This is a genomic window from Burkholderia sp. Bp9012, assembly GCF_003853825.1.
Lineage (GTDB): Bacteria > Pseudomonadota > Gammaproteobacteria > Burkholderiales > Burkholderiaceae > Burkholderia > Burkholderia diffusa.
The window spans coordinates 57,672-114,367 of sequence record NZ_QTQA01000015.1 but is presented as its reverse complement, the minus strand read 5'-3'; the positions used below and the strand labels follow the sequence as shown (position 1 = coordinate 114,367).

The following is a 56,696-nucleotide window of genomic DNA, read 5'->3' as shown; positions in this document are numbered from 1 at the left end:
GCAGCATGCGTACGACACGATCAATCAGATCAATTTCGAAGGCATGCAGTACCGCCGCGACATCGGCTTCCGCGCGCTGAACCGCAAGAGCGCGTGACGCCCTGACCGCCGCCTGCCGTCACAAGCGGCGGCCTCCTCTGCCGGGGTTCGATAGAATGCCCGGCAGATGCCTTTTTTACGGCCCCCGCTTCGCGCGGAGGCACCCAGTTCAGACATGACCGATTCGACCTACGACGTGGCGCGCGTGCGCACGTACCTCCAGGGCCTGCAGACACGCATCGCCGACGCGCTCGGCGCGCTCGACGGCACGCCGCTCGCGACCGATGCGTGGCAGCGCGGGCCGGAAGAGCGCCTGCGCGGCGGCGGCTGCACGCGGATTCTCGAAGGCGGCCGCGTGTTCGAGCGCGCGGGGATCGGTTTTTCCGACGTCTCGGGCGACGCGCTGCCGCCGTCGGCGAGCGCCGCGCGCCCGCAGCTGGCCGGCCGCGGCTTCGAGGCGCTCGGCGTGTCGCTCGTGCTGCACCCGCGCAACCCGTACTGCCCGACGGTGCACATGAACGTGCGGATGCTGATCGCGACGAAGCCCGGCGAGGCGCCGATCTTCTGGTTCGGCGGCGGGATGGATCTGACACCGGTTTATCCGTTCGAGGACGACGCGCGGCATTTCCACCAGACCTGCAAGGACGCGCTCGACCCGTTCGGTGCCGAGCTCTATCCGCGTTTCAAGACGTGGTGCGACGAGTATTTCTTCCTGAAGCACCGCAACGAGACGCGCGGCATCGGCGGGATCTTCTTCGACGACTTCTCCGAACCCGGATTCGAACGCTCGTTCGAGATGATGCAGCGCGTCGGCGACGCGTTCCTGAACGCGTACCTGCCGATCGTCGAACGCCGGGTCGCGCTGCCGTACGGCGAGCGTGAACGCGACTTCCAGGCTTACCGGCGCGGCCGCTACGTGGAATTCAACCTCGTGTTCGACCGCGGCACGCTGTTCGGCCTGCAAAGCGGTGGCCGGACCGAATCGATCCTGATGTCGATGCCGCCGGTCGCGAACTGGCGCTACAACTGGCAGCCCGAGCCGGGCTCGCCCGAAGCGCGCCTGAGCGAGTTCCTCGTGCCGCGCGACTGGGTCTGAGCCCACCGCGCCCCGCCTCCCCAAGAACAGGACACGTTTTTCTGGACACCACCGCCCGCCCCGCCCCGCAGCCGCGCCCGCCGTTACGTCGCATCGGCCTGCTGGGCGGCACGTTCGATCCGATCCACGACGGCCACCTCGCGCTCGCGCGCCGGTTCGCCGACGTGCTCGGCCTGACCGACCTCGTGCTGCTGCCCGCCGGGCAGCCTTACCAAAAGCGCGACGTGTCGGCCGCCGAGCATCGGCTCGCGATGACGCGCGCCGCTGCCGGCTCGCTGTCCCTGCCCGGCGTGACGATCACCGTCGCGACCGACGAGATCGAGCACGCGGGGCCGACCTATACGGTCGAGACGCTCGCGCGCTGGCGCGATCGGATCGGCCCCGACGCCTCGCTGTCGCTGCTGATCGGCGCCGACCAGCTGGTGCGGCTCGACACGTGGCGCGACTGGCGCAAGCTGTTCGACTACGCGCACGTGTGCGCGTCGACGCGCCCGGGCTTCGACCTCGGCACGGCGCCACCGGCCGTCGCACGGGAAATCGCGCGGCGGCAGGCCGGCGCCGATGTGCTGAAAGCGACACCGGCCGGCCACCTGCTGATCGACACGACACTGGCGTTCGATATCGCCGCAACCGACATCCGTGCGCACCTGCGCGAATGCATCGCGCGTCATGCGCAGATGCCCGACGCGTCGGCCGAGCATGTACCGGCCGCCGTCTGGGCCTATATTCTTCAACATCGTCTCTACCATTCCTGATTCCATGGATATCCGCAAACTGCAGCGCGTGATCGTCGACGCTCTCGAAGACATCAAGGCGCAAGACATCAAGGTGTTCAACACCAGCCACCTGACCGAACTGTTCGACCGCGTGATCGTCGCGTCGGGCACGTCGAACCGCCAGACCAAGGCGCTCGCGTCGAGCGTGCGCGACAAGGTCAAGGAAGCCGGCGGCGACATCGTCAGCTCCGAGGGCGAAGACACGGGCGAATGGGTGCTGGTCGACTGCGGCGACGCCGTCGTGCACATCCTGCAACCGGCGCTGCGCCAGTACTACAACCTCGAGGAAATCTGGGGCGACAAGCCCGTGCGGATGAAGCTCGGCGGCGGCAAGGACGGTTTCGCGACGGCCAGCGAAGGCGAGGACGACGAGGAAGAAGCGCCCGCACGCCCGGCACGCAAGACGGCGGCCCGCCGCCGCTGAGCCGCAGCGAGTCGTCCCGATGAAGCTATTCATCCTCGCGGTCGGCCACAAGATGCCCGGCTGGATCGCGTCCGGCTTCGACGAATACACGAAGCGCATGCCGCCCGAGCTGCGCATCGAGCTGCGCGAGATCAAGCCCGAACTGCGTTCGGGCGGCCGCAGCGCGGAAAGCGTGATGGCGGCCGAGCGGCAGAAGATCGAGGCCGCGCTGCCGAAGGGCGCGCGCATCGTCGCGCTCGACGAGCGCGGCCGCGACTGGACCACCATGCAGCTCGCGCAGGCGCTGCCCGGCTGGCAGCAGGACGGCCGTGACGTCGCATTCGTGATCGGCGGCGCCGACGGGCTCGATCCGGAACTCAAGGCGCGCGCCGACCTGCTACTGCGCATTTCGAGCATGACGCTGCCGCACGGTATGGTGCGCGTGCTGCTTGCCGAACAGCTTTACCGGGCGTGGAGCATCACGCAGAATCACCCCTATCACCGCGCATGACGCGTCGTCTTCTGGACGCGCGATGCGCGCGCACAACGAGATAACGACACCATGCCGTCCAGCACGCCCCCCGCCCTTTTCCCGATTCTCTACCTCGCTTCGCAAAGCCCGCGCCGCCAGGAGCTGCTGCTGCAGATCGGCGTGCGCTTCGAATTGCTGCTGCCGCGCCCCGACGAGGACGCCGAGGCGCTCGAAGCCGAATTGCCCGGCGAAGCCGCCGATGCGTACGTCCGGCGCGTGACCGTCGCGAAGGCCGAGGCCGCACGTGCGCGCCTCGTCGCGAGCGGCAAGCCGGCCGCGCCGGTGCTGGTTGCGGACACCACCGTGACGATCGACGGCGCGATCCTCGGCAAGCCGGCCGATGCCGCCGACGCGCTCGCGATGCTGACCCGCCTGGCGGGCCGCGAACACGAGGTGCTCACCGCGGTCGCGGTGATCGGCGCCGACGGCGAACTGCTGCCGCCCGCGCTGTCGCGCTCGTCGGTGCGCTTCGCGGCCACGCCGCGCGACGCGTTCGAACGTTACGTCGACAGCCGTGAACCGTTCGGCAAGGCCGGCGCCTACGCGATCCAGGGGCGTGCGGCCGAATTCATCGAGCGAATCGAGGGCTCCCATTCGGGTATCATGGGTCTGCCCCTCTTTGAGACTGCGGCACTGCTGCGCGCCGCGCGCGTCGACTTCTGAATCCCACCATGAACGAAGAAATCCTGATCAACCTCACGCCGCAGGAAACGCGGGTCGCACTCGTGCAGCAAGGCGCGGTGCAGGAGCTTCACGTCGAGCGCACGCTGTCGCGCGGGCGGGTCGGCAACATCTACCTCGGCAAGGTCGTGCGCGTGCTGCCCGGCATGCAGTCGGCGTTCATCGACATCGGCCTCGAGCGCGCGGCGTTCCTGCACGTCGCCGACATCTGGCATCCGCGCCTCGCGGGCGAGCCGCAGTCGGGCGCGCCGCACCAGCCGATCGAGAAGACCGTCTTCGAGGGCCAGACGCTGATGGTCCAGGTGATCAAGGATCCGATCGGCACGAAGGGCGCGCGACTGTCGACGCAGGTCAGCATCGCGGGCCGCACGCTCGTGTACCTGCCGCAGGAGCCGCACATCGGCATCTCGCAGAAGATCGAGAGCGAGGCCGAGCGCGAGGCCGTGCGCGCACGGCTGACCGCCGTGATCCCGCCGGACGAGAAAGGCGGCTACATCGTGCGCACGATCGCCGAGGATGCGACTTCCGACGAACTGGCGGGCGACGTCACGTATCTGCGCAAGACCTGGGCGACGATCGTCGCGCAAGCGCAGCGGCTGCCGGCGACGAGCCTGCTGTACCAGGATCTCGATCTCGCGCAGCGCGTGTTGCGCGATTTCGCGAACGACGACACGACGCGCATCCAGGTCGATTCGCGCGAGACCTACCAGCGCCTCGCGGAATTCGCGGGCGAGTTCACGCCGGCGGTGAGCCCGAAGCTGCATCACTACACCGGCGAGCGGCCGCTGTTCGACCTGTACAACATCGAGACGGAGATCCAGCGCGCACTGTCGCGCCGCGTCGACCTCAAGTCGGGCGGCTACCTGATGATCGATCAGACCGAGGCGATGACGACGATCGACGTGAACACCGGCGGCTACGTCGGTGCGCGCAACTTCGACGACACGATCTTCAAGACCAACCTCGAGGCCGCGCATACGATCGCGCGGCAGCTGCGTCTGCGCAACCTCGGCGGGATCATCATCATCGACTTCATCGACATGGAGAACGCCGAGCATCGCGACGCGGTGCTGTCCGAGCTGAAGAAGGCGCTGTCGCGCGATCGCACGCGCGTGACGGTCAACAGCTTCTCGCAGCTCGGGCTCGTCGAGATGACGCGCAAGCGCACGCGCGAATCGCTCGCGCACGTGCTGTGCGAGCCGTGCCCGACCTGCCAGGGCAAGGGCCAGGTGAAGACGTCGCGCACCGTGTGCTACGACATCCTGCGCGAGATCCTGCGCGAGTCGCGCCAGTTCAACCCGCGCGAATTCCGCGTGATCGCCGCGCAGCAGGTGATCGATTTGTTCCTCGACGAGGAGTCGCAGCATCTCGCGATGCTGATCGACTTCATCGGCAAGCCGGTATCGCTGCAGGTCGAGTCGAACCTGAGCCAGGAGCAGTACGATATCGTGCTGATGTGACGGTTGTCGGGCGCGCGAATATCGAATATCGGTTGCGGCTGGCGCGCATGTCAGCCTTGATCGTCGGCGTGATAACTCCAGATCACAAGCCCCCAGTTCGTTGACTGGATGTCCGGAAATCGCTCTCCCGCGTTGAAGTAGCGCCGGCCCTGCTCGCTGCCGAGGGCCGGGCTCACCCACCAGCCGCTCTGCGGTACGACGTCACCGGGCCTGCCCTTCAGTCTCCGTGAAGCGGTTGGCCGAATCGGTTCGCTCGAATCGGGTGTGACAGGACACCATTCGATTGCGTGCCGATTCTCCGTACCGCCTGCGGCAACCGCTCGGCGCGCTTCCGGCGTATCGTCGAACCGCGTACGGTATGTCGTCTCGCCCTGCTGCACGTCGCCGAATGTGCCACCGAGAAAGCGCACGCTCGTCAAATCGGCACCACGAAAGTCCACCCCGCTCAGATCGCAATTCTCGAACGCTGCATCGATCAGCCTGGCGCCGTCGAATCGGGTCGCTGTCAGTCTGCACTCGACGAAACGTGCTGCCACAAAATCGCAGCGAGTCATCGTATTCCATCGCCAGTCGTTTCTTTCGGTCAGCAGACCAGAAAAATTGCACGTCGTCATCTGCGACGAATTCAGGCTTCCGTCGCTCAGTGTCGCACCGGAAAAATCGGCATTGGTGAACCTGGCAGATTCAATGAACGATTTCCGGAATCGTGCATGACGAAAATCGGTGCCATCGCCGTAGACGGGAAGCATCTGTGCGAGATGGAATTCGCATCCCCTGAAGGATGCGCCATCGAGAATGGCGTACTGAAACCCGACCTCGTCGAATTGCGTGGCATCGAACTCCGCAAAGCCTAGATGGCTGCCACCCAGTTCCAGGTTTTTCAGCTTGCCGTCCAGTAGCGCCGCGCCGCGCAGGTCGAGCGCCGGCGAGCCGTCCGCAAAATGAGGCACGGTATCGCACAAAGGCACCCATGCGTCGTCCGGCAACGCGTTCTTGATTGCGTCGAGCAAATCCTTGTACTTCCCTGATTTCCATCGATCGCGCAATTCCCGCACGTCGGCGTCATTCATCTGCATGCAATTTCTCCGGGCATATACGTATTCACTTTGGCAGTTTACGCGCCATCAATCTTCCTCTAGTCATGACGAACGGCTGGCTATTGGCCGACTTCGGATGCGTCGTTACCTGCAGGCCCTGGCTCGCCCGCACCGCGCCGAACGCATCGGAGCGCAGGTCGAAGCCGCTGCCGAGACACGCGCCGCGCGAATTGCCGCTCTGGTCGATGATGTAACCGAGATGCAGCAGGCTGTTCGCGCTGCTGCTCACCAGCTGCACGCGGTTCTGCCCGGTCGCGTCGTCCATCACAAGCTGGTTGTAGCCGCCTGCGGATGCTGGTTCAGAACGTCGGAAATGATCTGTTCGACGGTCGTGTCGTTTCAGAGCCGCTAATCGCGGCGAAACTTCAGGAAATGGATGAAATCGGCGAACGCGAGCTGATCTGCTTCGTGCGCTCAGCTCGAAACCGAGACCGCCGGTCAGCCATGCGCTACACTGCCCGACCATTCTCCCTGCAACCGTTCACGTACCACACACCATGAGCCAACGCCACAACCGCCGCCAGCGCAAGAAACTCCACATCGCCGAATTCCAGGAGCTCGCGTTCAACGCGACCGCGCAATACAGCAAAGAATTGTCCGACCTCGAACGCGGCCAGCTGATCGATTCGTTCATCGATTTCGTCGAAGCGAACGGGCTGCTGACCGTCGCGTCCGCCGACGAAGGGATCGGCGCATACGTGATCTCCGGCGCACCGCGCGGCACGACGACCGATGCCGACCGCGAAAACGTCCGTGCATGGCTGGCCGCACGGCCCGAGCTGACCGACGTCAAGGTCAGCGAATTCACCGATGCGTGGTATCCGGACGCCTGACTTTCCGGTTTCTGCCTGCATCGGGCAGCGCCCGCGCCGGCCCGCCATGACGGCGGGCCAGACCGGCGCCTGGATGTCCCGCCGTCTCTTCCGCCTCCGTTACCCGCCTCCGTTACCCGCCTCCCGACACCCGCGCAACCGGCACGGCTCGCACGATTCACGCCGTGTCGACCGTGATTACCCCTGATCAGGCGCCGCGGCTGCATCCTCGACCATCATTCGGCATCCCTCGGCCCGCCACCGATCCCTTCCTTTTCCCGACGGTCCGCCTCCAATCGGCCATCGAAATCGGTCCTGAAAGCAAGACACGTTAAACTCTCACCTCGCGTGGTGCGCCGCCCGCACCCGCCATCCATCGCCAGCCGCGAGCCTCCGGGCCCGCCCCCGACCCATGGAGTGAGTGTCAATGAGCGGCGGACTCCCGTTTCCCGCATCCCGCATGTCGTTACCGTCCTCGACGGTCTTCCTCGTTCTCGCGGCCGCCGCGCTGCTGTCCGGCTGCGGGCTGCTGCCGACCCAGAATCCGCCCGCGCCGATCAGCGAGGCGCTCGTCGAGCCCGTCGGGGAAACAGCCGGCGAACCGCTGACGATGCCGCCCGTGCCGCCGCTCGTCCAGCCGGAGGAACCGGAAGCGCCGAAGAAGCCGCACCGTGAAGTGACGAGGCCGAAGCCGGTGCAGCGCCCCGAATCGCCGACGCCGCCTCCGCCGCCCCCGCCACCGCTCGTCGCGACACGCCCGCTCGATCGCACCCAGATCCATGCGCTGCTCGACAGCGAGGTCGCGCGCCGCAACGGCAAGGTGATCGGCCGCGCGGTCGACATGGTGACCGACGCAAGCGGCAAACCGCGCGAGATGATCGTCAACCTGCAGGGGTTCATGGGTGTCGGCGACCGCAAGGTCGTCTTCCCGTGGAACGTGTTCCGCTTCACGCCGGGCGGCAAACAGGAACCGATCGTGCTCGACGTGCCGTCGGGCGACCTGCCGCCGGCCGCCCGACCGAAGGCCGTGCCGCTGTCGGGCTCGGCCGCGGCGTCGCCCGCGACGCGTCTGCCGCTGCTCGACAGCGACGTCGAACGCCCGAACGGCACGAAGATCGGCCGGGTCGTCGACGTGCTGATCGACCGCGGCGCGCAACCGCAGGCCGTCGTGCTCGACCTCGGCGGGCTCGTCAATACCGACCGCCGCTCGATCGCCGCGAGCTGGGGCGCGTTGCGCTTCGTCATGCGCGACAAGGCGCTGCGTCCGCAACTCGACCTGAACGACGCGCAGATCAAGGCGTCGCCGCCCTACGCGGCCGACAAGCCGATCGTCGTGGTCTCGCCGCCGGTTACTGCCGCCGCGCCGGCTTCGCCTGCGAGTGCCACCCGATGACGATCAAGCATTCCGTCAGCGTTCGCAGTCTCCGGGCCCTCGACTGGCTCAACTTTTTCGTTGCAAACGTTCAAACCGGGTTCGGTCCGTTCATCGCGTCCTACCTCGCGTCGCACAAGTGGACGCAGGGCGAGATCGGCATGGTGCTGTCGATCGGCACGATCAGCGCGATGGTCAGCCAGGTGCCGGGCGGCGCCGCCGTCGACGCGCTGAAGAACAAGAAAGGCGCGGCCGCATGGGCGATCGCGGCCATCATCCTGTCCGCGGTGCTGCTCGCGTCGAGCCCGACGATCGTGCCGGTGATCGCGGCCGAAGTGTTCCACGGCTTCGCGAGCTGCATGCTCGTGCCCGCGATGGCCGCGATCTCGTTCTCGTTGGTCGGCCGCGCCGACCTCGGCGACCGGCTCGGCCGCAACGCGCGCTGGGCATCGATCGGCAGCGCGATCGCCGCGGGCCTGATGGGGCTCACCGGCGAGTATTTCTCCGCGCGCGCTGTGTTCTGGCTGACCGCCGTGCTGGCATTGCCCGCGCTGTTCGCGCTCGCGATGATCCAGCCGACACACGAAGTAATTCCGCATGCGCCGAAACCCGACGACCACGACGAAGGCGAGGCACGCGAGACGCTTTCCGAGCTGCTGCGCGATCGCCGGATGCTGACCTTCGCGGCATGCGTCGTGCTGTTCCACCTGTCGAACGCGGCGATGCTCAACCTCGCGGCCGGCGAGGTGACGGCCGGCATGGGCGAGAACGTGCAGCTCGTGATCGCCGCGTGCATCATCGTGCCGCAGGCGATCGTCGCGATGCTGTCTCCGTGGGTCGGCCGCTCCGCGCAACGCTGGGGACGCCGGCCGATCCTGCTGCTCGGCTTCTCGGCGCTGCCGGTGCGCGCGCTGCTGTTCGCCGGCGTGAGCAGCCCCTACCTGCTGGTGCCGGTGCAGATGCTCGATGGCATCAGCGCGGCCGTGTTCGGTGTGATGCTGCCGCTGATCGCGGCCGATGTCGCAGGCGGCAAGGGCCGCTACAACCTGTGCATCGGGCTGTTCGGGCTTGCGGCCGGAATCGGCGCGACGCTCAGCACGGCCGTGGCCGGCTTTGTCGCCGATCACTTCGGCAATGCGGTCAGCTTCTTCGGGCTCGCCGCCGCCGGCGCGCTCGCCGTGCTGCTGGTCTGGCTCGCGATGCCGGAAACGCGCGTCGACAACGGCGATGCGGCCGCCGGAGAGCCGGCCGCCGCGCCGTCGGAACAGGCGCACTGACGCGCCCGCACCCGCTTCCCGGCCCGACACGATGGATACGATCAGGACACTCAACGAAGCCCGCCAACAGATCCAGCAGTCGATCTTCGATCTGTTCAAGGGGCTGACTTTCGGCGAGCGGCTCACGCAAGGCGCGCTGATGGCGTTGCAAGCGGTCTGCGGCGCGTGCCTCGCGTACACGATCGGTCGCGCGCTGCACACCGAGCAGGCCGTGTGGGCGGCGGTCACCGCGATCGCCGTCACGCAGCACAACTATTCGGACACGATGTCGCTGTCGCGCGACCAGTTCATCGGCGCGATGATCGGTGGCCTGGTCGGCTTCGCGGGTGCCGCGCTCGGTGGCGACCGCCTCGTCGCCTATGCGATCGCGGTCGCGGTCACGATCATCAGCTGCTGGTGCCTGAATGTCGGCAGCGCGGCTCGGCTCGGCGGCGTGACCACGACGATCGTGCTGCTGTTTCCGGGCAACGGCCCGCTATGGGACATTCCGCTGATGCGGCTCGGGGAAGTGGCGCTCGGCACCGTCTGCGCGCTGGCCGTGTGCTGGGCGATGTCGCACATCGAGCGGCGCGGGTTCCGCCGGGCGGCGGACAAGGATAAGGACAAGTGACGCGGCTGCCGGAGCGCACGCTCCGGCATCCTGATGAATCGATGATCGGCGACAGGTGTTACGGACCGACCCGCAGCACGATGCCCGAGCCGATCTGCACGAGCAGGTAGTCGCCGCCGACGCCCACCCAGTGATAGCCGCGCGGCGGCGGGCTCAGGCGGTAGCCGCGCCAGTCGTCGACCACGTACTGGCGATCGCGGAATTCGTCCGGGAGACGATCGCCCCTGTGCCACTCACGGCGCGGCTGGTCGGCCCAGCGCGGCGGCACGTCGTCTTCGCGATGCATCGCCTGCCCCGGCGGCATGTGCCTCGGGCCGTGGCCGTGCCGCATACCCGGGCCGCCGTGGTCTCCGCGGTTGTCGTAGTTGCCGTGATCCTGCGCCATCGCGACCGGCGCTGCGAAACCCGCCGCGACCAGCGCGGCCAGCATCATCCCGTGCGTCTTCTTCATCGCCCTTCCCTCCGTGTTGTCACGTCGAACCGGAAACAACGAAACCGGACCTGCCGGATCAAGACTAGCACACGGGTGCCATCCGACGTCACGCCGCCTGCTGCTGGTACTGGATCCGGTGAAGGTGCGCGTACAGCCCGCCATGGCGCAGCAGCTCGTCGTGGCTGCCCGTTTCGACGATCTTGCCGGCTTCGAGCACGAGGATCCGGTCCGCACGCTCGATCGTGGACAGCCGGTGCGCGATCACGAGCGTCGTGCGCCCTTCCATCAGCCGCTCGAGCGCGGCCTGCACGTGGCGCTCGGATTCCGAATCGAGCGCCGAGGTCGCCTCGTCGAGGATCAGGATCGGCGCGTCCTTGTAGATCGCGCGCGCGATCGCGAGCCGCTGCCGTTGGCCACCCGACAAACGCATCCCGTTGCCGCCGACCAGCGTGTCGAGCCCGTCCGGCATCGCGGCGACCGCGTCGGCGAGGTTCGCGGCCTCGAGCGCCGCCTGCACGCGTGCGCGGTCGGGCGTCTGGCCGTACGCAACGTTCGCGGCGATCGTGTCGTTGAACAGCACGACGTCCTGGCTGACCATCGCCATCTGGCTGCGCAGCGCGTGGATGTCGTAGTCGGACACCGCCACGCCGTCGACCAGGATCGCGCCGCCCGTCGGATCGAAGAAGCGAGGCAAAAGGTTGACGAGGGTCGTCTTGCCGCTGCCCGACGGCCCCGCGAGCGCGATCATCTCGCCCGGCGCGACCTTGAACGAAATGCGGTCGAGCGTCGGCCGCTCGGAGGCGCCGTAGTCGAACGACACGTCGCGGAATTCGATCTCGCCACGAGCGTTCGGCAGCGCACGGTCGCCGCCCTGCGGCTCGGCCGGCTCGTCGATCAGCCCGAAGATCAGCTCGGCGGCCGTCATCCCGCGCTGCAGCGGCTGGTTGACGTCGATCAGGTGCTTGAGCGGCGAAATCACCAGCAGCATCGACGTGACGAACGCGACGAAGCCGCCGACCGTCGTCTGGTCGTTGGTCGACTGCACGACCGCGATCGTGATCACGACCGCGAGCGCGATCGACGCGAGGAACTGCGTCAGCGGCTGCGCGAGCCCGCCCGAGATCGTCATGCGCATCGCGTAGCCGCGCAGGCGCTTGCTCATCGTCGTGAAGCGATCCATCTCGTACGCTTCGCCGTTGTGCACCTTCACGACCTTGTAGCCGCCGACCGTCTCCTCGACGATGTAGGACAGCTCGTTGGTCAGCGTCTGGTGCTCGCGGTTCAGGCGGCGCAGGCGACGGTTGATCTTGCTGACGAGCCAGCCGATGCCCGGCAGGATCACCGCGACGATCAGCGTGAGCCGCCAGTTCAGGTAGAACAGGTAGCCGAGCAGGAACACCACGGTCAGCGAGTCGCGCACGAGCGTGACCATCACGCCGGTCAGCACCGACAGGATCTGGTTGACCTCGAACACGATCGCGTTGATCACGGTGCTCGCGGTCTCGCGCTGGAAGAACGATGCGCCCGTGTGGATCATCCGCTGGAACATCTCGAGCCGCAGTTGCAGCAGGATGCGGTTCGACACGTAGTTGAGCAGGTAGTTGGACGCATACTGCGACACGCCGCGCACGAGCGCGAGGCCGATCACCGCGATCGGCACGTACCATTTCGCGCGGTCGCTGCCGTGCGAGCCGAAGCCGTGATCGAGCAGCGGCTTGAGCAGTGCCGGGATCCCGGCTTCCGTGGCCGCGACGACGCCCATCGTCATCACGGCGAGCACCACGATGCCGATGAGCGGCCGGATGTACGGCCACAGGCGCTTGAGGACCGTGACCGGCGACGTACCGGTGCCGTCCATCGGTTTGCGAAGAGTGTTCTGGGTTTCCAAGGCAATCCTTCTTGAGCCGCGACGCGGCGCCCGGGGCGTGACTGCCCGGAATTCACCCCGTCCGGCGGGTGCCGAAAAAGGCCCAACATTATAGCTGCACCGCCCTCGCCGGCATGGCCGCCGCCGAAGCGGCCGCCGGCCGGCGCGCGGGTATACTGCCGCTCACCGTTTTTCTCCGCCTTTTCGACGACTTCATGGCAGAACCCACCCTCGGCGTCGCCCTCATCGCCCTCAACGCGGCCGCGCGGCTCGCGCAGTGCCTCGACGCGCTGACCTTCGCCGACGACGTCGTCGTGATCGACGGCGGCAGCACCGACGATACCGTGGCGATCGCCCGCGCGCACGGCGCCCGCGTGATCGTCGAGCGCGACTGGCCAGGTTTCGGCCCGCAGAAGAACCGCGCGCTCGACGCCCTCGAGACCGACTGGATCCTGTCGCTCGACACCGACGAGGTGGTCAGCCCGGAACTCGCGCAGTCGATCCGCGCGGCCATTCGCGCACCGGCCGCGCAGGTCTATGCGCTCGACCGGCTGTCGAGCTTCTGCGGCCAATGGATCCGCCACAGCGGCTGGTATCCGGACTGGGTGCCGCGCCTGTTCCGGCGCGGCACCGCCCGCTTCTCCGACGACCTGGTGCACGAACGGCTCGTGTTCGACACGCCCGCGCAGCGGCTGCCGGGCAAGCTGATGCACTATTCGTACGAGGATTTCGAAACCGTCGTGCGCAAGCTCGATGCGTATTCGACGGCCGGCGCGCGCCAGCGCCGCGCGGCCGGCCAGCGCGGCGGCTTCGGCAAGGCGCTCGCGCGCGGCGCATGGGCGTTCGTGCGGACCTACGTGCTGCGGCGCGGGTTTCTCGACGGCCGCGCGGGCTTCATGATCGCCGTGTTCAACGCGGAAACGGTGTACTACCGGTTCCTGAAGCTCGGCCACGAGCCGACCCGCTGAGCGCGCGCCGCCCTGCCCCAATCCTGACGCCGCCGGCATGCGGCCGACCCGGCGTTACAATGCCGGGCTGCCCGCGCGCCATGCGCCCCCCAGTGCGGCGCCGCGCCACGCGCTGCCGACACGACGACCACCGAATCCGACCGCCATGTTCTCCATCATCATCCCGACCTGGAACAACCTGCCGTACCTCAAGCTCGTCGTCGACAGCCTGCGCCGCCATTCGGCGTATGACCACCAGATCATCGTGCACGTGAACGACGGCTCGGACGGCACGCTCGACTGGGTGCGCAGCGAAGGCATCGAGCACACCGCGTCGCCGGCCAACATCGGCATCTGCCACGCGGTGAACCTGGCCGCCGCGCGCGCGACGCGCGACTACGTCGTCTACATGAACGACGACATGTACTGCTGCCCCGGCTGGGACGCGGCGCTCGTGCGGCGCATCGAGCAGATGCCGACCGACCTGTTCATGCTGTCCGGCACGATGGTCGAGCCGGTCGACACGCGCAACCCGTGCGTTGTCGTCAGCAATTTCGGCCGCGACGCCGAACAGTTCGACGCGGCCGGCCTCGTCGCGGCCACGCCGCGGCTCGCGCGTGCGGACTGGCTCGGCTCGACCTGGCCGCCGACGCTCGTGCACCGCGACTGGTGGAACCGCATCGGCGGCTACAGCAGCGAGCTGTCGCCGGGGATGAGCAGCGACAACGATTTCTCGATGAAATTCTGGGACGCCGGCTGCCGGATCTTCCTCGGCGTCGGCGACAGCCTCGTCTATCACTTCCAGCAGAAGAGCACGGGCAAGATCGTCAAGAACGATGGCCGCCGCCAGTTCCTCAACAAATGGGGCATGACGCAGGCCACGTTCGACCGCTATTACCTGCATCGCGGCGAGCCGGCCGGCTCGCGACTCGCGCTCGATACGCCGGCCGTCGAGGGACGCCTGAAGCGCGCACTGCTGCGCTCGCGGATCAAGCGCGCATTCAGCTGATCGGACCCCGGAAACGGTAAAGAAACGCCCGCCGCTTCGCGTATACTGCGCGCTTCGTCCCGCGCGGTGCCGCCGGGACGCGCGGCGCGCAGCACGGTGCCCGCATGCCGCATTCGCCCATTCGACAGGTTCCGATGCTTTCGTTTTCCGCTCCCGCCACGCGGCGCCTGACCGCCGCCCGCGCCTTCGCCGTCATCGCGCTGTGCATGGTGCCCGTCTCGACCGCGCTGACCAACGTGTTCTGCGGGCTGTTCGCGGCCGCGCTCGTCATCTCCCCCGAATTCTGGCGCGACCTGCGCACGTTCATCACCGAACCGGCGTCGCTCGCGGCGCTCCTGATCCTCGCGGCGCTGACCGCGAGCGTCACGTATACCGTCGCGCCGCACCCGAAGGCGTGGAACTGGGTCGCCAAGTACGACAAGCTGCTGCTGCTGCCGTTTGCCGTGCTCGCCTTCCGCCACTCGAACTGGGCGCCGATCGTGCGGCGAGCATGGTTCGGGACGCTGTGCGTGATCCTGCTGCTGTCGACCACCAACTATCTCGGGCTGACCGCGATCGGGCCCGCGCATGCGACCGAACTGCCGCTCTCGCGTGCCTGGGTGTTCAAGAACCACATTGCGGCCGGCATGTTCGGCGCGCTGCTGTTCTACCAGGCCGCCGACCTCGCGCTTTCGGCCCGCACCGCGCTGTCGCGAGCCGCGTATGCCGCCGTCGCCGCATGGTCGCTGATCAACGTGTTCGTGATGCTGCAGGGGCGCACCGGGCAGGTCATCGCGCTGCTGCTGATCCTCGTCGTCGCGGTGCGTTTCGTGCTGTTGATGCGCCGCCAGTCGGCGCTGCGCGCGGGCCTCGCCGCCGGTGCACTGGTCCTGGTGGGCGTCGCACTCGTCGTCGCTGCATGCACGGTGCACAACGGCCGGCTTGTGAAGGTGGTGTCGGAAGTGCAGCAGTATCGGCAGACCGATGCGGTCACATCGACCGGGCTGCGTCTCGAGTGGTACAAGAAGGGGCTCGAGCTGTATCGCATGCGTCCCGTGATCGGCTACGGCGCGGGTGGCCTCGAGTTCGAGTTCGAGAAGCTCACGGCCGGCAAGACGGCCGCCGAAGGGCAGCTCACGTCGAATCCGCATAACGAATACCTGCTGATGGCCGTGCAGCTCGGCGCGCTCGGCGTATTGCTGTTCGTGAACCTGATCGTGCAGATCGCGCGCGGCAGCCGCGCGCTCGATCCGGGTTCGCGGCAGCTGCTGCTCGCGTGGCTCGCGATCTTCGCGATCGGCAGCCTCGCGAATTCGCTGCTGCTCGATTTCGCCGAAGGCCACCTGTTGGTGCTGCTCGCCGGGATCCTGCTCGGCTGCGGCGCGCGCACCGAAGCACCGCCCCGCGAGACGTCGGCGATCCGGCGCAGCGCGTAACGCATCATGCGGCGGGCGGCGCGCGATCCGCGTTGCCACCTGCCACGGGTTCGGCCTCTCGGGCTTCAATGGCGGCGCACGCGCGCCGCTGCCTGAAGCACGGCCGCGCGCCGTCGACGCGTCGCCACTCCCCCGCTTTTCAAATCAGGAAACGCAAGGCCTTCACGCGTCAGTCGGAACGCGCGCGATGCAATCGCGACGTGTCGATGACCGCGTCCGCGGCGCCCGGCGGATTCAGCCCGAGCATCTCGGCTGCCGCCGCCTTCACGCGCTGCGTGCCTAGATTGACGAGGCAGTCGCTACGGCTGTCGACATGGCGCTCGCAGCCTTCGTGCCGGCACGGCACGCAATCGCCCTCGCCCTGCAACAGCCAAACGTTGCCGTGCCGTGCGGAACCGCGCAGCGCCCACGGGTTTTCGGTCGCGGGCCAGTACTGCGGCCACGGCCCCCAGCGCACCGGATCGGACGGACCGAACAGCGCGATCGTGTCGGTGCCCGTCGCGGCCGCAACGTGCGTCGCGCCCGTATCGGGCCCGATGAAGAGCCGCGCACGCCGCACCAGTTCCGCGCTTTCACCGAACGTCAGCCGACCGACCAGATTCAGCACGTCACCGCCCGCCTCGGCCGCGACCTGCTCCGCGTACTCACGCTCGCGATCGGCCGGACCGCCCGACAGCGCGATCGCGAACCCCTGCGCGCGCAGCCAGTCGATCATCTCGACCCAGCCTTCGAGCCGCCATTGCTTGTAGCGGAACATCGGATACGGATGCAGCACCACGAGCGGCTTGCCCTCGCGGATCGCCGGCGATTCCGCGAGCCACGCGTCGAATCGCGCGCGCCGCTCGGGATCGTCGCCGATGCCCGGCGCGACGACTTCGGATACCGGCTCGATGCCGATCACCGGTGCGAGCGCGAGCGTACTGACGACCGTATGCGCGGATTCGTGATGATTGATCGCGATACCGTTCAGCATCATTCGCGTCAGCCAGGTGACGCGGTTCGGATCGACGAGGCCGACGCGCTTGCGGCCGGCGAACCAGCTGTAGAAACGCGGCCGGTCGGAGCTCAGCGCCGCGCACGCGAGATCGTAGCGGCGCCACATTGACAGCGCGTCGCGCAGACGCTCCCGGAACCCCGCACGCTGCGCGACGACGATCACGCGCCGCACGTCGGGGTTGTGCTCCAGCACACCCTCGGTGCCACGAAACACCAGCATGTCGATCTGCGCGTCGGGCCAGCGCGCCTTCAGTGAACGCACGAGCGGCGTCGTCAGCAGCACGTCGCCGATACGGCGTGGGGCTGCGACGAGGATGGTTCTGGGCGGGCGGGCGGAAGAAAACAGGGCCACGGCGATCGTTCCGTCTAGCTGGCTGGACAAGGCTCGCAATGTACAGGATTTTGCGGCCGGTGGCGTGGCGGCGGGCGCAGGCGCCGATAACGCGCCGCGGTCGGTAGCTGGGGCACCCGTCCGGCATCGCGGCGGGCAACGACGCGTCGCGCACGGCGGGCCTGCGGCCATCGCGCCGCCTCGTGCCCATTTGCCCGTTCGACGGCAGCGCCGGCAATGCCGTCGCCGCCTGGCTTCCCGGGGCTACGAAACGAATGCGTCGACCCCGGGTGCCGCGAACGTGGCGGCCGGGAGCGGCACCGCTGCCTCCATCGCGTCGTCGGGCTGTCCGGCCGGCATCAACAGATGAAGCACCGCGCGCTCGAGCGCGTCGACGCCGATCGCGTCGACCGTCGCGCCGGCCCGCAGGATCACATGCGGCACGCCGAGCGGATGCCAGCGCCGGTATTTCTCGGGACGGTCCTCGAACAGCGCGGCGACCGGCACGCCGAGCGCCGACGCGAGATGAACGGGCGCGCTGTCGGCCGACACGATCGCGTCGAGCAGGCTCGCGGCGGCCACCAGTTCGGCGACCGACGACGGCGCGACATGCCGGGCGCTCACATCCCGCCACGTGTCGTGGTCGGCCGCGGCCGACACGGCGGGATCGCGGAACACGATCACGTCGGCGAGCGGTGCGAGCCGCCGGCCGAGGTCGCGCCATCGATCGGCCGGCCAGCGCCGCTCGGGCGCCTTGTTCGACACGAAGAGCCCGACGCGCGGCTTCGTGCGCGGCCCGAGCAGCCGAGACCACGTTTCCTGCAGCGCGCGGTCCGGGTGGACGGACAGCTCGAGACCCTCGAGCTCGGTGCGGCCGAGCTCGGGCACGAGCCGGAATCCCGACAGCGCCTCATGGCACATCGGCCGCGACGCGACGTGTTCGGGCTTGCGATCGTCGAATTCTGAATCGGCATCGTGCCAGCGGCAATCCTTCACACCGAGCTGCCGCGCGAACTGGATGCTGCTGCGATGCATGCCGCCGTTCGGCACGACCACGAGGTCGAACCGCAAGCGGCGCAGCCTGCGCACGAGCCGCAGCCTGTCGAAGAACGCGCGCATCCGTCCCGGGCGGTCGTTGCGCTCGCACTGACGGCTGTACACGTAGGTATGGACCGTGTGCACGTCCGGATTGCCGGCCAGCGCGGCCGCGTTGTAGCGGTTCGCGACCACGTGCAGTTCCGCATCGGGCCAGCGCTGTTTCAGCGCGCCGAGAAAAGCGGTCGTGCACAGCATGTCGCCCAGAAAATCAATCCGGATCACGAGGATCCGCCCCGTCGGTTTCCCGTTGGCCATTGTTGTGGTCGTGCTGTCGGTTTTTTTATCGTCGCGTACCGACCGGCATCCTGGCGTACTTCCCCGTGCCGGCCTCGTCGCGCGGTCGCTCGCGGCATCGCGCCGCATCGCGTGCTGCGCTGAACCGCCCCCGTTTTCAAGCGCGCGATATCGCCTCCGGCCGGCGGACGTGCCGCAGCCGGCGCCACATCTGCGTCGCGCGCGAGGGATTGTATAGCGTCCGGATGACGGCCCCAAGCACCCGCCGAAATGAAAACGGCCCGCCGCACCGCACGATGGCGATGCGACGGGCCATGCAGGCGACGGCCGTCCGGCGGGGGGCGCTCAGTACGTGATTTCGACGATGCTGCCGTCGAACGTCGCACGCAACTCCGAGAGCAGCGTGTCGCTGGGTTTGACGCGCCACGCGTCGCCGAGACGCATTTCACCCTGCGCGCGCGCGTTGCTGTAGTGAACCTGGACCGCGAGCCCGTTCGGCAGCGGCGCCTGCGGGCGACGGCCGCCATCGCGTCCGCCACCACGCGGCGCGGGCGCCTCGACCGCCTGCGCGGCCGCCGGATCGTCCTTCGACACGTGCGGCTCGAGCACGCGGCGCAGCGCCGCCGCATCCGCATTGCCGTTCATCGTGAGACGCACCGCCTGCGCGTAGCGGCTGCGCGCGCGCTCGAGATCCATCACCGTGTCGGCCGTGAAACGGATGCCGCCGGTGAACGCGTCGTTGCGCGCCTGCCCCTGCACGATCAGCAGTTCGTCCTCCTTGAACAGCGCCTTGTTCGCCTCGAATTGCTCGTTGAAGATCGTGATCTCGCACTGGCCCGAACCGTCGTCGAGCAACGCGATCAGCATCTTGCCGCGCTGGGTCATCTGCGTGCGCAGCGATGCGATGATGCCCGCGACGAGCTTGTCGCGCCCTTCCTTCAGGTCGCCGACCTTCTGCCGCACGAACCGGCGCACTTCGTCGCGATACGCATCGAACAGGTGCCCGGACAGATAGAAGCCGAGCGCGCCCTTTTCTTCCTGCAGGCGGCGCTTGTCGTCCCACGCGGGTTCGTCGACGAGCGCATGCGCGTGCGGCGACTCGGCCCCCATGTCGAACAGGCCGGCCTGCATCGCGTTCGCCGCGGCCTGGTCGGCCGCTTCCATCGCGAGCGGCACCGACGCGAGCATCTGCGCGCGATTGGCGTTCAGCGAATCGAACGCGCCGGCACGGATCAGCGCCTCGACCGTGCGGCGGTTGACGACCCGCCGGTCGATCCGCTCGCAGAAATCGAACAGGTCGGTGAACGGCTTTTCCTCGCGCGCGCGCAGGATCTCCTCGATCGCGTTCTGGCCGCTGCCCTTCACCGCGCCGAGACCGTAGCGGATCGTGCGCGAACGCTTGCCGTCGGCTTCCGCGACGGGCTCGAACCGGTAATGCGACTGGTTGATGTCCGGCGGCAGCACGGTGAGGTTGTTCACGACGCAGTCGTCGAACAGGATCTTCACCTTGTCGGTGTCGTCCATCGCGAGCGTCATGTTGGCCGCCATGAATTCGGCCGGATGGTGCGCCTTCAGCCACGCGGTGTAATACGCGAGCAGCGCGTAGGCCGCCGCGTGCGACTTGTTGAAGCCGTAGCCCGCGAACTTCTCCATCAGGTCGAAGATCTCGTCGGACTTCTCGCGCGTGAGGCCGTTCTTCGCCGCACCCTCGGCGAAGATCTCGCGGTGCTTGGCCATCTCCTCGGGCTTCTTCTTGCCCATCGCGCGACGCAGCAGGTCGGCGCCACCGAGCGAGTAGCCGCCGATGATCTGCGCCATCTGCATCACCTGCTCCTGATAGACCATGATGCCGTAGGTCTCTTTCAGGACGGGTTCGACGCGCGGATCCGGATAGTCGACCTTCTCGCGGCCGTGCTTCCGTGCGCAGAAGCTCGGGATCAGGTCCATCGGGCCCGGACGGTACAACGACACGAGCGCGATGATGTCCTCGAAACGGTCGGGCTGCGCGTCCTTCAGCATGCCCTGCATCCCGCGGCTTTCCAGCTGGAACACGGCAACCGTGTTGGCCTTCTTCAGGATCTGGAATGATGCCGGATCGTCGAGCGGCACCTGCGCGAGCGACCAGTCGGCCTTCGACGCATCGAGACGGCGGATGTAGCGCTCGGCCCAGTCGAGAATCGTCAGCGTCGTGAGGCCCAGAAAGTCGAACTTCACGAGGCCGACGGCTTCGACGTCGTCCTTGTCGTACTGGCTGACGACGCCGCCGTCGTCGCCCTGCGTGTACAGCGGGCAGAAATCGGTCAGCTTGCCCGGCGCGATCAGCACGCCGCCCGCGTGCATCCCGACGTTACGCGTCAGGCCCTCGACGCGCTGCGCGAGGTCGAGCAGCTGGTGCACTTCGTCCTCGTGGTCGTAGCGCTCCTGCAGTTGCGGCTCTTCCTTCATCGCGTCGGCGATGGTCACGTGCTTGCCGGGCTTGAACGGGATCAGCTTCGCGACGCCGTCGGTGAACATGTAGCCGAGGTCGAGCACGCGGCCGATGTCGCGCACGGCAGCCTTTGCGGCCATCGTGCCGAAGGTGGCGATCTGCGACACGGCGTCCGCGCCGTATTTTTCCTTCACGTACTGGATCACGCGATCGCGGCCGTGCTGGCAGAAGTCGATGTCGAAGTCGGGCATCGACACGCGCTCCGGATTCAGGAATCGCTCGAACAGCAGGTTGTAACGCAGCGGGTCCAGATCGGTGATGCCGAGCGCGTACGCGACCAGCGAACCGGCGCCCGAGCCGCGGCCCGGGCCGACCGGCACACCGTTGTTCTTCGCCCAGTTGATGAAGTCCGCAACGATCAGGAAGTAGCCCGGGAAGCCCATCTTCGTGATGGTCCCGCACTCGAACTCGAGCCGCTTGTAGTACGTCTCGCGCTGCGCTTCGCGCTCCGCCGCATCCGGATACAGCTGTTCGAGGCGCTTCTCGAGCCCTTCCTTCGACAGCTGGACCAGGTAGTCGTCGAGCGACATGCCGTCCGGCGTCGGAAACAGCGGCAGCTTCGGCTTGCCGAGCTCGAGCTTCAGGTTGCAGCGCTTCGCGATCTCGACCGTGTTCGCGACCGCCGACGGCAAGTCAGCGAACAACGCGACCATGTCGTCCTGCGTGCGGAAATACTGATCGGTCGTGAAGCGCTTCTGGCGTCGCGGATTCGCGAGCATGTCGCCTTCCGAGATGCACACGCGCGCTTCGTGCGCGGTGAAGTCGTCATCGGTCATGAACTGCGTCGGATGCGTCGCGACGACCGGCAGCTTCAGCGACGCGGCGAGCGTCGCAGCCTGCTGGATGTACGCCTCGGCGCCCGGCTGGCCGTAACGCTGCAGTTCGATGTAGAAGCCGCCCGGGAACACCTTCGCCCAGCGCTCCGCATGCCGGCGCGCGGCTTCCTCGTTACCGGCCGCGAACGCTAGCCCGATATCGCCCTGCTGCGCACCCGACAGCGCGAGCAGCCCGTGCGAGAGCTCGCCGTCGAGCCAGCTCGCATCAAGCTCCGCGCGGCCGCGATACTGGTTCGTGAGCCACGCCTTCGAGAGCAGTTCGCACAGGTTCAGGTAGCCGACCTTGTCCTTCACCAGCAGCAACAGGCGCGACGGTTTGTCGCGATCGTCCGGATTGCTGATCCAGACGTCGCAGCCGGCGATCGGCTTGATGCCCTTGCCGCGGGCTTCCTGGTAGAAACGGACGAGGCCGAATGCGTTGCCGAGATCGGTGAGGGCGAGCGCGCCCTGACCGTCCGCGGCTGCCGCCTTGACGATGTCGTCGAGACGCACGATGCCGTCGGCAATCGAGAATTCGGAGTGAACGCGAAGATGGACGAAGCGGGGATCTGACATGGGCGATATTGTAGCCGCGTCGTCGCGCCGGCTGCCCAAAAAATCCCCACGCCCGGCCGTTCGGCCGATGCGCGCGACGTCGGCCGAATGGTCAGGTGCCGGTGCATGCGCAGTTTGCGGGATAATACGGGTTTTCGAATCATCGCCCCGGCTTCGCACCCTTTTTTGCGGGGCCGCCGTGCGCCCGCCGCACGGCCGCGGCCGTTTTCCCGTCGGACCATCATGACCATCGTCAACCTTGCCGCCTACCACTTCGTGTCACTCGACGCGACCGAGCAATGGCGCCCGCTCGTCACCGCCCGCTGCAACGAACTCGGCCTGCGCGGTACGATCCTGCTCGCGCCGGAAGGCATCAACCTGTTCGTCGCCGGCCCGCGCGAAGCGACCGACGCGTTTATCGACTACATCCGCCACGATCCGCTGTTCGAAGGCAAGTTTGCGACGCTGCAGTTCAAGGAGAGCCTGTCCGACTCGCAGCCGTTCCGCCGGATGCTCGTACGCCTGAAGCGCGAGATCATCACGATGAAGAAGCCCGCGATCAAGCCGGAGCTCGGCCGCGCGCCGTCGGTCGACGCGCGCACGCTGAAGGCGTGGCTCGACCGCGGCCACGACGATGCCGGCCGCCCGGTCGTGATGCTCGACACGCGCAACGCGTTCGAAGTCGACGTCGGCACGTTCGACGACGCGCTCGACTACCGGATCGACAAGTTCAGCGAGTTCCCGGAAGTGATCGACGCGAACCGCGCCGATCTCGAGGGCAAGACGGTCGTGTCGTTCTGCACGGGCGGCATCCGCTGCGAGAAGGCAGCGATCCACATGAAGGAAATCGGCATCGAGAACGTGTACCAGCTCGAGGGCGGGATCCTGAAGTATTTCGAGGAAGTCGGCGGCGCGCACTATCACGGCGACTGCTTCGTGTTCGACTACCGCACCGCGCTGAACCCGCAACTGCAGCCGACCGAAAACGTCACGTGCTTCGCGTGCCGCGCGGTCGTCACGCCGGAAGCCCAGCAATCGCCGAGCTACGTGGCTGGCCAGTCGTGCCCGGCCTGCGCGCAGGCAGCCAGCGCCGCGTAAGCGCGCGTCGCTCCGCGCCCCGATGAACGGCTACCGCGGCCGCTTCGCGCCGTCGCCCACCGGCCCGCTGCATTTCGGCTCGCTGGTCGGTGCGCTCGCGAGCTGGCTCGACGCGCGCGCGCACGGCGGCGCGTGGCTCGTGCGCATCGAGGACATCGACGGCCCGCGCACGGTGCCCGGCGCTGCGGACGACATCCTTGCAACGCTCGCGCATTTCGGCATGACCCCCGACGAGCCGCCCGTGTGGCAAAGCACGCGCGATGCCGATTATGCAGCCGCGCTCGAACGGCTCGTCGCCGCGGGTCTCGTCTATCCGTGCGGCTGCACACGCAAGGAAATCGCCGATTCGCTGCGTGCCGCGCACGAGCGCCACACCACCCTCGCGTACCCAGGCACCTGCCGCACCGGCCTGCACGGCAAGCCCGCGCGTGCATGGCGGCTGCGCGTGCCGGACGGTGACGATGCGATCGTCACGTTCGACGACCGCTGGCAGCGCACGCAAGCGCAGAACCTCGCGACCGAAGTCGGCGACTTCGTGCTGAAGCGCGCGGACGGTCAATGGGCGTATCAGCTCGCGGTCGTGGTCGACGATGCCGACGCGGGCATCACCCACGTCGTGCGCGGCGCCGACCTGCTCGATTCGACCGCGCGCCAGATCTACCTGCAGCGCTGTCTCGGCGTGCCGACGCCCGCCTACCTGCACGTCCCCGTCGTCGTCGATGCGAACGGCGAAAAGCTCAGCAAGCAGACGGGCGCGATCGCGCTCGAGCGCGACGATCCGCTGCCGGCGCTGCGGGCCGCCGCCGCGCATCTCGGCCTTGCCGCCGATGGCGATCCGTCGGGCGGCACGATGGATGCGTTCTACGCGGCCGCGACCGATGCGTGGGCGCGTCGCTTCGGGCCACGCGCCGGCTGAGTCGCGCGCAGGATCCCGGTTCGTATCGACCAGGTCCCGGAATTCGTCGGCGCTGAATCGACCGGAGACCAGACGCGCGCTGACGACCCTGCACCGAAGCCCCGCTGCCCGCGCGACAAGTCACCCCTCCTCTCTACGGCCTCGTCACGAATCGTCTCGCCCAATGAAAAACGGGCACATGCTCATCGCATGCACCCGTTTCCGCGGCAGCGCTCGCGCGCCGCACCGACCGCCTGAACCGCCCGCTTACGCAGACGGCTTGCGCGGCATTCCGAAGCCGCCGAGCAGCGCGGCGACCTGACGCTTCGGCCCCTTCTTCTCGGGCTGCTGCCCGGACTTCGTCTCTTCCGGCTGTGTCGCCGGCGCCGACGGTTCGTACGGCTTCAGGAAGAAATCGTCGATCGGCGCCTCGTGACGACGATGATGGCCGCCACGCTCGGACCCGCCCGAACGACGCCCCGACGCACCGCGATGCTCGTCGCGCTCGCGGCGGCCGCCGCGTTCGCCGCCGCGTTCGCCACTGCGCTCCCCCCCGCGATCGCCGCCACGCTCGTCGTGACGATGGCGCGCCGGCTTGTCGATCGCGAGCGTCTGCACGTCGAGCGGACGCTTGATCAGCTTCTCGATATCGGCGAGCTGCTTGCGCTCGTTCGGGCTGCACAGCGACAGCGCATCGCCCGTCGCGCCCGCGCGGCCCGTGCGGCCGATCCGGTGCACGTAGTCTTCCGCGTTGAACGGCAGGTCGAAGTTGATCACGGCCGGCAGTTCGGCGATGTCGAGACCGCGCGCGGCCACGTCGGTCGCGACCAGCGCCTCGATTTCGCCGCGCTTGAACGCGTCGAGGGCCTGCATCCGCTCGATCTGTGTCTTGTCGCCGTGGATCGCCGACGCAACCACGCCGTCGCGCTCGAGGTTGCGGGCCAGCCGGCTTGCGCCAATCTTGCTGTTGCAGAACACGATCACCTGCTTGAGCCCGCGATCGCGCAGCAGCTGCACGACGGCGGCCTGCTTGTCGCCTTCGGCGACGTCGTAGACGATCTGCGTGACGTTCGCGTTGGTCGAGTTGCTGCGCGCGACCTCGATCGTCTGCGGGTTGCGCAGGTAGGTCGACGCGAGCTTCTTGATTTCCGGCGAGAAAGTGGCCGAGAACAGCAGTGTCTGACGCTCCTTCGGCAGCAGGTTCAGGATGCGCTGCAGATCCGGCAGGAAGCCCATGTCGAGCATCCGGTCGGCCTCGTCGAGCACGAGCATCTGCACCTGCCCGAGGTTTGCCGTCTTCTGCTGCACGTGGTCGAGCAGGCGGCCGGGCGTCGCGATCAGGATCTCGACGCCGCGGCGCAGCTCGGCCATCTGCGGGTTCATGTCGACGCCGCCGAACACGACCGCGCTGCGCAGCGGCGTGTGCTTCCCGTACGCATGCACGTTCGCGGCGACCTGATCGGCGAGCTCGCGGGTCGGCGTGAGGATCAGCGCGCGCACCGGGTGGCGCGCGGGCGATGCGCTCGTGTTGGCCTGCGGCAGCAGCCGCTGGAGGATCGGCAGCGAGAAACTCGCGGTCTTGCCGGTACCCGTTTGCGCGGCGCCCATGACGTCGCGGCCGGCGAGCACGACCGGAATGGCCTGCGCCTGGATCGGCGTCGGCGTCGTATAACCCTGCTCCGCAATGGCTTTCAGGATATCGGCGGCAAGGCCGAATTGATCGAAGGTTGCGTCGGCTGGCTTAGCGACAGAATCGGACATGGTGGCGTTTCGCTCAAAAGGCGCGGCGGGGACATCGTGCGTCAGGCCGGCCGGGCCTGCGCTCATCACATTTCGGAAGTAGACGGAGCCGCGGCGCGCCGCGCGGCGCCGCTCTGGCGCTTGGGACCGGTTCATTTCGAACATCGGGCGCCACAGGCCGTGCGGACTCCGTTCGGCGCGAATGCCGGCGGAAAGGGCCGTATTGTAGCACTGCGCGGCAATCTGTCCGTGACAACGCCGCGAACGTCCACGGTGGCGGTTCGCGGCGAGTTCCGGCAGGCCGGGCGCGGGCGGATGCATCAAGCGACCGGGCTATCCCGATCGGCCGATGGGAAAAATAGGGGCCGAATTGCGGCGTGTGGTTCGGGAAGTCGGCAAGCGGTCGACGAACCCGAGCGCCGCCTGCCCCGCGGTCCGGCTCGAGGCCGAACCCGGCTGCCCGCATCGATCGCGGTAATCGGCACACCCACACGGCGTATCCGATCGCGCGCGGCGCTCAGCTCTTCTTCTTTTTCTTCTTCTCGACCTGCACGCAGTCGCCCAGCAGCGGTGCCGCATTCTGGTCTGCGATCTCGTCGCGCAGCGTCCCTTCCTTGCCCTTCGTCCACCACGTATAGCGTCCGGCCTGGTAGCGCACGCCAGACGCCGAAACGGTATCGACGAACAGCAGCTGCTGCCCGTTGACCGGCACCAGCGCGAAGCTCTGGCCGTTGCCCGCGCGCCAGTACGACACCCGCACCGGCTGCTTCTGGTCCGCGCATTGATAGAACGCCTGCTGGCGCGAATCGGCGTCGATCTCCTCGACGGTCAGTTGCGCGGCATGCGCGACGGAAACGGCGGTGCCGGCGAGCGCGAGCGCGGCGAAGGCTTGGCGAATCATGCAGGTCCTCTCACGAGACGGGTGTAAGCACGCCCTCACGGGGCGCGCGGTTATCGTTGGTTATGGGTTGCGCGTTCGTCGGTCAGGGATCGATGACGTCGGCGCACGCGTCGGTCGGCGCGGCCGCGACATGGCCGACGACTGGCACGATCTTCAGCCCGGCCGACACGACCCGGCACGGCGCGGCCGCGAGGCCGCACCCCGCGAGGCTCGCGACCAGCGCCAGCGCGACGCCCACCTTGCCGATACGTCCGATCCCCCGCCATGTCGACGCCATCGCGCGCTCCTCGTCTGGTCAGCGCGCCGACACGGGCCGCACGGCCGCCGCGGCGCGCTTCGCGCGTTCACGGGCTTCGTCGACGGTCGCGCCGGTCGCGAGGGCGACGCCCATGCGCCGCTTCGCGAAGCTCTCCGGTTTGCCGAACAGGCGCAGGTCGGCGCCCGGCACGGCCAGCGCGTCGCGCACGCCCTCGAACGCGATGCCGCGTTCGTCGAGCCCGCCGTAGATCACCGCCGACGCGGCCGGCGAGCCGAGCGTCGGATCGACCGGCAGCCCGAGAATCGCGCGCGCGTGCAGTTCGAATTCCGACTGGCGCTGCGACGCGAGCGTCACGAGGCCGGTGTCATGCGGCCGCGGGCTCACCTCGGAGAACCAGACTTGGTCGCCGCGCACGAACAGCTCGACGCCGAACAATCCGCGCCCGCCAAGCGCCTCGGTCACCTTGTGCGCGATCTCGCGCGACTTTTCCAGTGCGACGGCGCTCATCGGCTGCGGCTGCCACGATTCGACGTAATCGCCCGCGACCTGCACGTGCCCGACCGGCTCGCAAAAGTAGGTGCGCGTCTCGAGCGTCGCCGGATCGATCGCGCGCACGGTCAGCTGCGTGATCTCGTATTCGAAATCGATGAAGCCCTCGACGATCACGCGGCCGTGGTTCACGCGGCCGCCCGCCATCGCGTAATCCCACGCGGGCTTCACGTCGGCTTCGGTCCGCACGACCGACTGCCCCTTGCCCGACGACGACATCACGGGCTTCACGACGCACGGCATGCCGATCTTCGCGACGGCCGCGCTGAATGCGTCGAACGAATCCGCGAAAGCGTACGGCGACGTCGCGAGCCCGAGCTCCTCGGCCGCGAGTCGGCGGATGCCTTCGCGGTTCATCGTGAGCTGCGTCGCGCGCGCGGTGGGGATCACCTCGGCCAGGCCGGCGGCCTCGATCGCGGCGAGCGCGTCGGTCGCGATCGCCTCGATCTCCGGCACGATCAGGTGCGGACGCTCGGCCTCGACGACCGCGCGCAGCGCGGCGGCGTCGGTCATGTCGATCACGTGCGCGCGATGCGCGACCTGGTGGCCCGGCGCGTCCGGATAGCGGTCGACCGCGACGACTTCGACGCCGAGACGCTGCAACGCGATGATGACTTCCTTGCCGAGTTCGCCCGCGCCGAGCAGCATGACGCGCGTGGCCGAGGGTGAAAGCGGCGTACCGAGCCGCTGACCGATCTGCATGTGATTTCCCGCTGGTTCTGTTGGAGGACGAAAACGGCTTCGATGTTAACACGCGCACCCGCGCCGGTCCGGCCGGTTTCGTCGTTTCGCCGCCCCGCCGCGCGAGGCCCACGGGTGGGATGCGAACGTTTTCGCGCGCGAAGTGTCGGCTCGCCTCGCGCGGGGCGGGTGCGTTACTCTTACGGCTTGATCAGAATCCGATGAGGAACGAGGCTCATGTCCCACCTGTCCGCCGCCGCACGCGCACGCACCGGCCTGCTTCGCCCGTTGCGCGCGCCGCTCTGCGCGTTGACGCTTGCCACGCTTCTCGCCGCCTGCGCGATGCCGACCCACCCCGATTCCGCCGCCCCCGCACCCGACCCGTACAACCCCGCCGCCGTCCAGCTGCTCGACGACACGAGCTGGGAGCTCACGAGCTGGGTGAACGCCGACGGCACGCCGCGCACGATTCCGCACGGCGACAACGGCGAGCCGATCAAGCTCGCGCTGTCCACCGAATCGGGCGTCCGGCGTGCCAGCGGCTTTTCCGGCTGCAACCGCTACATGGGCACCTATGCGCTGAAGAACGGTCTGCTCAGCTTCGGGCCGCTGGCCGGCACGCGCATGGCATGCACGAACACACTCGGCGGCCAGCTCGAACACGCGTACCTCGATGCGCTCGCGCACATCGAGAAGACCGGCGTGCAGATGCGCGAGCCGCAGCAGCTGCAGATCGTGACCGAAGCCGGCGCAACGCTGACCTTCACGCGCCGGAGCCCCTGATGCCGCGCGCGGGCGAAGGCCGACCGGCCGCCTTCGTCACGCGCGAATCCCGGACGCACGCGTCCCGCGGCCTGGAAGCGCTTCGACGCCTTCATGCTGCCTTAGAGTCCTGTTCGCCGGCCGGTTAAACTCGGCGGGTCGCGCACCGCGCTCCCCACCCTCTTCCTGTTTCATCAAAGCATGCACACGGTTGTCTTCGGCTGGTTCGGCATCTCCGCCGTCTGGTTCCTCCTTCTCATCTGGCGTCTCGTTCAGGCGATGCTGCCCGGCGGCGGCGGACTCGCCGGCCGCGGCTCGATTCGCCTGTGGCTCGGCTTCGCGGCCGTGTTCATCGCGAGCTGCGCGCTGACGAGCCCGCTGTCGGGCCCCGACACGAACGCGCTCGGCCACGCTCTCTCGAACGGCTTCGCGCATGTGCTCGGCCCGATCGGCACGCCGGTCGCGATGGTCGTGCTGTTCTTCGCGGGCCTGCCGTGGCTGACCGGCATCGGCTGGCGGCAGTTCGCCGCGTGGGTCGACACGTCTTTCGGCGTCAAGCTCGCGCGCGACGTCGACGACGACGTGCGCGGCGTCGCCGACCTGCCGCGCAGCGCGCTGCATCGCGACGACGACATCGTGCAGCCGACCACCGCACACACCGTCAACTCGATGGCGCCGCGCCAGAATGGCCGCTATTCGCGCCCAACGTTGTGGAAACCCGATCCGCAAGCCCGGCCGAAGCCGCGCGGCAACGCAGCGCCGCGTCCGCTCACCGAGCCGGTCGCGCCGTCGGGCTGGCTGAAGCCGACATCGGCCCATCGCATGCCCCCGCCGCCCGCACCGGGCACGACGAACGCCATGCCGCCGCCGACGACCGGCAGCACCGCCAGCCTCGCGCGGGCCGCCGCGAACGCACAGGTGCCGCGCCCGAATCCGGCCCCGCTTCCGGCCGGGTTCGAGCCCGTTCGGCCGCAACCGACCACCGCGCGACCAGCCGCGGCCGCATCGAAGCAGCCGGCCGCGCCGCGCACCGTGGTCACGCCGCGCCCGGCCGCCGCGACGCCGCCGCGCACGCCCGCACGCCCAGTGGCGGGCGCAGGCGCCGCCGGCCCGTCGCCCGACGCGACACGGCGCCGCCCCGCGGCACCGGTCCCCGCGCGCGCACCGCTCTACGCATGGGTGCAGCAGCCCGCGGAGCCGATCACGCCGGCGCCGAGCGTTCACGACACGCTGCGCTCGATCGAGGCCAGCACCGCGCAATGGGCGACGCTGGACGATGTGCGGACGCCCGATGCGGCGCCGGCGACGGCCGCCGCGACGACCTTGGCCGGCGCGGTTGCGGCGGCAGGGAGCGTCACGGCGTCGGCATCGGCATCGGCATCGACGGCCATACCCGCCGGGATCATTGCGGGCGCGCATCAGGCCGCGCCCCGCGACGCAGGCCTTTCGCGCGAAGCCGCGCCGGCATACGACGACGCACCAATCGTGCTCGATGCATTCATGCCGGCCGAGCCGAGCGTGCGCATGCCCGTTGTCGATGTTGGTACGAGCATTCCGGCCTTCGGTGAAACTGCGCGGCATGCCGCACCGGATCCCGGCGTCGAGACCGATGCACCGACGCGTCAGGCGGACGCCGATGCGCCAGCCGCGCCGGCACTCGATTTCCCGATCGACTTTGCACCGTGGGAAGACATCGTCAGCGCGCCGGTTTCCGGACTCGGCACATCGCATGAAAACCTGATTGCCGCGCCGCTGTCCGGCGCGGACGAGCCGGCGGAGACGAGCGAATCTGTCAATACGCATCCGGCCGCCGCTACGTGCACGGCAAGCGACATGGGCCGCACCGCCGATGCGAAGGAAGCGGCAACGGCCGCAGGGACGGTCGGTCAGATCCAGTCGCAATCCACGCCGCCGGCCGATACCGCCGTATCGGTCGATACGAAACAGGACACGCAAGCAGCTCGGGACGTCGTGAAATCTGCCCCGCAGGTCGCGCCGACCGCTCCCCTCCCCGCTTCGTCGCTCGCGGCAACGCCCACGTGGCCGCTTGCCGATGCAATGCCCGTCGCGGCAGCGACGCCGGCAGCCTCGGACACGTCGAACGCCGCATCCGCAGGCGGCGTGACGGGAACGGCCTGGCATGCAGCAGCAAGGCACGCTGGAGAAACCGCACCATCGCCTGCCGACACGCAACGCGCCATGCCACCCGCACCGGCGGCGTCGACATCCGCGATCGCGGAACCTGCGTCCGCATCGTGGTTGACGCCGTTGTCCGCTGAATCCCCCTCTGCTGCGCAGACGATTTCGTCAACTGCCGCGTCGTCGCGCGTCGGCACCGCGCCGGGCTCTGCTGCACCGGCACTCGCGAACACGTCGAACAGCACACCTGCCGCCGCTACGCCTTCGTTGTCCGGCATGACGAGCACGGCCTCCTGGTCACCGTCGCAACCGCCCGCATCGGCCGCGCCCGTTGCATCGGCTGAGCCGTCCGCGCCGGCGGGCGCCACGGGGATCGCATACGGTTCCAGCGGTCACGTGCCGGCAGCGGCAGCATCGGCGCTCGGTACCACGGGCGCGGCATCGGCCACGGTCACGCCGGCACCCGCACCGACGACACCCGCCCACACGCCTTCGACCGGTGCCGCCGCCCTTCCCACCGCGCAGCCGCCCGCACCCGCGGCGACGTCTGCTCCGACGGCTGCGACCGGAGCCCACGGTGTGACCGTGACACAACCTTCTGCGGCCGTTCCAGGCATGGCGGCGGCGTCTGCCCTGACGCCCGCGATGAATGCTTCCGGTCCGGCCACGTCGCAGCCGTCCGCGACCGCGCCGATCGTGGCAGCCGCGACGGCACCCGCATCGACCGGCATGTCCTTCAGCGCAACCGGATTGCAGCCGGCGCAAAGCACGCAGGTGTCGCCTGCGATCGCGTCTACCGCCCCGTCCGGCAGCGCATCAACCGCAACGTCGATCGCATCGGCAACGCCTTCGGCAGCACCGACGAGCCGCACGCCTGACGCTTGGTCGACCGGTACGCAGGCCGTGCCGGCCGGAGCAGCGCACTCAGCACCCGGCATCGCGCCTTCCCCGTCGGTCGTCCCGGCGCCGTCTTCCGGCGCGCTCGCCCAAACGAGCACGATCGGTGCCGCTGCGCCCGCCGCGTTCGGCGGCGTGCCTGCGGCGTCGGGTAGCGCGCCGGCCTCCTTCGCCACGACCACCGCCGCGACGGCATCGGCCGCGTCCCCGACTTCCGCGACGGCGTCTGTGTCGGCAATGCCAACCTTCTCCGCACCGGGCGAATCCATCGACACGGCGACACCGGCGCACGCCATCGCGTCCGCACCGGCGCCGCAGGCCCAGTCGTTCACCACTCCGCTGGCTCCCGCGGCTGCATCGGCGAGCTGGTCCATGCCCGGCACCGGCGCGACGCCTGCGGCAACCGGCACCGCCATCCCGGCCGTCACGACCGCACCGCCTCCGGACGCAACGCTTTCCGGGACCACCGTGCCGCCGGCTCCGGCGGAATCGAGCGTCCCGGCCCCGGACGCATCGGCCGCACCCGCGCGCCAGCCGCGCCCGAACGCGTTCGAATTCCACGCACCCGCATCGTTCAACGTCGAACTGCCGACGCTCGACCTGCTTGAGCCTGCCTCCGACGACGTCGAAACGATCACCGAGGAACACCTCGCGCAGACCGCCCAGGTCATCGAGCAACGCCTGCAGGAGTTCAAGGTGCCGGTGACCGTGGTCGGCGCATCGGCGGGCCCGGTGATCACGCGCTTCGAGATCGAACCCGCACTCGGCGTGCGCGGCAGCCAGATCGTCGGCCTGATGAAGGACCTGTCGCGCGGCCTCGGCCTCACGTCGATCCGCGTCGTCGAGACGATTCCCGGCAAGACCTGCATGGGCCTTGAGCTGCCGAACGCGAAACGCCAGATGATCCGCCTGTCGGAAATCCTCGAATCGCGCCAGTACCAGCATTCGGCATCGCAGTTGACGATCGCGATGGGCAAGGACATCACCGGCCATCCGGTCGTCACCGATCTCGCGAAGGCGCCGCACATGCTGGTCGCCGGCACGACGGGTTCGGGCAAGTCGGTCGCGATCAACGCGATGATCCTGTCGCTGCTGTACAAGGCGACGCCCGAGGACGTGCGGCTCATCATGATCGACCCGAAGATGCTCGAGCTGTCGGTCTACGAAGGCATCCCGCACCTGCTGGCGCCGGTCGTCACCGACATGAAGCTCGCGGCGAACGCGCTGAACTGGTGCGTCGGTGAAATGGAGAAGCGCTACCGCCTGATGTCGGCCGTCGGCGTGCGCAACCTCGCGGGCTTCAACCAGAAGATCCGCGACGCGGAGGCGAAGGAAAAGAAGATCGGCAACCCGTTCTCGCTGACGCCCGAGGATCCCGAGCCGCTGTCGAAGCTGCCGCTGATCGTCGTCGTGATCGACGAGCTGGCCGACCTGATGATGGTCGCCGGCAAGAAGATCGAGGAGTTGATCGCCCGCCTCGCGCAGAAGGCGCGTGCGGCCGGCATCCACCTGATCCTCGCGACGCAGCGCCCGTCCGTCGACGTGATCACCGGCCTCATCAAGGCGAACATCCCGACGCGCGTCGCGTTCCAGGTGTCGTCGAAGATCGACTCGCGCACGATCCTCGACCAGATGGGCGCCGAATCGCTGCTCGGCCAGGGCGACATGCTGTTCCTGCCGCCGGGCACGGGCTACCCGCAGCGCGTGCACGGCGCGTTCGTCGCAGACGAGGAAGTGCACCGGGTCGTCGAATACCTGAAGCAGTTCGGCGAGCCGCAGTACGAGGAAGGGATTCTCGACGGCCCGGCGGCCGACGGCGCGACGCAGGACCTGTTCGGCGACGCGCCGGATGCGGAAGCCGATCCGCTGTACGACGAAGCGGTCGCGTTCGTCGTGCGCACGCGGCGCGCGTCGATCTCGTCGGTGCAGCGCCAGTTGCGCATCGGCTACAACCGCGCCGCGCGACTCGTCGAGCAGATGGAAGCGGCCGGACTCGTGTCACCGATGGGCATCAACGGCAGCCGCGAGGTGCTCGTGCCAGCCGCGGCCGACTGAGCACGGCGGCCGCGCGGCCGACGACGACCGATACGGGCACCCCGCGCAAGCGGCCGCCCGAACGAAAAAGGGCGCTGCCGAGGCAGCGCCCTTTCTGCATTTATTGCGCCACCGGCACCAGCTTGAAGTCGACCGGGCTGCCGACCGCCACCTTCTGCGGATTCGGGCCGAGCTGCCCCGTTTCGACGTCGCGACTGAATACGTAGAACGTCTCGCTGTCCTGGTTGCCGACGATCAGCCACTTGCCGGTCGGATCGATCAGGAATTCGCGCGGCGTCTTGCCGAGGCTCGACTGGCGGCCGACGGTCTTCAGCCGGCCGTCGGCCTTGTTCACCGCGTAGATCACGATGTCGTTCACGTCGCCCCGGTTGCTCGCGTACAGGAAGCGGCCGTCCGGCGACAGGTGGATCGCACCGCCGCCGACCTTGCCCTTGAAGCCCGGCACCGTCATCGGCAGCGTCTCGACCGACGTGAGCTTGCCGTCGTGGTAGCCGAACACCTCGACCGCTGCGTTGAGTTCGCTCGTCACGTACGCGAACCGGCCGTCGTCACTGAACACCATGTGACGCGGGCCCGAGCCGGCCTTCACCGGCGTGTAGCGCGTGTCGGTCGGGCTGATCAGCCCGCGGCTGCCATCCACCGTGTAGCGGTAGCCGTAGATCTTGTCCGCGCCGAGATCCTGCACGAACAGGTAACGGCCGTCGGGCGAGAACACCGTCGAGTGCACGTGCGCGCCGTCCTGGCGCCCCTTCACGGGCCCCGTGCCTTCATGATGCACCGTCAGCACGGCCGGGCCGACCGCACCGCCGTCGCGGACCGGGAACACGGCGAAACTGCCGCCCGGATCGGCCGCGACCGAGTAGTTGGCCGTGACGAGGTACTTGCCGTCCGGCGACAGCGCGAGATAGCAGGGATCGTTCCCTTCCGACGACACGCGGTCGACGAACGTGAGGGCGCCTGTCTTCGGATCGAAGCTGAACGCGCTGATGCCGCCGCGCTGCGTGGCCGGCCCGCTGTCGCCGGGCAGTTCATTGACCGCGTAGACGGTGCGACCGTCGCGGCTAGGCAACAGGTACGACGGGTTCACGGTCTTCGCCGACGACACGGGCGCGACGCTGCCCGTTTTCGTATCGAAGCGGTATACGTAGATCCCGTCGCTGCCGTGCCCCGTATAGGTGCCCACCAGCAGGTTGTAGACGCCGTCGGCCGGCGCCGGCGATTGTTGAGCGAAGGCCTGGGTTGCGGACAAGGACAGCACGATCGCGAAACCTTTCATCCAGTGAGCGAGCCTAAGCGGGAACCCTCGTGTCGAAGCGCGTGCGTCACGCTCGCGTAAACGGCTGGGCATTGAATCCTCCTTGCATCGAGTCGCTTCAAGTGTTGAGATAGGACGAAACGCCGGCCGTTCATGCGCTCCGCCGCCGAGCCGAGTATACGGGGCGCGACGCCGGCGCGTGAAGCCCGGGCGCCGCAGCCTGCATAGTGAACTCGAATATCCAAGGACCGCTTGCCCATGCCCGCCCTGATCGAAGACTACGCCCTCGTCGGCGACGGCCACACCGCCGCGCTGATCTCGAAAGACGGCTCCGTCGACTGGCTGTGCTGGCCCCGCTTCGATTCGGGCGCCTGTTTCGCGGCGCTGGTCGGCACGCCCGAGCACGGCCGCTGGCTGCTCGCGCCGGCCGCCGACGCCGCGATCACGCACACGACGCGCCGCTATCGCGGCGATACGCTGATCCTCGAAACCGACTACGAAAGCGCCGACGGCGCCGTCACCGTGATCGACTTCATGCCGCCCGGCAACGGCTGGTCCGAACTGGTGCGGATCGTCGTCGGCCGCCACGGCACGATGAAGATGCGCATGGAACTGGTGTTGCGCTTCGACTACGGTTTCTCCGTCCCGTGGGTCACGCAACTGACGCGCGAGGACGGCATGAAGGCGATCGCCGGCCCCGATACCGTCGTGCTGCGCACGCCCGTGCCGCTCACGGGCAAGAACCTCCATACGCTCGCGGAATTCACGGTGAGCGCCGACGAACGCGTGCCGTTTTCGCTCAGCTACGCGGCGTCGCACCTGCGGTTGCCGCCCGCGCGCGATCCGCTGTCGATGCTCGCCCGCACCGAGAACTACTGGCTCGAATGGTCGGGCCGCTGCCAGGTGCAGGGTCGCTACGCGGCCGCCGTGCGCCGCTCGCTGATCACGCTGAAGGCGCTCGCGTACGAGCCGACCGGCGGGATCGTCGCGGCGCCCACCACGTCGCTGCCGGAGAAGATCGGCGGCAACCGCAACTGGGACTACCGCTACTGCTGGCTGCGCGACGCGACGATCACGCTGCTCGCGCTGATGCGCGGCGGCTACTACGACGAGGCGCGCGCCTGGCGCACGTGGCTCGGCCGCGTGATGGCCGGCTCGCCCGAGCAAATCCAGATCATGTACGGGATCGCGGGTGAGCGCCGGCTGCCGGAAATCGAGCTCGACTGGCTACCCGGCTACCAGGACTCGAAACCGGTGCGCGTCGGCAACGGCGCGGCGAACCAGCTCCAGCTCGACGTGTTCGGCGAAGTGATGGCCGCGCTGCACCTCGCGCGCGTGGGCGGCCTGCAGGCCGACGACACGGTGTGGTCCGTCCAGTGTTCGCTGCTCGATCATCTCGAGAAGATCTGGCAGGAGCCCGACGAGGGCATCTGGGAAACGCGCGGCGGCCGCCGCCATTTCACGTTCTCGAAGGTGATGGCGTGGGTCGCGTTCGACCGCGCGATCAAGTCGGCGGAGATGTTCCGGTTGCCCGCGTCGCTCGACCGCTGGCGCGCACTGCGCGACCGGATCCACGCCGACGTCTGCGACAACGCATGGCACGAAGGCAAACGGGCGTTTACGCAGAGCTATGGCAGCGACGAGCTCGACGCGAGCGTGCTGCTGATGCCGCTGCTCGGCTTCCTGCCGCCGGAGGACCCGCGCATCGTCGGCACGGTCGACGCGATCGAGCGGGAATTGCTGCACGACGGCCTCGTGATGCGCTACCGAACGACGGAGTACGACGACGGCCTGCCGCCCGGCGAAGGCACGTTTCTCGCTTGCAGTTTCTGGCTGGTCGACAACTACGCGCTGCTCGGCCGGATCGACGACGCGCACCGGCTCTTCAGCCGGCTGCTCGCGCTGTCCAACGACCTCGGGCTGCTCGCCGAGGAATACGACCCGGTCGAGGGCCGGCTCGTCGGCAACTTCCCGCAGGCGTTCTCGCACGTTGCGCTGGTGCACACCGCGATGAACCTGATGCACCACGAGGACGCCATGGCGCGCGCGGCCGGCCAGCCCGCGCCGGCCGTGGCGACCGGGCGCTGACCGGGCGCTGACCGGGGGCGGAACGGCTTCTTCAGAGATCGTCAATTCGCAACAGTTTGATGAAAAATCGGGGAAATGTTGCATTGCACCACCCATCGTTGTCCGATATGATCGATTCGATTGTCCGGCCGCACTGCAACATGGCCGGTCGCCGACCCACACGGCACGCCGCGACGCCCCACGCCGCCCTTGCGCACCGTCCCCCACGCGGGAGTAGTCTGCATGCTTTACCAACTGCACGAATTCCAGCGGGCGATGTTGAGCCCGCTCACGGCCTGGGCCCAGGCCGCATCCAAGTCGTTCGCCAATCCGTCCAGCCCGTTCTCGCTGATGCCCGGCGCAACGCGGATGGCCGCCGCGTACGAGCTCATGTACCGGCTCGGCAAGGATTACGAGAAGCCCGAATTCAACATTCATCAGATCGTCAAGGACGGCCACAACATCCCGATCGTTGAGCAGACGATCGTCGAGAAGCCGTTCTGCCGGCTGCTGCGCTTCAAACGCTATTCGGACGACGCAGATGCCGTCACGCAGTTGAAGGACGAGCCGGTCGTGCTGGTCTGCGCGCCGTTGTCGGGCCACCACTCGACGCTGCTGCGCGACACCGTGCGCACGCTGCTGCAGGATCACAAGGTGTACATCACCGACTGGATCGACGCGCGGATGGTGCCGGTCGAGGTCGGCCCGTTCCACCTGCACGACTACATCGCGTACATCCAGGAATTCATCCGCCACATCGGCGCGCGCAACCTGCACGTGATTTCCGTGTGCCAGCCGACCGTGCCGGTGCTCGCGGCAATCTCGCTGATGGCGAGCCGCGGCGAGGACACGCCGCTCACGATGACGATGATGGGCGGCCCGATCGACGCGCGCCGCAGCCCGACGTCGGTCAATTCGCTCGCGACGCAGCACTCGACCGCGTGGTTCGAGAACAACGTGATCCACACGGTGCCCGCGAACTATCCGGGCGAAGGCCGCCAGGTGTACCCGGGCTTCCTGCAGCACACGGGCTTCGTCGCGATGAATCCGGAACGTCACGCGCAGTCGCACTGGGACTTCTACCAGAGCCTGCTGCGCGGCGACGAGGATGATGCCGAGGCACACCGCCGCTTCTACGACGAGTACAACGCGGTGCTCGACATGGCGGCCGAGTATTACCTCGAGACGATCCGCGTCGTGTTCCAGGAATTCCGGCTCGCGGAAGGCACGTGGGATGTCGAAGGCGAGCGCGTGCGTCCGCAGGACATCAAGCACACCGCGCTGATGACGATCGAGGGCGAACTCGACGACATCTCGGGCAGCGGCCAGACGCACGTCGCGCACGAGCTGTGCACGGGCATCCCGCAAGACGATCGCCGCAGCCTGACCGCCGAGAAGTGCGGTCACTACGGGATCTTCTCGGGCCGCCGCTGGCGCACGATCATTTACCCGCAGCTGCGCGATTTCATCCGCGAGCATGCGCCGGAACCGAAGAACGGCGCGACCAAGGTGCCCGTCGAAGCACCGGCAGCGACGACGCTCACCGCCGTGCCGGCCGGCAAGCCGCAACCCGAGGTGACGGTGCGCGCAACCGCTCCGAAGCGCGCGCGCGCGAAGGCGCCGGCCGTCACGGTTGCGCCCGCCAAGACGGCAACCGCGAAGGCCGCACCGGCCGCGAAACGCGCGGGCGGCACACGCGCCAAAACCGTCCGCGCGCGCAAGGCCGCCTGACGCGCCGCGTTCCGACGCAAAAACGCCGCCGTTGCTTGCGCACGGCGGCGTTTTTTTATCCGGCGGCCAACGGTGAGCCGCTCATCGGCGCGCGGGCTCAGCGTCGCAACAGGTACGCGAGCAGCACCTCGGTGTTCATCCTGACCATCTCCGCGCGCTCGTCGGCTTCGCTGAAGTCGCGGCCGAGTGTCGCGGCCAGCGTGAAACGGTTCGACACGATGTAGTAGCCGAGCCCCGACAGCGTCACGTAGAAGCGCAGCGGATCGACGTCGCTGCGGAACAGCCCGGCCTTCTGGCCGCGCATCAGCACGTTGCCGAGCTTCGCGACGATCGGCGACATCATCTCGCGGATTCGCGTCGACTTGTGCAGGTAGCGCGCTTCGTGCAGGTTCTCATTGTTGATGAGCCGCAGCAGCTCCGGATGATCGCGGTAGTAATCCCACACGAAATGCGCGAGCCTTGTCACGGCCTCGACGGGCGCGACGCCGTCGAGATCGAGCACGCGCTCGGCCTCGGTCAGCGCGGAGAACGCGTGTTCGAGCACGGCCGTAAACAACTGCTCCTTGCTGCCGAAATAGTAATAGAGCATGCGCTCGTTGGTTTCGGCCCGGCGCGCGATCTGGTCGACGCGCGCGCCGAACAGCCCTCCACTCGCGAACTCTTCGGCTGCCGCCATCAGGATGCGGCGGCGGGTACCTTCAGGATCTCTTTTGATTTTTGGCTGATTCATGGTGGCGTTTTGCTATGTGAGCCGCGTGATCCGGACCGGCACCCCCACCGCCTCGGCGCCGGCTGCCCTGGAACGAGCGCACCGCGTGCGGCCGCCCTCCTGCTGAGCCCCTGCAAAAAAGCGGTTCGATTATGCGCACAGACAGCGTCCAGCGCAATGCGGGAAATCGGCGATAATTGAGGTTTGGCAAACCTTTCCGGCCGCGCCAGACGCGGCCGAGAGCCATTCGGCGCTGCTGCGCCCGTTGTCACCGTGACCGATTCCAAGACCCTCGCAGATCGCATCGAAGATCTGCTTCCCCAGACGCAATGCACGAAGTGCGGCTATGACGGCTGCCGTCCGTACGCGGACGCGATCGCCGCCGGCAACGCGAACTACAACCAGTGCCCGCCCGGCGGCGCCGAAGGCATCGCACGCCTCGCGAGCCTGCTCGGCAAGCCCGTGATCCCGCTGAATCCCGTCAACGGCACCGAGCATCCGCGCGCCGTCGCGTTCATCGACGAAAGCCTGTGCATCGGTTGCACGTTGTGCATGCAGGCATGCCCGGTCGACGCGATCGTCGGCGCACCGAAACAGATGCACACGATCGTCGAATCGCTGTGCACCGGCTGCGACCTGTGCGTGCCGCCCTGCCCGGTCGACTGCATCGCGATGGTCCCCGTGACCGACGAGCGCACCGGCTGGGACGCGTGGTCGCAGGAACAGGCGGACGCCGCGCGCGAACGCCACGACCGCCGACTCGCCCGCCAGCGTCGCGAACGGGAGGCCGCCGAAGCGCGTGCCGCCGCCCGCCGCGCGGCCAGTGCCGGTGCGGCCAAGGCTGCGCCGGTCGCGGCACCGCCTGGCGCACCGGGCGCCGCCCCGGCCGACGATGCCGACGCCAGGAAACGCGCGATCATCGCCGCCGCGCTCGAACGCGCACGCAAGAAGAAGGAAGAACTGTCCGAACGAGGTGCCGGACCGAAGAACACCGAAGGCGTGAGCGCGGCCGTGCAGGCGCAGATCGACGCGGCCGAAGCCCGCCGCAAGCGGCTCGCCGAACCGCAGGCGCAGCGCGACACCGAGGCTGCGGACACCCGTGACGACCACGACGATCCGAACAACGACGACCGGAACGGCCCGACCGCGCCGCCCGACAAGAACCGTCCATGAACGCCTCCAAACGACGCGCGATCTACGAAACGCTGCAGAGCCTCAATCCGCATCCGACGACCGAGCTCGAATACACGACGCCGTTCGAGTTGCTGATCGCGGTGATGCTGTCCGCGCAGGCAACCGACGTGTCGGTCAACAAGGCGATGCGCAAGATGTTCCCGGTCGCGAACACCCCGCGACAAATCGTCGCGCTCGGTGAAGAAGGCGTCGCCGACTACATCAAGACGATCGGCCTCTACCGCACCAAGGCGAAGAACGTGATCGCGGCGTGCAACATCCTGCTCGAGCGCTACGACGGCGAAGTGCCGGCCGATCGCGAAGCGCTCGAGAGCCTGCCGGGCGTCGGCCGCAAGACCGCGAACGTCGTGCTGAACACCGCGTTCGGCCAGCCGACGATCGCGGTCGACACGCATATCTTCCGCGTCGCGAACCGCACGGGGCTCGCACCGGGCAAGGACGTGCGAGCCGTCGAGGCCGCGCTCGAGAAGTTCACGCCGAAGGAATTCCTGCAGGACGCGCATCACTGGCTGATTCTGCACGGTCGCTACGTGTGCAAGGCCCGCAAGCCCGAATGCTGGCACTGCGCGATCGAGCCGCTGTGCGAATTCCGGCCGAAGACACCACCGCCGAACGAGTGACCGCCGGCCGCGGCTGACGCGCTGCGCGCGGCCGCCCGAGCCGTGCGCGGCGCGCGGCACGACCCGCGAGCGCCGTTGCGGCCCCCACGACTTTCCCCGTTTCCCTGCTTATGCGTTGGACGTCGCCGTCGCGTCGTCGGCCGCCGCGCCGCCCGCACGCACGAGCGCCAGCACGGCCGCGAGGATCGCGACGCCGCCAGCCCACTGCAACGGCGACAGCGCCTCGCCGAACAGCAGCGCCGCGAGCGCGACCGTCACGACCGGTTCGAGCGTCGACAGCATCGACGTGCGCGCGGCCCCCAGCCGCTCGAGCCCGGCGAAGAACGCGAGCATCGCTGCGACCGTCGACACCAGCGCGATCGCGAGCATCGACGCCCAGCCGGCGCCCGTCTCCGGCCAGCGCGGCGGCGCGCCGAACGCCGTGGTCCGCACGATCGCGATCACGACGAGCGTCGCGGTCGCCGACAGGCAGATGATCGCGGTGGTCGCGAGCGGATCGACGCCGCGCGTCGCCTTCGTGCCGCCGACGATGTACAGCGAATAGATTACCGCGGCGGCCAGTGCGAGCGCGATGCCGAGCGGCTCGCCGTGGCCGCCGCCGACCATCAGCGCGGAGCCCGCGACACAGAGCACGAGCGCGACCGCCTTCGCGCGCGTGAGGCGCTCGCCGAGCCACCACGCGGCCAACAGCGTGACGAAGGCCGGATACAGGTACAGCAGCAGCGCGACGAGGCTCGCCTGCGCATGCTGGAGCGCGCTGAAATAGCAAAACGACTGCCCGACGTAGCCGAGCGCGCCCATCGCCACGAGCGGCGTGAGCGCGCGGCCGCGCGGCCATGCGACGCGGCGGTGCCGGGCGATCGCGGCAAGGACCGCGCCGCCGATCGCGAAGCGCACGATGAGCAGCCCGAGCACGTCGACGCCGGCCGCATACGCATAACGACCGAAGATCGCCATCGCGCCGAATGCGGCGGCGGACAGCGCGACGTAGAGCGCGCCCTGCAGCGCGGCGGACGATGAGCGGGCGGTGGCGGACATGACGGAACGGTGTGAGCGCGACGACGGGAATCGTCGGAGTTTAACGGCCCGGTGGCCGGCAGCCTAGCCCGCGCTTACCCGTTGCGCCGCGCCGCGGCCCGCGCTGGCCGACTCCAGTTGACGTCGCCCGCGCTATGCCACGGTGCGCGCGCCGCCCGCCGCCAGCGCCGTACGCCGACCCGGCGTACAATGCGCGACGCGGCATGACGCCGCCCGAATCACGACGCATCCCCACCATGTTCAATCCGAGTCGCGACGAAGTCCGTCGCTTTTTCACCGAGACCTGGCGCAAGCAACGCGCAGGCGAGATCCTGACGCCGCTGGAAGCGATGGCAGCCGACTGGATCGTCGAGCATCCCGAATACCACGACGACCTCGCGGACGCCGACGGCGCCGCCGCGCGCAACTACACGCCCGAGGAAGGCCGCACGAACCCGTTCCTGCACCTGTCGATGCACCTCGCGATCAGCGAGCAGTTGTCGATCGACCAGCCGCCCGGCATCCGCGCCGCGCACGACAAGCTGGCCGCGAAGCTCGATTCGACCCACGAGGCGCAGCACATGATCATGGAATGCCTCGGCGAGACGATCTGGGAAGCGCAGCGCACCGGCACGCCGCCCGATACGGACGCGTACCTGCAGCGCATCCTGCGCCGCGCGTCGCGCGACTGAGCGCCGCGGACAAAAAAAATACCCCGCCGCGGCGGGGTACTCCGGCTGCACGGACCGGGAAGGTCCGATGCGCTTACTTCTTGAAGACGAGATCGGTCTCTTTCAGCGACTCGATGTAGGCCGCGATGTCCTTCATGTCGTTGACCGACAGGTTCTGCACCTGCGCCTGCATGATCGCGTTATTGCGACCGAGCAGCGGGTTCGTCAGCCCCATCTGGTACTGGCGCATCGCCCACACGAGGTAGTCGGCGTGCTGGCCGGCGAGGCGCGGATACTCTGCGTTGATCGGCTTGTTCAGCTGCGCGCCGTGGCAGGCCGCGCAATTGTGCGACTCGACCAGCTCCTTGCCCTTCGTGGTGTCCGCCGCATGCGCGGTACCGATCGCGAGGCCGGCCGCCAGTGCAACCGCCGCCGTCTTGAATGCGTTATTCATGAATGCTCCTGTCCCGCCGGTCAGATCGGCGGCGCGCGCTTTACTTGTAGGGATTGTCCTTCGTGTCGGCCTTCTGGGCGGCGTAGTAAGCCGCCAGATCCGCGATGTCCTGGTCCGTCAGCGAACCGGCGATCGCATTCATCGACGGGAAGTGGCGATCCTTCTTGCGGTAGGCCTTCAGCGCGTTCTCGAGGTATTGCTGGTTCTGGCCGCCGAGGACCGGCACCCGGTAGACCTCCGGGTACGCCGCGCGGTAATCCTGGATGCCGTGGCAACCGATGCACATGGCGGCCTTGCTCGCCCCGTCCTTCGGGTTGCCGACCACACCGGCCGCCTGCGCGCTGCCCGCGAGCGCCACGAGCGCTGCGACAACGACGTGTTTGCCGACGAATTTGTTCATAGCTCTTGTAACCTAGCTTGAGGGGAAACTGGCGCCGAAGCGGCAACGGCCCGCGCCGTTTTGCTTATCGGATCGCCACGCAGGCCAAAAAAAACGGCCAGATTGTACCGCGTCGGCGGGGAACGCGTCCACATGGCGCTCCGGTCCGGCCCCGCCGCAGCCCCGCAACGATACGCGGCCCCGGGCCAACCGGACAGCCCTTCTGACTTATACTGGGTTTTTTTGCGACCAGGAAAGAGCGCCGCCATGCGTTTCGAAGGATCCTCGCACTACGTCGCCACCGACGACCTGAAGCTCGCGGTCAACGCCGCGCTGACGCTGCAACGCCCGCTGCTGATCAAGGGCGAGCCCGGCACCGGCAAGACCATGCTCGCCGAGGAAGTGGCGGCCGCGCTCGACATGCCGCTGTTGCAGTGGCACATCAAGTCGACGACGAAGGCGCAGCAGGGCCTGTACGAATACGACGCCGTATCGCGGCTGCGCGACTCGCAGCTCGGCGACGAACGCGTGAAGGACATCTCGAACTACATCGTCAAGGGCGTGCTGTGGCAGGCGTTCGACGCCGAGCACCCGAGCGTGCTGCTGATCGACGAGATCGACAAGGCCGACATCGAATTCCCGAACGACCTGCTGCGCGAGCTCGACCGGATGGAATTCCACGTGTACGAGACGCGCGAGACGGTACGCGCGAAGCACCGCCCGCTCGTGATCATCACGTCGAACAACGAGAAGGAACTGCCCGACGCGTTCCTGCGCCGCTGCTTCTTCCACTACATCCAGTTTCCCGATGCGTCGACGATGCAGCAGATCGTCGCGGTCCACTTTCCGAACATCCGCGAAGAATTGCTGCAGGCGGCGCTGCAAAGTTTCTTCGAATTGCGCGGCGTGTCGGGGCTGAAGAAGAAGCCGTCGACGTCGGAGCTGCTCGACTGGCTCAAGCTGCTGCTCGCCGAGAACATCCCGGCCGACGCGCTGCGCGGCGCCGACGCGAAGCAGATCGTGCCGCCGCTCGCGGGCGCGCTGCTGAAGAACGAGCAGGATCTGAGCCTGCTCGAGCGGCTCGTCTACATGAACCGGCACAACCGGTAACCCAACCGCGAAGGCCCGGCCATGCTGCTCAATTTCTTCTACGCGCTGCGCGCAGCCAAGCTGCCCGTCTCGGTGAAGGAATACCTGACGCTGCTCGAATCGCTGAAGGCTGGCCTGATCTCGCCGTCGATCGACGCGTTCTACTTCCTCGCACGGATGACGCTCGTCAAGGACGAGCAGTACTTCGACAAGTTCGACCAGGCGTTCGGCGCGTATTTCCACGGCGTGTCCGTGCTGCCGTCCGAAGCGTTCGACATTCCGCTCGACTGGCTCGAGAAGCGTCTCGAGCGCGAGCTGTCGCCGGAGGAAAAGGCGCAGATCGAAGCGATGGGCGGGCTCGACAAGCTGATGGAGCGCCTGAAGGAACTGCTCGACGAGCAGAAGGAACGCCACGAAGGCGGCAACAAGTGGATCGGCACCGGCGGCACGTCGCCGTTCGGGCACGGCGGCTACAACCCGGAAGGCGTGCGCATCGGCGGCCCGTCGAACGGCAACCGCACCGCCGTCAAGGTGTGGGAGGCGCGCGCGTACCGCGACTACGACGATTCGGTCGAAATCGGCACGCGCAACATCAAGGTCGCGTTGCGGCGCCTGCGCCGCTTCGCGCGCGAAGGCGCGGCCGAGGAGCTCGACCTGCCCGGCACGATCCGCAGCACGGCCGCGAACGCCGGCTGGCTCGACTTGCGGATGGTGCCCGAGCGTCACAACAACGTGAAGGTGCTGATGCTGCTCGACGTCGGCGGCTCGATGGACGACCATATCAAGCGCACCGAAGAGCTGTTCTCGGCCGCGAAGGCCGAATTCAAGCACCTGGAGTTCTACTACTTCCACAACTGCGTGTACGACCACCTGTGGAAGAACAACCGCCGTCGTCACTCGGAGCGCACCGCGACGTGGGACGTGTTGCACAAGTTCACGCCCGACTACAAGCTGATCTTCGTCGGCGACGCGACGATGAGCCCGTACGAGGTGCTGCAGCCCGGCGGCTCGGTCGAATACAACAACCCGGAAGCCGGCGCCGTCTGGCTGCGCCGCCTCGCGGACCAGTTCCCCCACCATGCCTGGCTGAACCCCGAGCCCGAGCGGCTATGGGAGTACCGGCAATCGGTCGCGGTGATCCGCGACCTGCTCGGCCAGCGCATGTATCCGCTCACGCTCGCGGGCCTCGAAACCGCGATGCGCGCACTCAGCAAATAACGAACCCGCCCTGCAGACACGAAGGCCGCGTCAGAGCGGCCTCCCCCCGGAGATAGCATGAACCCTTCGCCCACCGCGAGCGCTGGCCGCGCCGGCGGCCGCCGCTTTTTCACCGACACGTCCGTCTCCGCGCTCGTCGCCGGCTTCGTCGCGATGATGACGGGCTACACGAGCTCGCTCGTGCTGATGTTCCAGGCCGGCCGGGCCGCGCACCTGACCGACGCGCAGATCTCGTCGTGGATCTGGGCGCTGTCGATCGGCATGGCGCTGACGACGATCGGCCTGTCGCTGCGCTTTCGCGCGCCCGTCGTGGTCGCATGGTCGACGCCCGGCGCCGCGCTGCTGATCGCGTCGCTGCCCGGTGTGCCGTACCCCGAGGCCATCGGCGCGTTCGTCGTGTGCGCGCTGCTGCTGACCGCGGTCGGCGTGAGCGGGCTGTTCGACACGCTGATGCGGCGCATTCCGGCCGGCATCGCGGCCGCCTTGCTCGCGGGCATCCTGTTCGAGATCGGCATCGAGATCTTCCGCGCCGCGCAGTTCCAGACCGCGCTCGTGCTCGCGATGTTCTTCACCTACCTGATCGTCAAGCGACTCGCGCCGCGCTACGCGATCGTCACGACGCTGATCGTCGGCACTGCGGTGGCCGGCGGTCTCGGCCTGCTCGACTTCAGCCGCTTCCACATCGCGCTCGCGCAGCCCGTGTTCACGATGCCCGCGTTCTCGATCGCGTCGATCGTCAGCATCGGCATTCCGCTGTTCGTCGTCGCGATGGCATCGCAGAACGTGCCCGGCATCGCCGTGCTGCGCGCGGACGGTTATTCGACGCCGTCGTCGCCGCTCATCGCGACCACGGGTCTCGCATCGCTGCTGCTCGCGCCGTTCGGCTCGCACGGCGTGAACCTCGCGGCGATCACCGCCGCGATCTGCACGGGCCCCGAAGCGCACGAGGATCACGCGAAGCGCTACACGGCCGCCGTGTGGTGCGGCACGTTCTACCTGGTCGCCGGGATCTTCGGCGCGACGATCGCCGCGCTGTTCGCGGCGCTGCCGAAGGCGCTCGTCGTGTCGGTCGCCGCGCTCGCGCTGTTCGGCTCGATCATGAGCGGGCTCGCAAATGCGATGCAGGACGTGAAGCAGCGCGAAGCCGCGCTCGTCACGTTCATGGTCACCGCGTCGGGCCTCACGCTGCTGTCGATCGGCTCGGCGTTCTGGGGGCTCGTCGCGGGGATCGTCACGCAGGTGATCCTGAACGCGCGGCGCCCCGCGTAGCGCCGCATGGCGCGGCCCCGCACCGCAAACGGCACGCCGAAACGTGCACGACGCGATTCGGGCCTAAAATAGCGGATCGGAGGTGGCGCCCGGGCGCCGCCTCGCTTCGCTGCCGCGCTCGCGCGGCCCGTGAGAACCCCGGCGCCTTGCGCCCTCCTCCCGAATCGCCATGACTACCGCACTCGACCAGCTGAAGCAATATACGACCGTCGTCGCCGACACGGGCGATTTCCAGCAGCTTGCGCAATACAAGCCGCAGGACGCGACCACGAACCCGTCGCTGATCCTGAAGGCCGTCCAGAAGGACGCGTACAAGCCGATCCTCGAGAAAACCGTCCGCGATCATCGCAACGAAAGCACCGATTTCATCATCGACCGCCTGCTGATCGCATTCGGCACCGAGATCCTGAAGCTGATCCCGGGCCGCGTGTCGACCGAGGTCGATGCGCGCCTGTCGTTCGACACGCAGCGCTCGATCGACAAGGGTCGCGAACTCATCAAGCTTTACGAAGCCGCCGGCATCGGCCGCGAGCGCATCCTGATCAAGCTCGCGTCGACGTGGGAAGGCATTCGCGCGGCCGAGGTGCTGCAGAAGGAAGAGATCAAGTGCAACATGACCCTGCTTTTCTCGCTCGTCCAGGCCGCCGCATGCGCGGAAGCCGGCGCGCAACTGATCTCGCCGTTCGTCGGCCGCATCTACGACTGGTACAAGAAGCAGGCCGGGGCCGACTGGGATGAAGCGAAGAACGGCGGTGCGAACGATCCGGGCGTGCAGTCGGTGCGACGCATCTACACGTACTACAAGACGTTCGGCTACAACACCGAAGTGATGGGCGCGAGCTTCCGCACGACGAGCCAGATCACCGAGCTCGCGGGCTGCGACCTGCTGACGATCAGCCCCGATTTGCTGCAGAAGCTGCAGGAAAGCAACGATACGGTGGCACGCAAGCTGTCGCCGGACGCGCTGCAGGACAAGCCGACCGAGCGCGTCGCCATCGACGAGGCATCGTTCCGCTTCCAGTTGAACGACGAAGCGATGGCAACGGAAAAACTGGCCGAGGGCATCCGCGTGTTCGCCGCCGATGCGGTGAAGCTCGAGAAGCTGATCGATGCACTGCGCTGAACCGTGCTGCACGTGACGGCTGTCAGTTGAACTGTCAGCAAGCCTGACAACAGCCGTCAGCAAGCGTGACGAACGGCCGCGAACTTCGTGTTCGCGGCCGTTTTTATTTTTCATTCCATCGTCAAGCGCGCGCACTACAATCCACGTCACGAGTGCGCCGGCCGCATCCCGGCGTGCTCTTCCCGGTCAATCTTGGAAGTACCCGGGCCGGCACCGACACGCCGGCCCGGCCAACAGGAGACAACGATGCAGGTCCAACCGTATCTGACGTTCTACGGCCGCGCGGAAGAGGCCCTTCAGTTCTACGAAAAGGCGCTCGGCGCGAAGACGATGTTCAAGATGCACTTCAAGGACGCGCCGCCGAATCCCGACTACCCGATGTCGCCGGAGATGGGCGACAAGGTGATGCATGCGAGCTTCACGATCGGCGACTCGATGATCATGTGCTCGGACGGCGACTGCAGCCAGCCGGGCGGCACGCATTCGGGTTATTCGCTGTCGCTGAACCCGGCGACGGTCGAAGAAGGCCAGAAGCTGTTCAATGCGCTCGCCGACGGCGGCGAAGTGACGATGCCGTTCGGCAAGACGTTCTGGGCGCTCGGCTTCGGCATGGCGAAGGATCGTTTCGGCGTGCACTGGATGGTCAACGTCGAAGATCTCTCGCAACGCGAGGATCTCGCGAAACGCGCGGGGCAGTAACGCACGCGCGCCGCCCGGACCGCCGCGCAAGCGCCGTGATCCGGGCGGCCTCGCTACTTGCGCAGCGCCTCCGCCAGCGCCCGCTCCAGCGTGCCGTTCGAGCGGCACGCGACGCGCGCGCTCTTCTGCTTGCCGGCCGCGACCACGCTGGCCGTGCCCGCGACGTCGATCGACACGGCCACGCCTTGCGTGGCGTCGTCGATGCGCGTCACCACCTTCAGCGTGTGTGTCACGTTGGACGTCTGCTTCAGCTCGGAGCAATCCAGGAAATTCCCTGCGTTCGGATAATCGGCATAGGCGGCGGCCAGGAGCCCCGCGTCGCGATCGCTGACGCGCACGGCGAGCTTGTGGTCCGCGTAGAACTGCGCGACGGCCGTCCATACTTCGTCATACTTGCGATTGCCGATTACGATGCCCGACGCATCGTCGGCGCCGTGCGCGCCGTCGGACGTATCCTGCCGCTGCGGCGGCGCATCGCGCGCCGCGTACCGCTGTCCTGGACCATAGACTGAAATGCAGCCGGCGAGCATCGCGCACAGCAGCGCGGCCGGCAAGATCGTTTTCATCGGGCCCACCATCACCGGTAATACATGTTCGCGCAGCCGGCGAGCAGGATCGGGGCGACGAGCACCCACATCAACAGGACTCTCATCGTTCGCCTCACCGGTAGTACGCGTTCACGCAACCGGCAAGCGCGGCGCACCACAGGCCAAGCACCAGCATCCCAATCTTCATCATTGCATCCCTCATGTAGTCGAATCGTGTCGAGATCGAATCACCCGGCGTGGCCGGGCGGGACGCAATACTGGCAAACGGGAAGCGCAGCTTCCAATCGGTCTTCCACCGATTTTCGCCGCGGCGCGACTATTCTAGAATCGCTTGGAGATCAACGGAAACGGAAGCACGGCCGCACGGGGCGTTCACGGCGGACCATGCAAAACGCCCGCGATTTGCGTCGCGGGCGCCGTGTCGAAACTGCAACAGCCGGGAGGCGTTCAGCCCTCGGCGACGTCGAGGTAATCCTCCGGCCGCGTGCGGTCCTCCGCGTGCGCCATGCCCATCATGCGCACCAGCACGCTCACCGCCACCGACACCACCAGGTTCACGACCAGCGACCACACGGCCGCGTAGCCGGGAATCGCGAGACCGAACAGGTGGATCGTGAAGATCGAGCTGGCCAGCTTCAGCGAAATCGCCATCCACGTGCCGCACACGATGCCTGCCGCCCAGCCGGCCAGCAGGCCGCGATGGTCGAGCACGCGCGTGTACAGGCCGAGCACGATCGCCGGCAGCGTCTGGATGATCCAGATCCCACCGAGCAGCTGCAACTGGATCGCGTACGTCAACGGCAGCCCGAGGATGAACGCGACCGCGCCGACCTTCACGATCAGCGACACGAGTTTCGCGACGTGCGTCTCCTGATCGTGCGTCATGTTGCGGTTCACGAACTCGCGGTGGATGTTGCGCGTGTACAGGTTCGCGGCCGCGATCGACATGATCGCCGCCGGCACCAGCGCGCCGATGCCGATCGCCGCGAACGCGACGCCGACGAACCACGACGGGAAATACTCGAGGAACAGCGCGGGCACCGCGAAGTTCGGGCCGAACGCCTTGAAGTACGGCGCGTACTGCGGCATGTCCTTCACGCCCGCCGCGAGCGCCATGTAGCCGAGCAGCGCGAGCAGGCCGAGCACGAACGAGTACGCGGGCAGCATCGCCATGTTGCGGCGGATCGAGTTGCCCGACGCCGACGACAGGATCGCCGTGACCGAGTGCGGATACAGGAACAGCGCGAGCGCGGAGCCGATCGCGAGCGTCGCATACGCGCTGTAGCCGTTCAGGCTCGTCGCATCGGGCGCTTTCAGCAGCAGCTTCGCCGGCGGCACCGACGCGAAGATGTGGCTGAAGCCGCCGAGCTTCGCGGGGATCACGATGACCGCCGCCGCGATCGTGATGTAGATCAGGATGTCCTTCACGATCGCGATCATCGCGGGCGCGCGCAGCCCCGACGTGTAGGTGTATGCGGCGAGAATCGCGAACGCGATGATGAGCGGCAGGTCGCCGACGAAGCCGGTCGTGTCGAAACCCAGCGCGCCGATCACGACTTCGATGCCGACGAGCTGCAGCGCGATGTACGGCATCGTCGCGAGGATGCCCGTCACCGCGATCGCGAGCGCGAGCATCCGGCTGCCGTAACGCGCGTTGACGAAGTCGGCGGCCGTCACGTAGCCGTGCCGCTTCGCGATGCTCCACAGCTTCGGAAACACGACGAACGCGAACGGGTAGATCAGGATCGTGTACGGCAACGCGAAGAAGCCCATCGCGCCGGCGCCGAACACGAGCGCGGGCACCGCGACGAACGTGTAGGCCGTGTAGAGGTCGCCGCCGAGCAGGAACCACGTGACGATCGTACCGAAGCGGCGGCCGCCGAGCCCCCATTCGTCGAGGTGGGCGAGATCGCCGCGCCGCCAGTTCGCGGCGAGAAAACCGAGTATGGTGACACCGATGAACAGGAGTACGAAGACGAAGGTCGCGCCGAGATTCATCGCGCACCTCCCTGCGTGCCGCCTGCCTTCCATGCGTGCTTGGTCTTGAAATACACGAACGCGGTGATCACCGCGCTAATGAACACCCACAACAACTGGTACCAGTAGAAAAACGGAAAACCCAACCATTGCGGTTCGATCTTGCTGTACGAAGGCACCCAGACCATCGCGATCAGCGGCAGCACCAGCAGCCAGAGCCAGCGCTTGGCGGCCCGATTGGCGTCGGCATCGTGAGCCATGACGTCTCCTCATCTTTCCCGGTTATCGATCTTGTCAAGCGGGTACGGCGGCGAGAGGAGGGGCAAAACGGGTAAGCTGCGGCTCCCCTGGCTTCGCGCCAGTATAGGAGCCGCGAGCGAGCGGTCAAGCAGGGGCGAACCCGAGGTGATCCGCCCCCCAGTCAAGCGGTTGCACCGGCATGCGACCGGTGCATGAGCGTCAGATCGCGAACGAGGATTCGCGTGCGCCGGTCGTTTCTTTCAAAGCTTTCACCCACTTGCGCGCGGGGAGCTTCAGCGTGTCCTCGATCAGCTTCGCGCGCGCTTCCAGCTGCGCGAACGACACGTCGAGCGCGGGGCCCGAGAACGCGATCGCGATCCGGTTGCCGTCGTGCACTTCCGGCAGCGCGATCACGCGATGGTCGAACGCCGCGTTCAGGTGCTTCATGTTGCGCACGAAGCTCGGATGGTCGCCGAACAGGTTGATCGTCGCGACGCCCGCGTCGGCGAGGCAGCCGCGCACCGCGCGGTAGAACGCGACGCTGTCGAGCACCGGGCCGCGGGCGGTCGCGTCGTACAGGTCGATCTGCAATGCGCCCGTCGTGCCGCGGTTGGCCGGATCGTTGACGAAATCCCATGCATCGGCTTCATGCACGACGAGGCGTGCGTCATCGGGCGGCAGCGCGAACATCGTGCGCGCCGCGACGATCACGGCCGGGTTCAGTTCGACGGCCTCGACCTTCGCGTGCGGCAGGAAGCGGTGCGAGAACTTGGTGAGCGCGCCGGTGCCGAGCCCGAGCTGGACGATCCGCTCGGGCGTTTCGAGGAACAGCAGCCACGCCATCATCTGCTGCGCGTATTCGAGCTCGATGTGCAGCGGCTTCGAGATCCGCATCGCACCCTGCACCCATTCGGTACCGAAGTGCAGGAAGCGCACGCCGCGCTCTTCGGAGAACGTGACGGGTGCGAAGCGCGGCTTGCGCGGCGCCTCGAGGACGGGCACGTCGTCGTGTTCGTCGATCTCCGGACGGCGCTTCACGCGCGGCGGCTGGAGCTTTTCGGAGCCGTTGTAGGCGGCCGGCTTGCGTTGCTTGAACGCGCGCGCCTCGGCGGACGCGCGCTTGATCAGTCGGGTCATGTGTGAATCTCGCTGGGTGAAGCTGGTTTTAGCGGACGAGAGGATAGCATTGGCGGGGGATGGTGGCCGTGCCGCATGCCCTGCATGACTTCGAATCCGGTTGGCGCTACGCTGCACTCGGTGATCCAGGGAGGACGCATGAACTCGAACGGCAAAAGGATCTGGTTTCCGGCAAAGCGCTACGGATGGGGCTGGGGGTTGCCGGTCGCATGGCAGGGATGGGTCGTGTTGCTGCTGTTCGCGATCGGGATCCTCGCCACCGCGTGGCTCGTGCCGCCGCAACGCTCGCCGCTTGCATACGGCACCTGCGTCGTGGTGTGGGTCGCGCTGCTGATTGCAGTGTGCCTGCTCAAGGGCGAGAAGCCCCGGTGGCGATGGGGCGACGACGAGTGATCGGCGCGACGATATCCGCCGAATCGTCCGATCAACAGGCGTTCGACGGCACGGCATCAGCAAGCCGCTGACCATCGTCATGGCGAACATGGCCCGCCATTGGCTGAGCCATGACGAAGTCGCGGCGATGCTGGTCGGCAAGCGCGTGGATCGTGCGGATTCGCGGCGGCACCTAGGTGACCTGGCAGCTGGAGGACAACGGCATGCTCCATGCGAACAACAGCAAAGGACAGAGCGACAAATGAGATGACGTGCGGGCGTGAAACACGCCCGGCGCGCAAAGCGGATGGCGCGGCGGCGCCCGGCCAGGGCGCTCGGCGCAATCGATCTCAGGAAAGAATCTGCCGCCAGATGGCGAGCTTCTGCTCGAACGACAGCATCGCGTTCGCCGGGCTCGACGAAGGCAGCACGAGCGTGTCGTATCCGCCCTCGCCGATCACCTCCGCAAACCGCCCTGCCGTCTTGCCGTTGAAGCACACGCGCTTGAGCAACGGCGCATGCTCGCGCAACGACGCAAAGTCGTTCGGCTTCGCATTCCGGATAGCAGAATCGAGGCTGCCTTGTCGATGGCACGCATCGAGGACGTCCCAGATGCCGATGCCGTGCGAAAGCACGCGCTCGAGCCGCGCGTCGTACACAAGCTCGTGCAGCCCCGGCTCGCCGAGCACGGCACCGAGCAACCGCCAGAACTGGTTGCGCGGATGCGCGTAGTACTGCGCGGCATCGAGCGACGCCTCGCCCGGAAAGCTGCCGAGGATCATCGTGTGCGTATGCGGCCCGACGACCGGCCCAAAGCCCTGCAGCATCACGCCGCCCCGCGCGGCCCGACGGATCGCGGCCCGTCGCCGTGCGCATCGAGATGGCGCCACAGCGCAGGCAGCATGCACTCGGTGACCATCAACGGCTTGCCGTGCCGCTGGAACACCGAGCGCCGCGCGGCGAACGCATGCGGCGCCCGCGCACCCTGCAACGCATGGCTCGCGAGCGCATACAGTGGATGACCGGCGATCACGCGCCGGCTGACGAGCGTGGAGCGCTCGACTTGCGGATCGCTGTACAGGAGCTCCGCGAGTGGCCGCGTGCGCAACCGCCGCATCGCCTGCCACACGCCCTTGCTGGCCGCGAGCGGCGCGATGCTGTGCGCGACGACGTACGGCATGCCGTCGACCGACAGGATCACCTCGCGCACCCACATCGGCGCACGCGGCGCACTGTCGAGCGCGTCCGGTTCGTCGAACCACGCGCAGTCGACGGCCTCGCGCGTCACGCGCACGCTCACACCGCCGAGCCGCGCCAGATGCGCGGTCAACGAACCACCGCGCGTCAGCCAGTCGCGCTGGTCGAGCGTGCAGCCGGGCCGGGGCGTTTCGCGCCAGCCCGCCCGTGCGCCGTCGAATCGCATCCGCGCGTTCACGCGGAGCGCGACAGCAGCAGCGCGTTGGTCCGCTTCACGAAGCTCGCCGGATCGTCGAGCATCCCGCCTTCGGCCAGCAACGCCTGATCGAACAGCAGGTGGCACCAGTCGCCGAAGTTGGCGCTGTCGGTGTTCAGCTGCTTCACGAGCGCGTGCTCAGGATTGATCTCGAGAATCGGCTGCATCGCCGGCGCGTTCTGGCCGGCCGCCTTCAGCATCCGCTGCAGGTAACCGCTCATGTCGTTATCGTCCGCGACGAGGCACGACGGCGAATCGGTCAGGCGGAACGTGACGCGCACTTCCTTCACCTTGTCACCGAGCGCTTCCTTCATCTTCTCGACGACCGGCTTGATCGCCTCGCCCGCCTGCTCCTGCGCCTTCTTTTCCTCGTCGTTCAGCTCGCCGAGGTCGAGATCGCCGCGGGCCACGCTCGCGAGCGGCTTGCCGTCGAATTCATGCAGGAACGACAGCATCCATTCGTCGACGCGATCGGTCAGCAGCAGCACCTCGACACCCTTCTTGCGGAACACTTCCAGGTGCGGGCTGTTCTTCGCGGCCTGCCACGTATCGGCAGTCACGTAGTAGATCTTGCTCTGCTCGGGCTTCATGCGCGACACGTAGTCGGCGAGCGACACGTCCTGCGCGTCGGTGTCGCCGTGCGTCGAGGCGAAGCGCAGCAGCTTCGCGATCCGCTCGCGGTTCGCGTGATCCTCGCCCAGACCTTCCTTCAGCACCTGGCCGAACGCGCTCCAGAACGTCTTGTACTTCTCCTTGCCGGCGTCCTCTTCCGCGTTCGCGAGTTCCTCGAGCATCGACAGCGCGCGCTTGGTCACGCCTTCGCGGATCGCCTTCACGTCGCGGCTTTCCTGCAGGATTTCACGCGACACGTTCAGCGGCAGGTCGGCCGAATCGACGACGCCCTTCACGAAGCGCAGGTATTGCGGCAGCAGTTGCTCGGCGTCGTCCATGATGAACACGCGCTTCACGTACAGCTTCAGGCCGCCGCGGTAATCGCGGTTCCACAGGTCGAACGGCGCATGCGCCGGCACGAACAGCAGCTGCGTGTATTCGCTGCGGCCCTCGACGCGGTTGTGCGTCCACGTGAGCGGATCCTGGTGGTCGTGCGCGATATGCTGGTAGAACTGCGTGTACTGCTCGTCGGTGACGTCGCTC

51 protein-coding genes and 1 pseudogene (2 of these 52 cut by a window edge) are annotated in these 56,696 nt (G+C 67.8%); 29 read left to right on the top strand and 23 right to left on the bottom strand.

All coding sequences use genetic code 11. From position 1 onward, the window contains the following. The 7 genes from purD to rng form a co-directional block, all read left to right on the top strand. Positions 1-97: the final stretch of a phosphoribosylamine--glycine ligase gene (gene purD / locus DIE11_RS21155; RefSeq protein ID WP_059600396.1), read on the top strand. It extends 1,184 nt beyond the left edge of the window; only the last 97 of its 1,281 coding nucleotides appear in the window; its start codon lies off the left edge, out of view; the stop codon is at positions 95-97. Positions 98-214: 117 nt separating this feature from the next. Further along, complete coding sequence (gene hemF / locus DIE11_RS21150) at positions 215-1,135, top strand: oxygen-dependent coproporphyrinogen oxidase (RefSeq protein ID WP_124626833.1); 921 nt, start codon at positions 215-217, stop codon at positions 1,133-1,135. Then, positions 1,132-1,890 carry a nicotinate-nucleotide adenylyltransferase gene (locus tag DIE11_RS21145; RefSeq protein ID WP_124626831.1) on the top strand — a complete coding sequence of 253 codons (759 nt, stop codon included), beginning with the start codon at positions 1,132-1,134 and terminating at the stop codon, positions 1,888-1,890. Before hemF ends, DIE11_RS21145 begins: the two co-directional genes overlap by 4 nt. Before the next feature lie 4 nt (positions 1,891-1,894). Continuing rightward, entirely contained in the window at positions 1,895-2,335 is a 441-nt protein-coding gene (rsfS, locus tag DIE11_RS21140; RefSeq protein ID WP_006752218.1) for a ribosome silencing factor, read from the top strand. Positions 2,336-2,354: 19 nt separating this feature from the next. Next, complete coding sequence (gene rlmH, locus DIE11_RS21135; RefSeq protein WP_044844705.1) at positions 2,355-2,825, top strand: 23S rRNA (pseudouridine(1915)-N(3))-methyltransferase RlmH; 471 nt, start codon at positions 2,355-2,357, stop codon at positions 2,823-2,825. A gap of 51 nt (positions 2,826-2,876) precedes the next feature. After that, on the top strand, positions 2,877-3,509 hold the full coding sequence (locus DIE11_RS21130) for a nucleoside triphosphate pyrophosphatase (RefSeq protein ID WP_124626829.1): 633 nt from the start codon (positions 2,877-2,879) through the stop codon (positions 3,507-3,509). An 8-nt stretch (positions 3,510-3,517) separates the two neighbouring features. Further along, positions 3,518-4,987: a ribonuclease G gene (gene rng, locus DIE11_RS21125; protein WP_059600392.1), complete on the top strand. Its 1,470-nt coding sequence runs from the start codon at positions 3,518-3,520 to the stop codon at positions 4,985-4,987. A gap of 50 nt (positions 4,988-5,037) precedes the next feature. Here rng and DIE11_RS21120 read toward each other — a convergent pair whose 3' ends face one another. Both DIE11_RS21120 and DIE11_RS21115 read right to left on the bottom strand, forming a co-directional pair. After that, the gene (locus tag DIE11_RS21120) at positions 5,038-6,063 is read right to left on the bottom strand and encodes a pentapeptide repeat-containing protein (RefSeq protein WP_124626827.1); all 1,026 of its coding nucleotides are present in this window, start codon (positions 6,061-6,063) and stop codon (positions 5,038-5,040) included. Positions 6,064-6,136: 73 nt separating this feature from the next. Next, positions 6,137-6,376 (bottom strand): annotated as a pseudogene (locus tag DIE11_RS21115) (type VI secretion system Vgr family protein); the annotation flags it as partial. Between the two features lie 205 nt (positions 6,377-6,581). Here DIE11_RS21115 and DIE11_RS21110 point away from each other — a divergent pair. The 4 genes from DIE11_RS21110 to DIE11_RS21095 all read left to right on the top strand — a co-directional run bounded on the left by DIE11_RS21110 (position 6,582) and on the right by DIE11_RS21095 (position 10,155). Next, the gene (locus DIE11_RS21110; RefSeq protein ID WP_059600391.1) at positions 6,582-6,917 is read left to right on the top strand and encodes a YggL family protein; all 336 of its coding nucleotides are present in this window, start codon (positions 6,582-6,584) and stop codon (positions 6,915-6,917) included. A gap of 406 nt (positions 6,918-7,323) precedes the next feature. Then, positions 7,324-8,289: a PRC-barrel domain-containing protein gene (locus DIE11_RS21105; protein ID WP_124626825.1), complete on the top strand. Its 966-nt coding sequence runs from the start codon at positions 7,324-7,326 to the stop codon at positions 8,287-8,289. Further along, positions 8,286-9,545 carry an MFS transporter gene (locus tag DIE11_RS21100; protein ID WP_124626823.1) on the top strand — a complete coding sequence of 420 codons (1,260 nt, stop codon included), beginning with the start codon at positions 8,286-8,288 and terminating at the stop codon, positions 9,543-9,545. The genes DIE11_RS21105 and DIE11_RS21100 overlap by 4 nt, the downstream gene beginning before the upstream one ends. 31 nt (positions 9,546-9,576) lie before the next feature. Beyond that, positions 9,577-10,155 carry an aromatic acid exporter family protein gene (locus tag DIE11_RS21095; RefSeq protein ID WP_124626821.1) on the top strand — a complete coding sequence of 193 codons (579 nt, stop codon included), beginning with the start codon at positions 9,577-9,579 and terminating at the stop codon, positions 10,153-10,155. Positions 10,156-10,213: 58 nt separating this feature from the next. Here the strand turns inward: DIE11_RS21095 and DIE11_RS21090 are convergent, their stop codons facing one another. Both DIE11_RS21090 and msbA read right to left on the bottom strand, forming a co-directional pair. After that, positions 10,214-10,606 carry an RcnB family protein gene (locus tag DIE11_RS21090; RefSeq protein WP_124626819.1) on the bottom strand — a complete coding sequence of 131 codons (393 nt, stop codon included), beginning with the start codon at positions 10,604-10,606 and terminating at the stop codon, positions 10,214-10,216. Between the two features lie 88 nt (positions 10,607-10,694). Continuing rightward, complete coding sequence (gene msbA / locus DIE11_RS21085; RefSeq protein ID WP_239007344.1) at positions 10,695-12,446, bottom strand: lipid A export permease/ATP-binding protein MsbA; 1,752 nt, start codon at positions 12,444-12,446, stop codon at positions 10,695-10,697. A gap of 224 nt (positions 12,447-12,670) precedes the next feature. Between msbA and DIE11_RS21080 the strand changes: the two genes are divergently transcribed. The 3 genes from DIE11_RS21080 to DIE11_RS21070 all read left to right on the top strand — a co-directional run bounded on the left by DIE11_RS21080 (position 12,671) and on the right by DIE11_RS21070 (position 15,826). Further along, complete coding sequence (locus DIE11_RS21080; protein WP_124626815.1) at positions 12,671-13,423, top strand: glycosyltransferase family 2 protein; 753 nt, start codon at positions 12,671-12,673, stop codon at positions 13,421-13,423. Between the two features lie 145 nt (positions 13,424-13,568). After that, positions 13,569-14,411 (top strand): glycosyltransferase family 2 protein, encoded by an 843-nt coding sequence (locus DIE11_RS21075; RefSeq protein WP_059527283.1) that lies wholly within the window; start codon positions 13,569-13,571, stop codon positions 14,409-14,411. 134 nt (positions 14,412-14,545) lie between these two features. Next, positions 14,546-15,826: an O-antigen ligase gene (locus DIE11_RS21070; protein ID WP_124626813.1), complete on the top strand. Its 1,281-nt coding sequence runs from the start codon at positions 14,546-14,548 to the stop codon at positions 15,824-15,826. Between the two features lie 169 nt (positions 15,827-15,995). Here the strand turns inward: DIE11_RS21070 and DIE11_RS21065 are convergent, their stop codons facing one another. The 3 genes from DIE11_RS21065 to dnaE all read right to left on the bottom strand — a co-directional run bounded on the left by DIE11_RS21065 (position 15,996) and on the right by dnaE (position 22,364). Then, a complete protein-coding gene (locus DIE11_RS21065; protein ID WP_124626811.1) occupies positions 15,996-17,174 on the bottom strand; it encodes a glycosyltransferase family 9 protein in 1,179 nt (392 codons plus the stop codon). A 243-nt stretch (positions 17,175-17,417) separates the two neighbouring features. Then, the gene (locus DIE11_RS21060) at positions 17,418-18,506 is read right to left on the bottom strand and encodes a glycosyltransferase family 9 protein (protein WP_124626809.1); all 1,089 of its coding nucleotides are present in this window, start codon (positions 18,504-18,506) and stop codon (positions 17,418-17,420) included. 324 nt (positions 18,507-18,830) lie between these two features. Beyond that, complete coding sequence (gene dnaE / locus DIE11_RS21055) at positions 18,831-22,364, bottom strand: DNA polymerase III subunit alpha (protein WP_124626807.1); 3,534 nt, start codon at positions 22,362-22,364, stop codon at positions 18,831-18,833. A 222-nt stretch (positions 22,365-22,586) separates the two neighbouring features. Here dnaE and DIE11_RS21050 point away from each other — a divergent pair, with 222 nt between their 5' ends. Together DIE11_RS21050 and gluQRS are read left to right on the top strand one after the other, a co-directional pair. Beyond that, positions 22,587-23,441 carry a sulfurtransferase gene (locus DIE11_RS21050; RefSeq protein WP_124626805.1) on the top strand — a complete coding sequence of 285 codons (855 nt, stop codon included), beginning with the start codon at positions 22,587-22,589 and terminating at the stop codon, positions 23,439-23,441. A 22-nt stretch (positions 23,442-23,463) separates the two neighbouring features. Continuing rightward, positions 23,464-24,357: a tRNA glutamyl-Q(34) synthetase GluQRS gene (gene gluQRS / locus DIE11_RS21045; protein WP_124626803.1), complete on the top strand. Its 894-nt coding sequence runs from the start codon at positions 23,464-23,466 to the stop codon at positions 24,355-24,357. Between the two features lie 246 nt (positions 24,358-24,603). On the opposite strand, the gene DIE11_RS21040 is transcribed toward gluQRS, so the two are convergent. The 4 genes from DIE11_RS21040 to purT all read right to left on the bottom strand — a co-directional run bounded on the left by DIE11_RS21040 (position 24,604) and on the right by purT (position 28,487). Beyond that, positions 24,604-26,163, bottom strand: coding sequence for a DEAD/DEAH box helicase (locus DIE11_RS21040; protein WP_059600454.1), 1,560 nt, complete (start codon positions 26,161-26,163; stop codon positions 24,604-24,606). Positions 26,164-26,593: 430 nt separating this feature from the next. Continuing rightward, positions 26,594-26,977 (bottom strand): MliC family protein, encoded by a 384-nt coding sequence (locus tag DIE11_RS21030; protein ID WP_124626801.1) that lies wholly within the window; start codon positions 26,975-26,977, stop codon positions 26,594-26,596. Positions 26,978-27,059: 82 nt separating this feature from the next. Further along, entirely contained in the window at positions 27,060-27,254 is a 195-nt protein-coding gene (locus DIE11_RS21025; RefSeq protein WP_059600377.1) for a DUF6726 family protein, read from the bottom strand. A gap of 18 nt (positions 27,255-27,272) precedes the next feature. Beyond that, complete coding sequence (gene purT, locus DIE11_RS21020) at positions 27,273-28,487, bottom strand: formate-dependent phosphoribosylglycinamide formyltransferase (RefSeq protein ID WP_124626799.1); 1,215 nt, start codon at positions 28,485-28,487, stop codon at positions 27,273-27,275. 216 nt (positions 28,488-28,703) lie between these two features. Here purT and DIE11_RS21015 point away from each other — a divergent pair, with 216 nt between their 5' ends. Both DIE11_RS21015 and DIE11_RS36990 read left to right on the top strand, forming a co-directional pair. Then, positions 28,704-29,249 carry an META domain-containing protein gene (locus DIE11_RS21015; RefSeq protein ID WP_059600375.1) on the top strand — a complete coding sequence of 182 codons (546 nt, stop codon included), beginning with the start codon at positions 28,704-28,706 and terminating at the stop codon, positions 29,247-29,249. Positions 29,250-29,429: 180 nt separating this feature from the next. Continuing rightward, positions 29,430-34,319, top strand: coding sequence for a DNA translocase FtsK (locus DIE11_RS36990; RefSeq protein ID WP_124626797.1), 4,890 nt, complete (start codon positions 29,430-29,432; stop codon positions 34,317-34,319). A gap of 100 nt (positions 34,320-34,419) precedes the next feature. On the opposite strand, the gene DIE11_RS21005 is transcribed toward DIE11_RS36990, so the two are convergent. After that, complete coding sequence (locus DIE11_RS21005; RefSeq protein ID WP_124626795.1) at positions 34,420-35,667, bottom strand: lactonase family protein; 1,248 nt, start codon at positions 35,665-35,667, stop codon at positions 34,420-34,422. 165 nt (positions 35,668-35,832) lie between these two features. Between DIE11_RS21005 and DIE11_RS20995 the strand changes: the two genes are divergently transcribed. Then, complete coding sequence (locus DIE11_RS20995) at positions 35,833-37,662, top strand: glycoside hydrolase family 15 protein (protein ID WP_059600372.1); 1,830 nt, start codon at positions 35,833-35,835, stop codon at positions 37,660-37,662. 222 nt (positions 37,663-37,884) lie between these two features. Beyond that, on the top strand, positions 37,885-39,372 hold the full coding sequence (locus tag DIE11_RS20985; protein ID WP_124626793.1) for a polyhydroxyalkanoate depolymerase: 1,488 nt from the start codon (positions 37,885-37,887) through the stop codon (positions 39,370-39,372). A 97-nt stretch (positions 39,373-39,469) separates the two neighbouring features. On the opposite strand, the gene DIE11_RS20980 is transcribed toward DIE11_RS20985, so the two are convergent. Continuing rightward, positions 39,470-40,102 (bottom strand): TetR family transcriptional regulator, encoded by a 633-nt coding sequence (locus DIE11_RS20980; protein ID WP_041490613.1) that lies wholly within the window; start codon positions 40,100-40,102, stop codon positions 39,470-39,472. 183 nt (positions 40,103-40,285) lie between these two features. Here DIE11_RS20980 and rsxB point away from each other — a divergent pair, with 183 nt between their 5' ends. Together rsxB and nth are read left to right on the top strand one after the other, a co-directional pair. Further along, positions 40,286-41,254, top strand: a complete 969-nt coding sequence (rsxB, locus tag DIE11_RS20975; RefSeq protein WP_311767593.1) for an electron transport complex subunit RsxB — start codon at positions 40,286-40,288, stop codon at positions 41,252-41,254. After that, positions 41,251-41,895: an endonuclease III gene (gene nth / locus DIE11_RS20970; RefSeq protein WP_124626789.1), complete on the top strand. Its 645-nt coding sequence runs from the start codon at positions 41,251-41,253 to the stop codon at positions 41,893-41,895. Before rsxB ends, nth begins: the two co-directional genes overlap by 4 nt. Before the next feature lie 108 nt (positions 41,896-42,003). On the opposite strand, the gene DIE11_RS20965 is transcribed toward nth, so the two are convergent. Then, positions 42,004-42,933 carry a DMT family transporter gene (locus DIE11_RS20965; protein ID WP_124626787.1) on the bottom strand — a complete coding sequence of 310 codons (930 nt, stop codon included), beginning with the start codon at positions 42,931-42,933 and terminating at the stop codon, positions 42,004-42,006. 203 nt (positions 42,934-43,136) lie between these two features. Here DIE11_RS20965 and DIE11_RS20960 point away from each other — a divergent pair, with 203 nt between their 5' ends. Then, positions 43,137-43,604 carry a DUF1841 family protein gene (locus DIE11_RS20960; protein ID WP_409360402.1) on the top strand — a complete coding sequence of 156 codons (468 nt, stop codon included), beginning with the start codon at positions 43,137-43,139 and terminating at the stop codon, positions 43,602-43,604. 73 nt (positions 43,605-43,677) lie between these two features. On the opposite strand, the gene DIE11_RS20955 is transcribed toward DIE11_RS20960, so the two are convergent. Both DIE11_RS20955 and DIE11_RS20950 read right to left on the bottom strand, forming a co-directional pair. Continuing rightward, the gene (locus DIE11_RS20955; protein WP_124612467.1) at positions 43,678-44,037 is read right to left on the bottom strand and encodes a cytochrome c; all 360 of its coding nucleotides are present in this window, start codon (positions 44,035-44,037) and stop codon (positions 43,678-43,680) included. Positions 44,038-44,077: 40 nt separating this feature from the next. Further along, a complete protein-coding gene (locus DIE11_RS20950) occupies positions 44,078-44,437 on the bottom strand; it encodes a cytochrome c (protein ID WP_011885616.1) in 360 nt (119 codons plus the stop codon). A 246-nt stretch (positions 44,438-44,683) separates the two neighbouring features. Between DIE11_RS20950 and DIE11_RS20945 the strand changes: the two genes are divergently transcribed. The 5 genes from DIE11_RS20945 to DIE11_RS20925 all read left to right on the top strand — a co-directional run bounded on the left by DIE11_RS20945 (position 44,684) and on the right by DIE11_RS20925 (position 49,814). Next, positions 44,684-45,526 (top strand): MoxR family ATPase, encoded by an 843-nt coding sequence (locus DIE11_RS20945; protein WP_124626785.1) that lies wholly within the window; start codon positions 44,684-44,686, stop codon positions 45,524-45,526. Positions 45,527-45,547: 21 nt separating this feature from the next. After that, the gene (locus DIE11_RS20940; protein ID WP_124626783.1) at positions 45,548-46,723 is read left to right on the top strand and encodes a VWA domain-containing protein; all 1,176 of its coding nucleotides are present in this window, start codon (positions 45,548-45,550) and stop codon (positions 46,721-46,723) included. Positions 46,724-46,780: 57 nt separating this feature from the next. Beyond that, entirely contained in the window at positions 46,781-47,992 is a 1,212-nt protein-coding gene (locus DIE11_RS20935) for a benzoate/H(+) symporter BenE family transporter (protein ID WP_059600364.1), read from the top strand. Positions 47,993-48,161: 169 nt separating this feature from the next. Then, positions 48,162-49,115, top strand: coding sequence for a transaldolase (gene tal, locus DIE11_RS20930; RefSeq protein WP_124626781.1), 954 nt, complete (start codon positions 48,162-48,164; stop codon positions 49,113-49,115). Positions 49,116-49,361: 246 nt separating this feature from the next. After that, positions 49,362-49,814 carry a VOC family protein gene (locus DIE11_RS20925; RefSeq protein ID WP_124626779.1) on the top strand — a complete coding sequence of 151 codons (453 nt, stop codon included), beginning with the start codon at positions 49,362-49,364 and terminating at the stop codon, positions 49,812-49,814. A gap of 53 nt (positions 49,815-49,867) precedes the next feature. Here DIE11_RS20925 and DIE11_RS20920 read toward each other — a convergent pair whose 3' ends face one another. The 4 genes from DIE11_RS20920 to DIE11_RS20905 form a co-directional block, all read right to left on the bottom strand. Further along, a complete protein-coding gene (locus DIE11_RS20920) occupies positions 49,868-50,380 on the bottom strand; it encodes a hypothetical protein (RefSeq protein ID WP_124626777.1) in 513 nt (170 codons plus the stop codon). Between the two features lie 429 nt (positions 50,381-50,809). After that, positions 50,810-52,360, bottom strand: coding sequence for a monocarboxylate uptake permease MctP (mctP, locus tag DIE11_RS20915; protein ID WP_059600361.1), 1,551 nt, complete (start codon positions 52,358-52,360; stop codon positions 50,810-50,812). Beyond that, positions 52,357-52,599, bottom strand: a complete 243-nt coding sequence (locus DIE11_RS20910; RefSeq protein ID WP_059600360.1) for a DUF3311 domain-containing protein — start codon at positions 52,597-52,599, stop codon at positions 52,357-52,359. The genes mctP and DIE11_RS20910 overlap by 4 nt, the downstream gene beginning before the upstream one ends. 199 nt (positions 52,600-52,798) lie before the next feature. Next, positions 52,799-53,716, bottom strand: a complete 918-nt coding sequence (locus tag DIE11_RS20905) for a hypothetical protein (protein ID WP_059600359.1) — start codon at positions 53,714-53,716, stop codon at positions 52,799-52,801. Between the two features lie 138 nt (positions 53,717-53,854). On the opposite strand from DIE11_RS20905, the gene DIE11_RS20900 reads away from it, so the two are divergent. Beyond that, positions 53,855-54,109: a hypothetical protein gene (locus tag DIE11_RS20900; RefSeq protein WP_124626901.1), complete on the top strand. Its 255-nt coding sequence runs from the start codon at positions 53,855-53,857 to the stop codon at positions 54,107-54,109. Positions 54,110-54,438: 329 nt separating this feature from the next. Here the strand turns inward: DIE11_RS20900 and DIE11_RS20895 are convergent, their stop codons facing one another. The 3 genes in view from DIE11_RS20895 to htpG are tightly spaced (at most 8 nt apart) and all read right to left on the bottom strand, a layout consistent with a single transcriptional unit that may run on beyond the window. Beyond that, on the bottom strand, positions 54,439-54,915 hold the full coding sequence (locus DIE11_RS20895; protein ID WP_124626774.1) for a DNA-deoxyinosine glycosylase: 477 nt from the start codon (positions 54,913-54,915) through the stop codon (positions 54,439-54,441). Then, entirely contained in the window at positions 54,915-55,511 is a 597-nt protein-coding gene (locus tag DIE11_RS20890; protein ID WP_124626771.1) for a chorismate lyase, read from the bottom strand. The genes DIE11_RS20895 and DIE11_RS20890 overlap by 1 nt, the downstream gene beginning before the upstream one ends. 8 nt (positions 55,512-55,519) lie before the next feature. Further along, on the bottom strand, positions 55,520-56,696 hold the 3' portion of the coding sequence (gene htpG, locus DIE11_RS20885) for a molecular chaperone HtpG (RefSeq protein ID WP_124626769.1). Its footprint extends 722 nt past the window's final position; only the last 1,177 of its 1,899 coding nucleotides appear in the window; the start codon falls outside the window, past its right edge — the gene reads right to left on this strand; its stop codon occupies positions 55,520-55,522.

Bases quoted from the DNA above. Each gene is read 5' to 3' on its own strand.
- hemF (WP_124626833.1), top strand. From the start codon at position 215: ATGACCGATTCGACCTACGACGTGGCGCGCGTGCGCACGTACCTCCAG.
- rsfS (WP_006752218.1), top strand. From the start codon at position 1,895: ATGGATATCCGCAAACTGCAGCGCGTGATCGTCGACGCTCTCGAAGAC.
- rlmH (WP_044844705.1), top strand. From the start codon at position 2,355: ATGAAGCTATTCATCCTCGCGGTCGGCCACAAGATGCCCGGCTGGATC.
- DIE11_RS21130 (WP_124626829.1), top strand. From the start codon at position 2,877: ATGCCGTCCAGCACGCCCCCCGCCCTTTTCCCGATTCTCTACCTCGCT.
- rng (WP_059600392.1), top strand. From the start codon at position 3,518: ATGAACGAAGAAATCCTGATCAACCTCACGCCGCAGGAAACGCGGGTC.
- DIE11_RS21120 (WP_124626827.1), bottom strand. From the start codon at position 6,063: ATGCAGATGAATGACGCCGACGTGCGGGAATTGCGCGATCGATGGAAA.
- DIE11_RS21110 (WP_059600391.1), top strand. From the start codon at position 6,582: ATGAGCCAACGCCACAACCGCCGCCAGCGCAAGAAACTCCACATCGCC.
- DIE11_RS21105 (WP_124626825.1), top strand. From the start codon at position 7,324: ATGAGCGGCGGACTCCCGTTTCCCGCATCCCGCATGTCGTTACCGTCC.
- DIE11_RS21100 (WP_124626823.1), top strand. From the start codon at position 8,286: ATGACGATCAAGCATTCCGTCAGCGTTCGCAGTCTCCGGGCCCTCGAC.
- DIE11_RS21095 (WP_124626821.1), top strand. From the start codon at position 9,577: ATGGATACGATCAGGACACTCAACGAAGCCCGCCAACAGATCCAGCAG.
- DIE11_RS21090 (WP_124626819.1), bottom strand. From the start codon at position 10,606: ATGAAGAAGACGCACGGGATGATGCTGGCCGCGCTGGTCGCGGCGGGT.
- msbA (WP_239007344.1), bottom strand. From the start codon at position 12,446: ATGGACGGCACCGGTACGTCGCCGGTCACGGTCCTCAAGCGCCTGTGG.
- DIE11_RS21080 (WP_124626815.1), top strand. From the start codon at position 12,671: ATGGCAGAACCCACCCTCGGCGTCGCCCTCATCGCCCTCAACGCGGCC.
- DIE11_RS21075 (WP_059527283.1), top strand. From the start codon at position 13,569: ATGTTCTCCATCATCATCCCGACCTGGAACAACCTGCCGTACCTCAAG.
- DIE11_RS21070 (WP_124626813.1), top strand. From the start codon at position 14,546: ATGCTTTCGTTTTCCGCTCCCGCCACGCGGCGCCTGACCGCCGCCCGC.
- DIE11_RS21060 (WP_124626809.1), bottom strand. From the start codon at position 18,506: ATGGCCAACGGGAAACCGACGGGGCGGATCCTCGTGATCCGGATTGAT.
- dnaE (WP_124626807.1), bottom strand. From the start codon at position 22,364: ATGTCAGATCCCCGCTTCGTCCATCTTCGCGTTCACTCCGAATTCTCG.
- DIE11_RS21050 (WP_124626805.1), top strand. From the start codon at position 22,587: ATGACCATCGTCAACCTTGCCGCCTACCACTTCGTGTCACTCGACGCG.
- gluQRS (WP_124626803.1), top strand. From the start codon at position 23,464: ATGAACGGCTACCGCGGCCGCTTCGCGCCGTCGCCCACCGGCCCGCTG.
- DIE11_RS21040 (WP_059600454.1), bottom strand. From the start codon at position 26,163: ATGAGCGCAGGCCCGGCCGGCCTGACGCACGATGTCCCCGCCGCGCCT.
- DIE11_RS21030 (WP_124626801.1), bottom strand. From the start codon at position 26,977: ATGATTCGCCAAGCCTTCGCCGCGCTCGCGCTCGCCGGCACCGCCGTT.
- DIE11_RS21025 (WP_059600377.1), bottom strand. From the start codon at position 27,254: ATGGCGTCGACATGGCGGGGGATCGGACGTATCGGCAAGGTGGGCGTC.
- purT (WP_124626799.1), bottom strand. From the start codon at position 28,487: ATGCAGATCGGTCAGCGGCTCGGTACGCCGCTTTCACCCTCGGCCACG.
- DIE11_RS21015 (WP_059600375.1), top strand. From the start codon at position 28,704: ATGTCCCACCTGTCCGCCGCCGCACGCGCACGCACCGGCCTGCTTCGC.
- DIE11_RS36990 (WP_124626797.1), top strand. From the start codon at position 29,430: ATGCACACGGTTGTCTTCGGCTGGTTCGGCATCTCCGCCGTCTGGTTC.
- DIE11_RS21005 (WP_124626795.1), bottom strand. From the start codon at position 35,667: ATGCCCAGCCGTTTACGCGAGCGTGACGCACGCGCTTCGACACGAGGG.
- DIE11_RS20995 (WP_059600372.1), top strand. From the start codon at position 35,833: ATGCCCGCCCTGATCGAAGACTACGCCCTCGTCGGCGACGGCCACACC.
- DIE11_RS20985 (WP_124626793.1), top strand. From the start codon at position 37,885: ATGCTTTACCAACTGCACGAATTCCAGCGGGCGATGTTGAGCCCGCTC.
- DIE11_RS20980 (WP_041490613.1), bottom strand. From the start codon at position 40,102: ATGAATCAGCCAAAAATCAAAAGAGATCCTGAAGGTACCCGCCGCCGC.
- nth (WP_124626789.1), top strand. From the start codon at position 41,251: ATGAACGCCTCCAAACGACGCGCGATCTACGAAACGCTGCAGAGCCTC.
- DIE11_RS20965 (WP_124626787.1), bottom strand. From the start codon at position 42,933: ATGTCCGCCACCGCCCGCTCATCGTCCGCCGCGCTGCAGGGCGCGCTC.
- DIE11_RS20960 (WP_409360402.1), top strand. From the start codon at position 43,137: ATGACGCCGCCCGAATCACGACGCATCCCCACCATGTTCAATCCGAGT.
- DIE11_RS20955 (WP_124612467.1), bottom strand. From the start codon at position 44,037: ATGAATAACGCATTCAAGACGGCGGCGGTTGCACTGGCGGCCGGCCTC.
- DIE11_RS20950 (WP_011885616.1), bottom strand. From the start codon at position 44,437: ATGAACAAATTCGTCGGCAAACACGTCGTTGTCGCAGCGCTCGTGGCG.
- DIE11_RS20945 (WP_124626785.1), top strand. From the start codon at position 44,684: ATGCGTTTCGAAGGATCCTCGCACTACGTCGCCACCGACGACCTGAAG.
- DIE11_RS20940 (WP_124626783.1), top strand. From the start codon at position 45,548: ATGCTGCTCAATTTCTTCTACGCGCTGCGCGCAGCCAAGCTGCCCGTC.
- DIE11_RS20935 (WP_059600364.1), top strand. From the start codon at position 46,781: ATGAACCCTTCGCCCACCGCGAGCGCTGGCCGCGCCGGCGGCCGCCGC.
- tal (WP_124626781.1), top strand. From the start codon at position 48,162: ATGACTACCGCACTCGACCAGCTGAAGCAATATACGACCGTCGTCGCC.
- DIE11_RS20925 (WP_124626779.1), top strand. From the start codon at position 49,362: ATGCAGGTCCAACCGTATCTGACGTTCTACGGCCGCGCGGAAGAGGCC.
- DIE11_RS20920 (WP_124626777.1), bottom strand. From the start codon at position 50,380: ATGAAAACGATCTTGCCGGCCGCGCTGCTGTGCGCGATGCTCGCCGGC.
- mctP (WP_059600361.1), bottom strand. From the start codon at position 52,360: ATGAATCTCGGCGCGACCTTCGTCTTCGTACTCCTGTTCATCGGTGTC.
- DIE11_RS20910 (WP_059600360.1), bottom strand. From the start codon at position 52,599: ATGGCTCACGATGCCGACGCCAATCGGGCCGCCAAGCGCTGGCTCTGG.
- DIE11_RS20905 (WP_059600359.1), bottom strand. From the start codon at position 53,716: ATGACCCGACTGATCAAGCGCGCGTCCGCCGAGGCGCGCGCGTTCAAG.
- DIE11_RS20900 (WP_124626901.1), top strand. From the start codon at position 53,855: ATGAACTCGAACGGCAAAAGGATCTGGTTTCCGGCAAAGCGCTACGGA.
- DIE11_RS20895 (WP_124626774.1), bottom strand. From the start codon at position 54,915: ATGCTGCAGGGCTTTGGGCCGGTCGTCGGGCCGCATACGCACACGATG.
- DIE11_RS20890 (WP_124626771.1), bottom strand. From the start codon at position 55,511: ATGCGATTCGACGGCGCACGGGCGGGCTGGCGCGAAACGCCCCGGCCC.